Genomic DNA, 55,555 nt, shown 5'->3' with positions numbered 1-55,555 from the left:
GGTGATGGTGCAATGCATGTTGGGCTCACACGTCAGCCGCGCGTGCACGGACTTTCGCCGGGCCAGGAAACCGCCGATATCGTCGGGACCGAAGAACCCGCTCATGGTGATCCGCACGATGCTCCGCGCGACATCGACGTCGATCGAATAGCTAGCACTCATGGGCCGGGGGTAACCGGTTTCAGATTGCGAAATTGTAAAAAAGGAAAAGGTTCCCGGCTCAGCCGGCGCCGGCGAGAGTTTTTTGCCGGCGGCGTTGTACCGAACTGCCGATGCCGAGCGATTCGCGGTACTTGGCGACGGTGCGCCGGGCGATGTCGAAGCCCTTTTCCTGGAGCAGGTCGACCAGAGTGTCGTCGCTCAGGATCGCCTTGGGCGACTCGCCGCCGATCAGCGTGCGTATCGCGGCCTTCACGGCTTCCGCCGACACCGCATCGCCGCCGTCCGCCGCCTGAATCGCGCTGGTGAAGAAATATTTCAGCTCGAACACGCCGCGCGCACAGCTCAGATACTTGTTGCTGGTGACGCGGCTGACGGTCGATTCGTGCATCCCGATCGCCTCGGCGACGCGCGCCAGCGTCAGCGGGCGGAGGTGGGCGACGCCGTGGCGGAAGAATCCGTCCTGCTGCTTCACGATCTCGCTCGCGACCTTGATGATCGTGCGCTGACGCTGGTCGAGCGCCTTCACCAACCAGTTGGCGCTGGCGAGGCAGTCGCCGAGCCACGCCTTTGACGCCTTGTCGCCGCCGTGCGCGCTCGACAGTTCGGCGTAATAGCTGCGGTTGACCAGCACGCGGGGCAGCGTCGCCGAATTGATCTCGATCGCCCAGCCGTCGCCGCGGGCCGCGACGAACAGGTCGGGGACAACACTCGCCACCGCCTCTCCGCCGTAGCGGCAGCCGGGCTTGGGATCATAGGCGCGCAGCTCGCGGATCATGTCGGCCATGTCCTCGTCGTCGACGCGGCAGATGCGCTTCAGCCGCCCCAGTTCGCCGCGGGCGAGCAGGTCGAGATGGTCGATCAGCGCCGCCATGCACGGGTCGTAGCGATCGGCATCCTTCGCCTGGAGCGCGAGGCATTCGGCCAGGTCGCGCGCACCGACGCCGGTCGGGTCGAAGGTCTGGATCTGGGCGAGCACCCCCTCCACCCGCACCAGCGCAACGCCCAGCCGATTGGCGACGTCCAGCAGCGGCGCGGTCAGATATCCGGCCTCGTCGATCTGGTCGATCAGATGCGCGGCGATGAAGATGTCGGCGCTGGCGACGGTTTCGCCCGCCTGCGCGAGCAGATGGTCGGCCAGGCTGATATCGGGATTGGCGAAGCTGTCGAAGTCGGGACCGTCCTCCGGCGCCGCACCGCCCGACGCGCCGCCCATGCCGAGCCCGCCGTCGAGGCCGCCGATGCCGTCGCTGGGGCTATCCTCGGCAAAGGCGGCTGCGGCGTCGATGTCGAGCGCCCCCTCCCCGTCGCCGCTCGCCGCGTCGGGCAGGTCGCTGTCGACCGCCACCGGCTCGGGCGTATCGGTGGCCTCGGTCGGGCCGCCTTCCAGCAGCGGGTTCTTCTCGATCTCTTCGGCGATGAACCCCTCGATCTCGAGGTTCGACAGCGCGAGCAGGCGGATCGCCTGCTGCAACTGCGGGGTCATCACCAGCGATTGCGACTGGCGCAGGTCGAGGCGGGGCGCGAGGCTCATGCTGCGTCCTTCCGAACCCCGTTCGTTTCGAGCGTGGTCCAGAAACGCCTGGAGGGTGCCAAGATCCGTTTCTCGACTACGCTCGAAACGAACGGATGGAGGGGCGGTCGAGACATACGCGCTAGAGCGAGAAGCCCTCGCCCAGGTACAGCCGGCGGACGTTCTCGTCGGCGACCAGTGCTTCGGGGCTGCCGGTGAACAGCACGCGACCGTCGTAGATGATGTAGGCGCGGTCGACGATGTCGAGCGTCTCGCGAACATTGTGGTCAGTGATGAGCACGCCGATCCCGCGCGTCTTCAGCGTCTTCACCAGATCACGAATGTCGCTGATCGAGATCGGATCGATGCCCGCGAACGGCTCGTCGAGCAGCATGATCTTGGGATCGGCGGCCAGCGCGCGGGCGATTTCCGCGCGGCGGCGCTCGCCCCCCGACAGCGCCATCGCCGGTGCATCGCGCAGCCGCGTCAGGCCGAATTCGTCGAGCAGCGTGTCGAGCTTCGCCTGGCGGGCATCCTTCTCGGGCTCACTCAGTTCCAGGACGGCCAGGATGTTCTTCTCGACCGACAGGCCGCGGAAGATCGAGGTTTCCTGCGGCAAATAGCCCAGCCCCAGGATCGCGCGGCGATACATCGGCAGACCGGTGATGTCGTCGCCGTCGAGCATGATGCGGCCCGAATCGGGCTTCACCAGCCCCATCACCGAATAGAAGCACGTCGTCTTGCCCGCGCCGTTGGGGCCGAGCAAGCCGATGACCTCTCCGTGGCCGACCGTCAGCGATACGTCGGAGAGCACGACCCGCTTGTCGTACGCCTTCGCGATCGAGACGACCGACAGTCCGTCGGTGGTGTCCGCCGGCGCACGCGGCGTGGGTGCCTGTACGGGAGCATCGAGGGTGGCGACGTCGGTCATTCGTCAAATCCGTTCGCACGAGATGGTTACCGAAGCCCTACCGCGCCGGCATCTGGCAGGATTCATGCATGATCGGCGCGAGTCCGGGAAGCCCCAAAGGACGTGATGCACGCACCGCGCGACCGGCGGCAGGGCACCGGATGGTCGGCAAGGCTTGTGCCGCGCGCCGCGCCTGTCCACCCTGCGCGCCGTCAAACGGGGGAGAGACACGATGATTCGTTCGGTTGCGGTGATAGGCATCGCCGCCCTGTCGATGGGCGCCGCGCCCGCGCCGCAGGCGGCTCCGGCGGGCGATGCCGCGGCCGCCGCGCTCGGCAATTGCATGGTGCTGAAGACGACGGGCGAGGACCGGCTGGTCGTCGCGCGGTGGATGGTGACGGCGATGGCGTCGGGGCCGCAGCTGGCGGATGCGGTGTCGGTCAATGCCGGCAAGAAGCCGACCTATGACAAGGACATGGCGACGCTGTTCACCCGGCTGCTGGTGCGCGACTGCGCCGACCAGTCGCGCCCGGTGTTCAAGACGGGCGGCGACCGCGGGTTCAAGATCGCGGGCGAGGCGCTGGGCAAGGTCGCGATGGAGGAACTGCTGCGCGATCCGAAGGCGCTGGGCGCGCTGACCGATTACGCGAAATATCTGAAGCAGGACGACTTCAAGCCGGTCCTGCCCTGACCCGCGATTACTGCCGGCGTTCGGGGACCGAGAAGCGCCCGGTCACCCGTCCGCCGGAGCGGGTGACGGTGCCGTCGGGCGCCTTCACGGTGCCGCCCGCCGCGGACCCGTCGATGGTCGCGCGCCCGGTGTCGAGGTTGATGGTCAGCCGCCCGCCGTTCACGGTGTTGCTGCCCTGCACCAGGCTGACCCCGCCCAGCATCGTGATGATGCGGCGGTTGAGGTCGTACACGGCATATTGCGACCGCGCGCGCTGGTCGGGGCGGGTCACGGTGACGCCGCCCGATGCGTCCATGCGCGACACCTGCGGCGATCCGTCGACCACCTGGCCGGTGTAGTTGACCGTCATCCGCGCCGCGGTCAGCGTCATTTCCGCCTGTCGGACATTGACGTTGCCCGACAGGATCGCGCGATTCGCCTTGTCCTGCAGTTCGATATAGCCAGCGCTGAAATCGATCGGGGCGGCGGAATTGTGGCGCGTCTGCGCGACCGCCGGGCTGGCCGCCGAAGCCGCGACGACCACTAGCAAGGGAACGATGCGGCGGATCATGGCGCCCTCTTCGCGCGACCGGGCACGATCCGCAAGCGGGCATTTCCGCGCAAGGCCACGGTGCGCTGTTCGAGGTCGGCGGTCAGCCGGTCGCCGCTGAACGTGCCCATCGGCGTCGATCCCGCGACCGCGCCACCGCTGGCAAGCTTGCGCGTCTTCAGGTCGACGGTCGCGTCGCGGGTGCCGAGCACGTAATTGTTGGGGCCGGTGAAGCGGATCGGCCCGTCGATCGCGACACGCTCGCTGGTCATGTCGTAGCGCCCGCTGTCGGCCTTCAGCTGTGCGGGGCCGTCGGCCATTTCGAGCTCGGCGGCGAGCGCATTCATCCGCACGATCGGCTCGGCGGAGCTTTTCTGCACTGCGCTGCCCGCGGTCAGCTGAAACGCGCGGCCCTTGTCGTCGGCGCCCTGGTAGCGTGCCGTCTCGATCTTCATGCGCTCGCCCGCGACATCGACCTTGTTCTTGTCGAGCACGAACGACACGTCGCCGCCCGCGAACAGCGGCGCCATCACGAGGAACGCCGCCAGCACGCCGATCGCCATCGGCAACCCGACTTGCAGGATCGCGACCAGCCGGTCGTGGCTGCTGCCCGGCGCGGCCCAGATCTGGCGTTCGGTACGGATGGCGCGGGCGACGTCGCTCATCAGGCGTGCGCGAAGATGTCGGTTTCGGGCCAACCCTCGATATCGAGCGCGGCGCGGTGCGGCAGGAAGTCGAAGCACGCCTGCGCGAGATCGGTGCGCCCCTCACGCTCGAGCCGGCGATCGAGCTCGACCTTCATGCGGTGGAGATAGCGGACGTCGGAGGCGGCATATTCCTTCTGCGCGTCGGTCAGCTCGGGCGCGCCCCAGTCGGACGACTGCTGCGCCTTCGACAGTTCCTGTCCGAGCAGTTCGCGCACCAGCTCCTTCAGCCCGTGGCGATCGGTGTAGGTCCGCACCAGCCGCGACGCGATCTTCGTGCAATAGCAGGGCGAGGCATCGACCTCGAGGTAGAACTGGATCGCGGCGAGATCGAAGCGACCGAAATGATAGAGCTTCAGCCGATCACGGTCGGCGAGCAGCGCGCGCAGATTGGGCGCCGCATAGTCGCTGTCGGGGCCGAAGCGCACCAGATGCTCGTCGGGTCCGCCGTCCGACAGCTGGACGACGCACAGCCGGTCGCGCGGGGTCAGCAGGCCCATCGTCTCGGTATCGACGGCGATCGACGCGCCGGGCGCGAACAGGCCGGCGGGGATGTCTTCTTCGTGGAGATGAACGGTCATGCGCGGCACATAGGCGGTAGGTGCTGAACGCTCAACAACGCAGGCGACTGCCGCAGCAAATAAGCGGCGGACACAATTTGCCGCGCCGGCCGGCACGCATCAGCGTGTCCGACGACGTGGCTTTGCCACGTCGCCGCTCCCTGACCTCAGGCCGACCCCGCCCGCCTCTCCCGCCGGCGGCGCGCGAAGATGTTGAGCATCTCGACCCCCGCCGAAAACGCCATCGCGGTATAGATATAGCCCTTGGGCACATGCACCCCGAAGCCGTCGGCGATCAGCACCGCGCCGATCATCAGCAGGAATCCCAGCGCCAGCATCACCACGGTCGGGTTCCTGTTGATGAAATTCGCCAGCGGATCGGCGGCCAGCAGCATCGCCAGCACCGCGACGACGACGGCGACGTACATGATCTCGACATGCTCGGTCATGCCGACCGCGGTCAGGATCGAATCGATCGAGAACACCATGTCGAGCAGCAGGATCTGGACGATCGCCGACCCGAAATTCAGCGTCGCCTTGCCCACCACGCCGTCGACCGTCTCGTCGCTCGCGTCGTGATCGACATTGTGGTGGATCTCGCGCGTCGCCTTCCACACCAGGAACAGCCCGCCTGCGATCAGGATCAGGTCGCGCCAGGAAAAGGCGGTTTCGAACGACGGCTCGCCGTGCGGCCCGGGGGCGCCCGACCAGCCGAGGTCGAACACCGGCGCCACCAGCCCGGCGATCCACGCGACCATCGTCAGCAGCGCGAGGCGCATCACCAGCGCCAGCGCGATGCCGACGCGCCGCGCCTTCTGCCGCTGGCCCTCGGGCAGCTTGTTCGACAGGATCGAGATGAAGATCAGATTGTCGATCCCCAGCACCACCTCCATCACGATCAGAGTGATGAGCGCCGCCCAGGCGGCGGGGTCGGCAAGCAGTGCGGTGATGTTCTCCATGCGCCAAGATGTGCCGAAAGCGCCACAGATGCGCAAGGATCGCCGGCCCGGCTGCCACATTGCTGTCGAAATCGTTCGCGGCACAGCGATTCTTCGGCTAACGTGCGACTCCATAGTACGCAGACGTGCGTGCGAAGACCTGCGTCCGTCGTCCGGCGCGTCGGTCTGATACGATATCGGGCGACCCGGGAAGACGAACAGGGTTATGAGTTTTGACAAGGGACGCCGCGGCGATCGCGGTGGGCGCGGGCGCGACAAGCGCGACGGTTTCGGTGGCGACGACGGCGGCTTCGGCGGCGGTAGCAGCTATGGCAGCGGCGGCTTCGGCGGTGGTGATCGTGGCGGCTTCGGCGGCGGCGGCGGTGGTTATGGTGGCGGCGGCTTCGGCGGCGGCGATCGTGGCGGCTTCGGCGGCGGCGGCGGCGGGTTCCGCGGTGGCGGCGGTGGTGGCGGCTTCGGCGGCGGTGGTGGCGGCGGCTTCGGCGGCGGTCGCGGCATGCCCCCGCAGGTCGTCGGCGAAGGCACCGGTGTGGTCAAGTTCTTCAACGGCCAGAAGGGCTTCGGCTTCGTGGTCCGCGATGACGGCGGCGAGGACGTGTTCGTGCACATCAGCGCGGTCGAGCAGGCCGGCCTGACCGGTCTGGCCGAGGGTCAGCCGCTCGGCTTCACCCTCGTCGATCGTGGCGGCCGCATCTCGGCGACCGACCTGAAGATCGAAGGCGAGCCGATGCCGGTCCAGGACCGTGCGCCGCGCGAGGACCGCGGCGATCGCGGCGCCCCGGGCGGCGGTTTCGGCGGCGGGCCCCAGCGCCAGCTGACCGGTGAAAAGGCGACGGGCACCGTCAAGTTCTTCAACGCGATGAAGGGCTTCGGCTTCATCCAGCGCGACGACGGACAGCCGGATGCGTTCGTTCACATCTCGGCGGTCGAGCGTGCCGGCATGCCGACGCTGAACGAGGGCGACCGCCTGGAGTTCGAGCTCGAGGTCGATCGTCGCGGCAAGCATGCCGCGGTCAACCTGACCCCGATGCAGTAATCCGCGCCGCCCGGGCAATCGGGCGGAGGCGAAAGACGGGCGGTGCCGGCAACGGCGCCGCCCGTTTTCGTTGGGGCGAAGGGGGCAATGCCGCGGACGGGCTGTTGCCCCGAGTTGCACCCGCTTTCCGTCATGTCGGCCTTGTGTCGAGGCCCGCGGGGAAGGCGCACGATCGAACTGTTGGATGGGGTCTGCCGGCGCGATGGACCCCGGCAGAAGGCCGGGCTGCCGGCGTCTCGCGGATGTTGGCGGGGCTGGAATGCCGCGAGCGGGACGGTCGTGTCTCGACATATGCCCGCCCCCGCTCGAGGCTGCGCGCCGGCAACCTCCACGCTGGAACCAACTGTCCGCGTGGCAGGATCGCCCGCCATTTCGCGGCGCTGCGGTTTGGCATACACTCGGCTTATGTTCCGCCTTGTCCTGTTCGCCCTCGCCGCCGCTGCCGCCTCGCCGCAGGCGGCGCCGGCTCCCGCCGATGCGCCCGTCCAACGCTACACGCTGCAGGTCGTGGCGCGGCATCCGCATGACCGCCAAGCCTTCACGCAAGGGCTGCTGATCCACGACGGCCGCTTCTACGAAAGTACGGGCAAGGAGGGGCGATCCGAAATCCGGAGGGTGACGCTGGACGGCAAGGTCGAAGCGCGCAAGGCGATCGCTGCCACGCAGTTCGGTGAGGGGCTGGCGCTGTGGCACTCCACGCTCGTCAGCCTGACCTGGAAGGACGGTATCGCCTATCGCTGGGACCGCGCGACCCTGAAAGGCCGGGGCACGCGGCGCTATCCGGGCGAGGGCTGGGGGCTGGCGACCGCGCCCGACGCGCTGATCCTGTCGGACGGCAGCCCGGCGCTGCGCTTCCTCGATCCCAAGACGCTGGCGGAGAAGCGTCGCGTGACTGTGACCGTCCGGGGCCGCCCGCTCGACCAGTTGAACGAGCTGGAAACGGTGGACGGCGAGGTTTTCGCCAACGTCTGGCAGACTAATTTCATCGTCGCGATCAACCCCGTCGATGGTCACGTCACCAAGATCATCGACGCCTCCCCGCTCGCCGCCGAGGTGCGCGCGACCGACCCCGATGCGGTGCTGAACGGCATCGCCTGGGATGCCGCGGCGAAGAAGCTGTACGTCACGGGCAAGTTGTGGCCGACACTGTTCGAGGTGAAGCTGGTGCCTGCCGTCTAATGCGTCAGGATCAGGGTCGCGCCGACGAGCACGCCGCCGACCGCCGCCGCCCGCCCCACCGTCACCCGTTCCTTCAGGACGAGGGTCGCGATCAGTAGCGCGGTGACCATGCCGGTTTCGCGGAGCGCGGCGAGCATCGCGGTCGGTCCGATCGCGAACGCGCTGAGCGCCAGACCGTAGGTGCAGATTGACAGCATCCCGGCGACCACGCCGGGCCTCCACTGCGTCCGCGCCGCGGCGAAGATCCGCCCGCGCGAGATCAGTCCGAACATCGCGACCACCACCACGCCCATCGTGACGAACACCCAGACGATATAGCTCGCCGCCGTCGGCGCCGCGCGCACCCCGTGCGCGTCGACCACGGTGTAGGCGGCGATCATCGCCCCGGTCAGCAGCGCCCAGCCCAGCCCTGCGCGTCCGATGTGCCGCCCCGCCACCAGCAGGAACATCGCAGCGCCGATCAGCGCAATCCCGGCTATTTCTCCCGCGGTCGCGGGCTCCCCGAGCAGGCCGATCACGACGATGGCGGTCAGCAGCGGCGCCACCCCGCGCAGCACCGGGTAGGCGGCGGAAAAGTCGCTGGTGTCGAATGCCCGGACGAGCGCGAAGAGATAGACGGCATGGATCGCCGCGCTCGCGAACAGCCAGCCCCATGCGCCGTGCGGCAGAGGCACAAAGGCGATCGCGGGGAGCATCAGGATCGCACTCGACCCATCGATGACGGCGCGCCCCGCCATGCGATCGCGCCCGCCCTTCAGGATGGCGTTGACGACGGCATGGATCGACCCGGATGCGATCATCATGATCGACGCCACGGTCAGCGGCGAGATCACGTAATCAGCCGCTCCAGCGCCGCGATCGTGTCGGCTTCGCTTGCCGGCTTGTCGGTGCGGATGCGGGCGATGCGGGGGAAGCGCATGGCGACGCCCGATTTATGGCGTTTGGAGGCGTGAATCGAATCGAATGCGACCTCCAGCACCAGCGTCTTCTCGACCTCCCGCACCGGTCCGAAGCGGGCGAGCGTGTGGTTGCGGACGAAGCGGTCGAGGCCCTTCAATTCCTCATCGGTGAAGCCCGAATAGGCCTTGCCGACCGGGAGCAGCTGACCGTCCTCGGTCCAGCAACCGAAGGTGTAGTCGGAGTAGAATGACGAGCGTTTGCCGCTGCCGCGCTGGGCGTACATCATCACGCAGTCGGCGGTCAGCGGATCGCGCTTCCATTTGTACCACAGGCCGACGCGGCGTCCGGTGACATAGGCCGAATCGCGGCGCTTCAGCATCACGCCCTCGATCGCGGCATCGCGGCTGCCGGCGCGGATGTCGCCCAGATGCGCGAAGTCGCTGGCGTCGATCAGCGAGGAAATATCGAAGCCGTCGGCGGGCAGCCGCGGCACGAACGCCTCCAGCCGGGCGCGGCGCTCGGTCCACGGCAGCGCGCGCACATCCTCCGCGCCGTCGAACAATATGTCGTAGAGGCGGACGAAGGCGGGATAGTCGGCAAGCATCTTCGCCGACACCGACTTGCGCCCCAGCCGCTGCTGCAGCGCGTTGAAGCTGGCGGTCGCGTCGTCGCGCCCCGCCCCTTGCGCCTCGCCGCGCACGAGCAATTCGCCGTCGAGGACACCGGGCACGCGAAAGGCGGCGGCGACCTCGGGGAAGCTGTGGGTGATGTCGTCGCCGGCGCGACTGTACAGGCGCGTCTCGCCCGCGACATGGACCAGCTGGACGCGGATGCCGTCCCACTTCCACTCGGCAGCATAGTCGGCGAGGTCGACCGCGCCGTCCTCCAGCGGATGGGCGAGCATGAAGGGGCGGAAGGTCGGCAGGTTCGCCGCGGTCGGCTGCTCCCCCCGCCCCTCGGCCCAGTCGAACAGCGTCGCATAAGGCGGCGCGATGCCGTGCCAGATTTCCTCCACCGCATCGACGTCGAGCGCGAACGCCTGCGCCAGCGCGGTCTTGGCAAGGCGAGCGGAGACGCCGACGCGCAAGCCGCCGGTGGCAAGCTTCAGCAGCGCATAGCGTTCGTCGGCGGCGAGACTGTCGAGCAACGCGGCGAGCACGGCTGGCGTCTCGGCCTTGGTCAGCGACGCCAGCCGGTCGACCACCGCCGACAGCCGCAACTCGTCGAGCGCGATCGCCGCGGCGCGCTCCCCTTCCGGCTCGGGCCAGATCAGCGCGATCGTCTCCGCCGAATCGCCGACGAAGTCGCGGCTCATCCGATAGAGCACCGGATCGACCCGCGCCTCGACCATCGCTCGGATCGTGGCGGGCTTCACGGCAGGCAGGTCGAGCCCCCCGGTCAACGCCGCCATCGCCCAGCCGCGATCCGGATCGGGGGTGGCGACCAGGTAATCGGCGATCAGCTTCAGCTTGGCATTGCGCGACCGCGTGTAGATGAGGGCATCGAGCAGATCGGCGAAGGCGCGCATGGGCGCTCAACATGGCGCGGCGGACGTGGTTCCGCCAGCGCCGGATCGATACCCTGCTGCCGTGAACGCATCAGCCCTTGCGGCTGGCCTCGAACAGGAACCACGCGCGCTCCTCGGCCTGGTCGGTCCATTCGTCGACGATGCCGCTGGTGGCGTTGTCCTTCGCAGCGTCGGCGGCGTCCTTTACGGTGCGGAAGGATTCGACGAGCTTGAGATTGTCCTCGCGCAGTTCGGCCAGCATGTCGGCGGGGCCGACGAATTCGGCGTCGTTGTCGGTGAGGGTCTGGCGGCGGGCGATGTCGCCGATCGAGCGCAGCGTCAGATTGCCGGTCTTGCGCACGCGCTCCGCAATCGCATCGGTCACGCCCAGGATCTGCGCGGCCTGATCGTCGAGCAGCAGATGGTAGTCGCGGAAGTGCGGGCCGGAGACGTGCCAGTGGAAATTCTTGGTCTTGAGATACAGCGCGTAGCAATCGGCCAACGCGCTGTTGAGAGCATCGGCGACCGTCTTCGTATCGTTGCGGTTGAGGTCGGTCGGAGTCGCAAGCGGCTTGGGATTGGCCATGATGGGTCTCTCGGCAAAAGGGGTCGGTTCGCAGGTGGAACGACGCTGACGCCGATTGGCTCCCCCGCAAAGGCGCGATCAGGGTGATCGAGCGGCTAGATCAGGCGCAGCGCACCCAGCGCGACGACCGCCCCGGTCGCGGCGAGCAGCACGCCACCCGCGACACTGAGCGCGCGAGTCGGCAGGCGGCGCGTCATCGCCGCGCCCGCCACCACGATCGCTCCGCCGAGCGCGCCTGCGACCGCAAGCGCGGGGCTCGGCCCACGGGCTGCCAGCGCGAAGGCGATGAAGGCGGTGCGATCGCCGAGCGCGAGCGCAGAGGTGCCGAGCGCCGCCGCTACCGGACCGCCGCGTGCGAATCGCAGGCTCCACCCCGGTGCGCGCGCGGGGAACAGCGCGGCGATGCCGACGAACAGCAGCGCGAGGGCGAGCAGGAACGCTTTGGCATTGGGGCTGAGCAGCGGGGCGACGAGCGCGCCGCCCACTCCGGCGATGGTCAGCGCGACGGCGTGACCGAAGACGATCGCCGGCCAGCGCGCGCCGCCCAGCAGGGCTGCGAACGCCGCCGGACGGTCGCCGACGCCGGCGAGCAGCGCCGCGACGAAGGCGGGGACGAGGGCTTCCAGTGGTCGATCAGCCGTTCAGGCGGACGGTGCAGGCGGCGGCAAAGGTCTCGCACGTGCCGGCATCGCTGACGCCGCAGCCGACCGCGTCGCGCAGGATCGCCAGCCAGCCGTGGACCAGCGGGCCGCGCTCGCCGCGTGCCAGCGCGCTGTCGAGCGCGTGGACGACGGTGACCGCGGGGCCGATGCCGTGGCGGCTGGCGATGCGGCGGATCGCTTCGAGCTCATCGGCGATTTCGCCGGGCTTCAGGCGGTCGCAGCGGCGGTCCATCGTGTCGATTCGGGCGCACAGGTCGGCGACGACCATGTTCCCCGCATCCTGCCAAGCCATCGCCATTCCGCGTCCCCCTCGCCCCTGTCATGTCATGGACGGGAGCGTGCGCCCGCGAGGGTTAACACCGCGTCAACGCTTCGCGCAGGGCGCCTTGGAGTTGACAAGTCGGGCCGGATGCAGCATGCGCCCACCCCAGATGGCGGCGGCCCTTGCCGGGGCGTGCCGCCTTGATCGTTTTCAAGCAGAATCGAGAGTTTTGGGCATGGCCAAGCCAACCACCGTCAAGATCAAGCTCGTCAGCACCGCCGACACCGGCTTCTTCTACGTGACGAAGAAGAATCCGCGGACGCAGACCGAGAAGTTCTCGTTCCGCAAGTACGATCCCGTCGTGCGCAAGCATGTCGAGTTCAAGGAAGCCAAGATCAAGTAATCCCCGGGGGCGCGCAAGCGCCCGGATTGCGCGACGCCTCCCCTGACGGGGGCATGCAGGAGCCGCGGGCGTGATGCCGGCGGCTTTTTTGCATTGGGCAGGTCAGAGTGAGCTCGGCAGCGTCATTTTCTCCGCCACGCCGTCAGACGGAACGGCTGCGCCGGACCGCTGCCCGCCGTGGCGAGTCGGCGGCTTGCTAGGCAAGCCGCTCGCCGCCCGCGTCTGGCAGCAGCGCGCGGACTTCGTCGATGAAGCGCATCACCGAAATCGGTTTCGACACATAGGCGTTGGCGCCCGCCGCGCGGATGCGGTCCTCGTCGTCGCGACCGGCATACGCGGTTACCGCCATGATCGGGATCGCGCGCAGCCGGGGATCGCGCTTCATCTGGCCGATCAGCTCGAACCCGCTGACGTGGGGCAGCTGGATGTCCATCACCACCAGGTCGGGCTCGAACGCCTTGGCACACGCGACCGCATCGCGCCCGTCGCGCACCGGCTCGACCGCGAAGTCGTGCGCGCGCAGCAGGTCGCAGAACAGTTTCAGATTGAGTTCGTTGTCCTCGACAACGAGCACCCTTTTTGCCACGCGGTTCACGCCTATCCCAGCCTTTACGCCGAGTGAGTAAGCGATGCCGCGCGACGACACAAATGCCGATGGGGCGCCCGACGATTCGACGCTCGCGCTGCGCGCGCTGGTGTGGACGCTCGCCGAGCCGCAGCGGGCGATGCGGCTGCTCGACACCACCGGACTGGCACCTGCCGACCTGCGATCGTCGGCGTCGGCGCCCGCGACTCTCGTCGCGCTGCTGACGTTCCTGGAAGCGCATGAGCCCGACCTGATTGCCTGTGCCGAGGGCATCGGCACCACCCCTGCGGCCTTGGTCGCCACCCGCGAACGGCTGGAGGCCGCATGAAACCGCTGCTGATCTGCGACTGCGACGAGGTGCTGCTGCACATGGTCCGCCACTTCGGCGTGTGGCTGGACGAGGCGCACGCCATCGATTTCGACGCGAACGGCGGCGATTTCGCGACCGCGATGACGCGGCGGTCGGACGGATCGCGGGTGGAACGCGAGGATATGTGGGCGCTGCTCGACGGCTTCTTCCCGCACGAAATGGCGCGCCAGACGCTGGTGCCCCACGCGCGCGAGGCGCTGGCCGACATCGCGAAGGCCGCCGACATCGTCATCCTCACCAATTTGGGCGACCATTGCCGCGACGCGCGGATCGCGCAGCTGGCCGAGCACGGCATCGCCCACCGCGTCGAATGCAACCAGGGCGGCAAGGGCGCCCCCGTCGCGCGGCTGGTGGCGGAGCACGGCAACCCGGTCACCGTCTTCGTCGACGACCTGGCGGTGCATCACGAATCGGTCGCCCGCCACGCGCCCGAAGTCCACCGCCTGCACATGATTTCCGAACCCGGCCTGGCGCCGAACGTGCCCAAGGCGCCCGCCGCCCACGCCCGCATCGACGATTGGCGCGACGCCGCGATGTGGATCGAAACCCGCTTTGCCGAGGGGCGACCCGCCCCGGCCCTTTCAGGAGTTGCCGCATGACCACCCAGATCGACCGCACGCTCGAACAGCTCGGGCTCACCCTCCCCAACCCCGCCGCGCCGATCGCGTCGTACGTGCCCGCGGTCGAGGCGGGCGGCCTGCTCCACATCTCGGGCCAGTTGCCGTTCAAGGAGGATGGGTCGCTGATGCTCGGGCGGCTGGGTGAGGGCGATTGCGACCTCGCCTATGGTCAGGAGGCGGCGAAGCGGTGCGCGCTGATGCTGGCGGCGCAGATCAAGGCGGCGCTGGGAGGGTTCGAGCGCGTCGAGCGGATCGTGAAGCTGGGCGTCTTCATCAACTCGGCCGCCGACTTCATCGAACAGCCGCAGGTCGCGAACGGCGCGTCGGACCTGATGGTGTCGCTGTTCGGCGACGCCGGCAAGCATGCCCGCAGCGCGGTCGGCGTGCCGGTGCTGCCGCGCGGCGTCGCGGTGGAGATCGATGCGATCGTCGCCGTTCGATAGGACGGGCGATTGTTGCGTCACCGCAACACGACCATTGCCGAAAGTTGCTGCGCGCGTCGATTTATGTTGTGCGGCGCAGCAACTTTGAGGCATGACTGACGCGTCGCCGGACAAGCGGGGCGCATCCAAGCAGCACCACAGCCGGCACGCAGGCGGAAACCATCGACCCATCAAGGGAGGTCATATGATGCGTTTCTCGACTCTCGGCGCGGCTGCGATCCTGATCGCCGCCGCCACCCCCGCCGCCGCGCAGGACAGCGATCCCGCAACGCGGCTACCCGATCCGGCGACGGCCCCCCCCCCGGCGCTGACCGTGACGGGCAGCGCGACCCTCATCAGCGACTACCGGTTCCGCGGCCTGACCCAGACCGACGGCAAGCCCGCGATCCAGGGAACGGTGAACGTCAACCACAGCTCGGGCTTCTACGTCGGCACCTTCGTGTCGACGATCGACGGTGGCCCCGACGGCAGCACCCCGGCGCTAACCGGCTATGGCGAGGCGGAGGTCGACCTGTACGGCGGCTTCACCAAGACGCTGTCGAACGGCGTCGGGATCGACGTCGGGCTGCTCTACTATCTCTACCCGATCGACAAGACGTCGGGGCTGAACACCGACTTCTTCGAACCCTATGCCGCGGTCACCTACACGATCGGGCCGGTCGCGACGAAGCTGGGTGCCGCCTACGCGTGGGGCGGGCAGGACGGACTGGCGGGGTTCGACCCGCGCGGCGGCAACGACGACAATCTCTATGCCTACGGCGAGGCATCGGTCGCGATCCCGACGACCCCGGTCACGCTTAAGGGGCATCTGGGCTATTCGGAGGGGTCGCTGGGCGGCTTCAACGGCACGCTCGACAACAACTACCTCGACTGGTCGGTAACCGCGGAGGCGGTCGGCGGGCCGCTGAAGGTCGGGGTCAGCTACGTCGATACCGACATCAGCGAGCGGCGGACGGCGGCGTTTCCGAAAGGATACGCGCGGTCGCTGGGGCGCGGAGCTACCGTGCTGGCGTATGTGGGATTTGCGTTCTGAGGGTTCGCCTCCTCACGCCCACCCACACCGTTCGCCTCGAGTAGGCGTCGAGCTTGTCGAGACGACGTATCGAGAGGTGGGTGCCTCGTGGAGAGAAACTCTCGATACGGGCTCTCGACTGCGCTCGATCCCTACTCGAGGCGAACGGACTGGGGATTGGCAGCCCACGAAAAAAGGGGCGGAGACTCACCCGAGTCCCCGCCCCTTTTGTCTCTCAGACCGAGAGTTTACTGCCCGCTCGGCGTCGCCACGCGAGCCGCCTGCCCGTCACCCTCGGGCGCGGCGACGATGTCGCGGGTGGTCGAGCCCTTTTCGACCACGACGGTCTTGGGATCGCCCGCTTCCGACCGGATGCCGGCGCCGGCGATGTCGCGGCCGGCGGCGGACAGCGTCGAGGTTTCGGTCGCGCTGCGCGGGGCGGGGCCGCCGAACAGGGCGTCGAGCGCCTGCTGCGCCGCGGTGCCGTCCTGCGGGCGGGCGGCGCCGGGCTGCGGCGGAACTAGCGCATAATCGGGCGGGATGACCAGCGGCGCCTGGCGTGCCACGGCGAATTCGTCCGGGCGCGAGCGGTTCAGGCCGCCGCCGCTGCCACAGGCCGACAGCGCCAGCACGGAGGCGATACCGCCGACGAGGATCACGACCTTACGCATTCTCACTTCTCCTGGGGCACCGCTGCCGCCGGGGTGCGCACGAACAGCGACCGCAGCAACAGGATGACGACACCGATGGTAATCGCGGCGTCGGCGACATTGAAGACCAAAAACGGGCGCCACTCGCCGAAATGCAGGTCGGCATAATCGACGACATAGCCGAAACGGATGCGATCGAGAATATTGCCGATCGCCCCGCCCAGCACGAGGCCGAGGCCGATGAGGTCGCCCCGCACCGTCTCGCGCCGCATCCAGAAGGCGACGCCCACCGCGATCGCCGCGGTCAGCGCGACCAGGCCCCAGCGCATCGCCGGGCTGTCGGCGGGCAGCAGGCCGAGCGAGATGCCGACGTTGGGCACGAAGCGCAGGTCGAAGAACGACACGACTTCGCGCACCGCGCCGAGGTGATCGAGGCCGAACGGGCCGACGACCCACGCCTTTATCAGCTGGTCGATGACGAAGACGGCGGCGGCGACGGCGAAGCCGATCAGGCGATTGCGGGGCATGCTTGGACTCAGGCGACGACGGAGGCGCAGCGGTCGCACAATGCGCCGTCCACCGCAACCTCGGGGAGGTGGCGCCAGCAGCGACCGCATTTAGCGTAATCGGTGCGGGTGACGGTCAGCGCATCGTCTTGCGTCACGCGCGCGACGATGAACACCTCGGCCAGCGCCGCTTCGTCGAGCGGCATGTCCGGGACGGTCACCGCCGCCTCGTTGCTGGAGCGGATCGTCTTCTCGCGGCGATAGGGCTCGATCGCCTCGGTCACCGTCGTGCGCAGCGCGCGGACGTCTGCCCAGTTGGTCGAGATCGCATCGTCACCCGGCAGCGCCGGCAATTCCGGCCATTCGAGGAAATGCACCGATCCGTCCTCGCTCGGGTAGCGCGCCTGCCACACTTCCTCCGCGGTGAAGGCGATGATCGGGGCCGCATAGCGGACGAGGGCGTGGAACAGGATGTCGAGCACGGTGCGATACGCCCGGCGCTTCGGGTCGGTGGCCGCGTCGCAGTAGAGCGAATCCTTGCGGATATCGAAGAAGAATGCCGACAGGTCGTCGTTCGCGAAATCGGTCAGCGCGCGGGTGTAGCGGTTGAATTCATACGCCTCCGCCGCCGCGCGCAGCTCGACGTCGAGCGTGCCTAGCTTGTGGAGAATGTACAGCTCCAGCTCGGGCATGTCGCCGACCGCGACCTTCTCCGCATCGTCGAAGCCGTCGAGGGCGCCGAGCAGATAGCGGAAGGTGTTGCGCAGCTTGCGATAGGTGTCGCCGGTGCCGGCGAGCACTTCCTTGCCGACGCGCACGTCGTCGAAATAGTCGGTCTGCGCGACCCACAGGCGCAGGATATCGGCGCCGCTTTCCCCGATCACCTTCAGCGGGTCGACGACGTTGCCCAGCGACTTCGACATCTTCTTGCCCTTGCCGTCGAGCGCGAAGCCGTGCGTCAGCACCGCGTCATACGGCGCGCGCCCGCGGGTACCGCAGCTTTCCAGCAGCGACGACTGGAACCAGCCGCGATGCTGGTCCGACCCCTCGAGATACAGGTTGGCGCGGACGCCCTCGCCGTAGCGTTTCTCGACGGTGAAGACGTGGGTGGACCCTGAATCGAACCACACGTCGAGGATGTCGTTGATCGGCTCGTAGTCGGCGAGGTCGTAGTCGGCACCGAGCAGCGCGGCGTGGTCCGCCCCGAACCACGCGTCGGCGCCGCCAGCCTGGAAGGCCTCCACAATGCGGGCATTGACCGCGGGGTCCGCAAGATACTCGCCGGTCTGGCGATGGACATAGAGCGCGATCGGCACGCCCCAGGCGCGCTGGCGGCTGATGACCCAGTCCGGGCGCCCCTCCACCATCGAACGGATGCGGTTCTGGGAGCGGACGGGGATCCAGCGGGTACGCTCGATCGCGTCGAGCGCGGTTTCGCGGAGTGTGGCGCCGTTGGAGAACGGCTTCTCGACTTCGCTCGAAGCGAACGGTTGGGGGGAGGCTGCATTTCCAATTCCGTTCGTTTCGAGCGAAGTCGAGAAACGGGTCTGGGCACCATCCATCGGAATGAACCACTGCGGCGTCGCGCGGAAGATGATCTTTGCCTTCGACCGCCACGAATGCGGGTAGGAGTGCGCGAAGTCGTCCGACGCCGCGAGCAGCGCGCCTGCTGCGCGCAGGTCGCTGCAGATCGGTCCGTCGCTTGCGACGAACTTCTTGTTGATGACCGAACCCTGCCCTCCGAGCCACGCCCAGTCGGCACGGTACATCCCCGCACCGTCGACCGCGAAGACCGGGTCGATGCCGTGTTCCTTGCACAGCGCAAAATCGTCCTCGCCGTGGTCGGGCGCCATATGGACGAGGCCGGTACCAGCGTCGGTGGTGACGAACTCGCCAGGCAGGAACGGGCGGGGCTTGGCGAAGAATGTGTTTGGGTAGCGATCAGCCATCGGGTGGCGGGCAAGGACTCCTTCAAGCTGCCTGCCTGAATAGGCCTTGTCATCATCAAGGGTCATCAACCTGATGCCACCATTATTTCCCCAAAGCGCTCGCATTCGCGCTTCAAGCTCGCTCTTCAAAACGTCGGAGTGGCTCTCGGCAATTAAGATTTTGCGCCCATCCAATTGCTTCAAAGCAGCGTCTGCGAACACGTCAGTGCCGACTCCAGCGTTGACCGATACGCCTATGGTGTAAGTCCGGTAAGTGATCTTCGTCCCATAAGCCAAAGCCTGGTTCACCGGGATCGTCCACGGCGTCGTCGTCCAGATCACCGCGTGTGCGCCGATCAGTTCGGGGGCGTTCGGGGCGTCCGTGATCTCGAACGCGACGTCGATCTGCGTCGAGACGATGTCCTCATACTCGACCTCGGCCTCGGCCAGCGCGGTCTTTTCGACCGGGCTCCACATCACCGGCTTGGCGCCGCGGTAGAGCTGGCCGCTTTCGGCGAACTTCAGCAGCTCGCCGACGATCGTCGCCTCGCTGTCGAAATTCATCGTCAGATAGGGGTCGTCCCAGTCGCCCATCACGCCCAGCCGCTCGAACTGCGCGCGCTGCACCGCGACCCACTTCGCCGCATAGGCACGGCATTCGGCGCGGAATTCGGCGGCCGGCACCTCGTCCTTGTTCAGCTTCTTGGAGCGATACGCCTCCTCGATCTTCCATTCGATCGGCAGGCCGTGGCAGTCCCAGCCGGGGACGTAGGGCGCATCCTTGCCCATCAAACTCTGCGAGCGGACGACGATGTCCTTCAGGATCTTGTTCATGGCGTGGCCCATGTGAATGTCGCCATTCGCATAGGGGGGGCCGTCGTGTAGAATGAACCGCTCGCGCCCGGCGCGCTGCTCGCGCAAGGCATCGTACACGCCCAGCCGCGCCCACCGCTCGAGGATCGCCGGCTCCTTGGCGGCGAGGCCGGCCTTCATCGGGAAGTCGGTCTTCGGCAGGAAGACGGTGTCGCGGTAGTCGCGCGCGGTATCAGGCGTGTCGGTCATAGGTGGTGGGGCATTACTTGCGCGTCACGCTACGCACAACCTGTTCCCCGGCGAAGGCCGGGGCCCAGTCGGGGGACGTGCCAACTGGGCCCCGGCCTTCGCCGGGGCACGTTCAGGGCTGGAGCAGCGTCCGCGCCCGCTCACAATCCTCAGCCATCTGCGCCTGCAACGCCTCCAGCGTGTCGAACTTCGCCTCGGGCCGCAGGTATTCGATCAGCTCGACCTCGATCGTCTGGCCGTACAGGTCGCCCGAAAAGTCGAAGAAATACGCCTCCAGCAACTCGATCGGCGGCTCGAAGGTCGGGCGGATGCCGAGGTTCGCCGCCCCGTCCAAAATGCGTCCGTCGGCCAGCCGCCCGCGCACGGCGTAGATGCCATAGGCGGGACGCAGGTACGGCCCCATGTCGAGGTTCGCGGTCGGGTAGCCGATCGTGCGGCCGAGCTGCGCGCCGGGCTGGACTACGCCCTGCACCGCGAAGGGACGGGTGAGCAGCGCGGCGGCATCGCGCGGGCGTCCGGCTTGAAGCGCCTCGCGGATGCGGCTGGAGGATACGGGCGCGCCGTCGAACGCGACCGGGCCGACCGTCTCGACCGAGAAGCCGAGCTCCGCGCCGAGCGTCCGTAGAACGTCGATGTTTCCACTGCGCTTGTGACCGAAGGTGAAGTCCTCGCCGGTCACCACCCCGCCCGCGCCAATCAGGCCAATCAGCCGCTGTTCGACGAACGCGCGCGCATCGAGGCTGGCTAGGGCGGCGTCGAAGCGGAACACCAGCATCGCGTCCGCCCCGGCGTCGGCGAACAGCCGCTCGCGCTGGTCGAGCGTGGTCAGGCGGAATGGCGCGGCATCGGGTTTGAAGAAGCGCACCGGATGCGGATCGAACGTCGCGATCAGCGCCGGGCGCCCCTCGGCACGCGCGCGCGCGATGGTAGCGCCGGCGACCGCCTGGTGCCCGAGATGAAATCCGTCGAAATTGCCGAGCGCGACGATCCCGCCGCGCAAGGGCGCTGGAACCGGCGTGCCGCCGTCCAGCCGCACCATGCGGCCTGCCCTAGCCGAGCGGGCCCGAGACGCGCAATCGTGCGTTGCGCGGGACATGATCGACCTGACCGAACATCACGACCTGCGCACCGGCACGCCCGTATGGACCGACCACGCTACACCCCCGGACAGCGACCCGCTGCCGACGCGCAAGGTTGACGTCGCAATCGTCGGCGCCGGGATCATGGGCGCGATGGTCGCGGATGCGCTGGCGCTGAGCGGGCGCAGCGTCGCGCTGGTTGACCGCCGCCCGCCCGCCGCGGGCAGCACCGCCGCCTCCACCGCGCTGGTGATGTGGGAGATTGACACGCCGCTGACGCATCTGGCGGAAACGATCGGGCTGGATGCGGCGGGCACGCGGTGGCGGCGGGTATACGACGCGGTCCAGCGGCTGCACGCGAAGGTCGGCGAGGTGACCGACGCCCCGCCGTTCGTACCGACCGTGTACCTGGCGGGCGACCTGCTCGACGCTGACGCGCTGGAGGCCGAGGGCGCGGCGCGGCGGCAGTTCGGGTTGCCGAGCGAATGGCTGGCGGCGGAGACGGTCGCCGAGCGATTCGGTATCGCGCCCCGCCCCGCGCTGGTGTCGGACGGCGGCTTCTTGGTCGATCCGGTGGCACTCGCCTGCGGGCTGCTGGCGCGGGCGCGGGCCAATGGCGCGACCGTGAGCTGGCCGGTGGATGCGCTGCGCTTCGATGGAAACACGGTCGTCACTGATGGCGGCTCCCTGACGGCGGATCGGATCGTGCTGGCGGGCGGGTATGAGCGGGCGCGCGCGTTCCTGCCGCCCGCCTTTTCGCTGCTGTCGAGCTACGCCATCGCCACCGCGCCGGGCACCGCGCCCAAGTGGCGCGAGGACGCGATGATCTGGGGGGCGTCCGATCCCTATCTCTACACGCGCACCGATGCCGAGGGGCGGATCATCGCCGGCGGCGAGGACGAGGATTTCGCCACACCCGAAGCCTCACGCGACCGCCGGATCGAGGAGAAGGCCGGCACGATCGCCGCAAAACTCGCCGCGCTGCTGAACGTGCCCGACATCGCGGTCGACCGGCGCTGGGCGGCGACGTTTGGGGCGTCGCCCGACGGCCTTCCCGCGATCGGCAGGGCGCGCAACCACGACGGGCTGTGGCTGGCGAGCGGGTTCGGCGGCAACGGGGTCAGCTTCGCGGCGCTGGGCGCGGAGCTGCTGCTGGCGGAGTTCGACGGCACGCCCGACGCTCTGGCTGCGAGCTTCGATCCCTACCGCTTCGGCTGAATCCCCGCACGCAGCACGCGCAGCGCGTTGCCGTGCATCACCTTCGCCACCTCGTCGGCGGTGAAGCCGCGGTCGAGCAGCGCCTGGGCGATCGACTCCAGCCCGGTCGTATCGAAGCCGGTGGTGACCGCGCCGTCGAAATCCGATCCCAGCGCGACATGATCGATCCCGGCGACGTCACGGACATGGGCGATGGCGGCGGCGATCGCTCGGGGAGAGGTCGAGCAGACCGCGGCGTCCCAATAGCCGATGCCGATTAGACCGCCGGTGCGCGCGATGCCGCGGATTTCCTCATCGGTCAGGTTGCGGTTGACCCGGCACGTCGCCTGGACGCCGCCGTGCGAGGACACGACCGCGCGCCGCGCCAGCCGCAGCATGTCGGCGACCGCGGCGTGGCTGGCGTGCGCCACATCGACGATCATCCCCTGCGCCTCCATCCGCCGCATGACCGCGAGGCCGAACGGCGTCAGCCCGCCCTTTGACACCCCGTGCATCGACCCGGCGAGGTCGTTGTCGAAGAAATGCGTGAACCCCGCCATGCGGAAGCCCGCGGCATGGAGCCGATCGACATTGGCGAGCTTCCCCTCGAGGTTCTGCAACCCCTCCACCGACAGAATCGCCCCGACCGGGCGCGCTGTGCCTGAGCGATCGGCGAGCAGCCGGTCGAGGTCGGCGGCGCTGCGGATGACGCGCAGGCCCCCGTCCGACCGCGCAGCGGCGCGCTCCAGCTTCTCGGCGTGCCAGAGCGAGCGTTCGAGCAGCGACGTCCACGTCCGCGGCGGCTGCAACTGCGCGACGGTCAGCAGCGTGATATTGTCGGTGTCGCCGGTGTTGCGATCGTAATTCTGGCCCTTCGGCGTCTTGGTCACGCTGCTGAAAACCTGGAGCGCGGCGCCGCCCTGCGCCAGCCGCGGCAGATCGACCTGCCCCCGCGTCGCGCGCGTCGTCAGGTCGCGGCTCCACAGCAATGTGTCGGCGTGCAGATCGACGCTGCCCACCGCCATGCCGGCGGAGCGCGGCGTGGTCTTCAGCGCGACCGGCACGACCTTGTTCATGCTCCGCTCGACGATGCCCGGCGCGAGCAGGAAAAAGGCTGCGAGCGCGAGGGCGGCGACGATCGCGCCGAGCCCGATGATCCGCCTCATGCCCCGCGCTCCAGCGTCACGAAGCTGTAGCCGTCGTGATCCTCTCGCGCGGTTTCGCGCCAGCCGGTGAAGGGCGGCACGACCGCATCGCCCTCGGGCGTCGCGTGAACTTCGGTCAACTCGACCCGGCTCGCGATCGGCAGCGCGAGGGCAAAGATTTCCGCGCCGCCGATCACCGCGACCTCGGGCACGTCACCGGCGAGCGCGATCGCCTCTTCGAGCGTGCCCGCGATTTCCGCCCCCTCCCCGCGCCACGCCGGATCGCGGGTCAGCACGATGTGGCGGCGGCCGGGCAAGGGGCTGGGGAAGCTCTCGAACGTCTTGCGACCCATCACCATCGGCTTGCCCATCGTCATCGCCTTGAAGCGCTTCAGGTCGGCGGGCAGGCGCCACGGCAACTGGCCGTCGCGCCCGATCACGCCGTTGGTGGCGCGGGCGAGGTAGAGGACGATGTCGGGCATCGCGCGACTATGCGCAGGCCGCCATCGCTTGCCAAGCCAAGCGCGGGGCGTAGAAACCGGTGTCATGGACCGACTTTCTACCGCCATCCTCCCCGCCCTGCCCGCCGACGTCGCGCGACCGGCCTATGACCGGGCGAAGGTGACCAGCGGCATCGTCCATCTGGGCATCGGCGCATTCCACCGCGCGCATCAAGCCTGGTATGCCGAGCAGGCGCTGGCGGCAGGCGACCTGCGCTGGGGGATTACGGCTGTCTCGCTGCGATCGTCGGGCGTCCGCGACCAGATGGCGCCGCAGAATGGGCTCTACACGCTGGCGACGCGCGATGGCGGTGACGAGCGGCTGGCGGTGATCGGCGCAGTGCACCGCGTGCTGGTGGCGCCCGAAGACCCGCAGGCCGTGGTCGCGGCGATGGCGGATGCAGCTTGCCACATCGTCAGCCTGACGGTGACCGAGAAGGGCTACAAGCTCGATCCCGCGACCGGTGCGCTGATTGCCGACGACCCCGATCTGGCCGCCGACATGGCATCGCTCGAGCGCCCGCGCACCGCGCCGGGCCTGATCGTGGCGGCGCTCGCCCGGCGACGGGCGGAGGGACTGATGCCTTTCACTGCGATCAGCTGCGACAATCTTCCGCACAATGGCGCGCGGCTGGCGGCGGCGGTAACGACACTGGCGCGCGCGCACGACCCGGCGCTGGCCGACTGGATCGAGCGTCACGGCGCCTTCCCGCAGACGATGGTCGACCGCATCGTTCCCGCGACCACCGACGCCGACGTCGCCGCGCTCGCCGTACGGATCGGGGTCGAGGACCGGGCGATGGTGAAGACCGAGCCGTTCAGCCAGTGGGTGATCGAGGATCGCTTCGCCGGCGAGCGTCCCGATTTCGAGGGCGTCGGCGTTCAGGTCACGCCCGCGGTCGCGCCGTGGGAGGATGCCAAGCTGCGGCTGCTGAACGGCGCGCACAGTGCGATCGCGTATCTGGGCGGGCTGGCCGGGGTGGAATTCGTCCACGAAATGGTGGCGCAGACTCCGGTGCGCGCTTTCGTCGAGCGGCTGTGGGATGAGGCGGCGGCGACGCTCACGCCGCCACCGGGGCTGGACGTGGCGGCGTATCGCGGGGACTTGATCGCGCGCTTCGCCAACCCGGCGCTCGGTCACCGTACACGACAGATCGCGATGGACGGGTCGCAAAAGCTGCCCCAGCGGCTGCTCGCGCCGATCGCCGAGCGGCGGGCGCGCGGGTTGGAGGTTGAGGCGCTGGCGCTGGGCGTCGCAGCGTGGATGAAGTGGCAGGGCGGGCGCGACGACGCCGGCGCGGCGTTCGTGGTGGACGACCCGCTGGCCGCGGTGACGGCGGCGCGGCTGGCCGGGTTGACCGATCCGGGCGAGCGGGTTGCAGCGCTGCTGTCGATCGCGGCGGTGTTTCCGGCGGAGCTGGCGGCGGACGCGGTGTTTCGCGCGGTGCTGACGCGGCAGCTGGCGGCGCTAGACGCGCGGGGCGGGCTGGGCGTTCTCTAACCGATCCGTTCGTTTCGAGCTTAGTCGAGAAACATGCCCCGAGCGGTGCGCCCGGTTTCTCGACTACGCTCGAAACGAACGGGGGTGGTCATACCGCCACCGGCGCCGCGATGTGCGGGTGGGGATCGTAGCCCTCGACCACGAAATCCTCGATGGCGTAATCGAAGATCGTCGCCGGACGCCGCGTGATGCAGAGTGTCGGGAAAGCCCGCGGTTCGCGCGCGGTCTGTTCGGCGACGAGGTGTTCGTGGTTGAGATACACGTGCGCGTCGCCGCAGCTCCACACGAGTTCGCCGGGCTCGAGATCGCATTGCTGGGCGAGCATGCGGATCAGCAACGCTGCGGAGAAGGCGTTAAAGGCAAAGCCGAGCCCCAGATCGCACGACCGCTGCCACAGCATTCCCGACAGTTTCCCGCGCGCCACATGATATTGGTACGTCATGTGGCACGGTGGCAGCGCCATGCCGTCCAGTTCCGCGACGTTCCACCCGGTGAAGATATGCCGCCGCGACATCGGGTTGGTGCGCAGCGATTCGAGCAGCGCCGCGATCTGGTCGATGCCCTTCGCTCGCCGCCGATACAGCCCGTCGCCGGCGGGTTCGTACACCGGCCAGTCGACCCATTGCTTCCCGTACACCGGACCGAGTTCGCCCCACCGCGCGGCGAACGCATCGTCGGCCAGGATGCGCGCCTCGAACGTGTCGCGGTCGATCGCCTCGCCCGTCGCGCGGACATAGGCGGCGAGCGGCCAGTCGGTCCAGATATGCACCTTTTGCCGCACCAGTCCGCGGATGTTGGTGTCGCCCGACAGGAACCACAACATCTCGCGCGCCGCGGTCTTCCACGCCACGCGCTTGGTCGTCAGCAGGGGCACGCGCCCGCCGGACAGGTCGAAGCGCAGCGTCGGCCCGAACAGCGACCGCGTGCCAACCCCGGTGCGGTCGCGGCGCTCGTCGCCCGCCTCCCACACGCGCGTCAAGAGGTCGAGGTAGAGGCGTTCTTCGGGGTTGGGGTCGGTCATGCGGTATCTCTACCGCGTCGGCGACCGCGCACAACCGGGCAGCGGCGCATCCGATCCGGCGCCATAATGGATGCGGTTGCGGTGGCGGCTACGCGCGGGCGTCCGCAGTCTGCCGCGAATGGCGGTTGCCCTACCCGCTCCGGTAATCGTCCGCTGCATCGATGGCGTTCCCGCCGCACGCGCCCTGTTCGCGGACATCGCGACCGCCCCGCACGAGATCGCCGGTATCGCCTATCTGGCGCGCGACCGGACGCTGCTCGGGCTGCGCCACATCCGCGGCGGGCGCGACCGGGTGGCGGTGTTGCCGCGGCTGCTGGCGGGCGACGCGCTGTCGCTCGATGCGCGATTCGTGGTGATGGCGCACAACCACCCGAGCGGCGACGTCAGCCCAAGCCCCGGCGACCTGGCATGGACCCGCGCGATCGCGCGCGTGCTCGATGGAATCGAGGTGCGGATGGTCGATGCGCTGATCCTGGCGGGCGACCGCACGACGAGCTTCCGCGCGCTCGGCCTCCTCTGATCGTCAGGCCGCGGGCAGCCGCAGCCGGACGAGCAGCCCGCCCAGATCCTCGCTTTCCTCCAGGCTGACGGTGCCTTCGTAGATTTCGGCAACGTCGCGCACGATGGCGAGGCCGAGGCCGGTGCCGGGCTTGCCCGAATCGAGCCGCACGCCGCGGTCGAAGATGCGGATGCGGTCCGATTCCGGAATGCCGACGCCATCGTCCTCGACCAGGAACTCGACAAAGCCGGCCTGCGCGGCGACCGTCACGAACACGCTGCCGCCGCCGTATTTGGCGGCATTCTCGACCAGATTGCCGAGGATCTCGTCGAGATCCTGCCGCTCGATATGCGCCGACAGATCCTTCGGCCCGTCCACGTCGAGGCGGACGTTGGGATAGAGGCGCGCGACGGCACGCTCGACCGCCTCGACGCTCGGCCACACCTCCGCGCGGCTGTGCGCCGACCCGCGCCGCCCGACCGCGCGAGCGCGGGCAAGGTGGTGGTCGACCTGCCGCCGCATCGTCCGCGCCTCGCGGATCACGGTCTCGCCCAAATCCGCCTGCCCCGCGGCGGCGGCGTTCATGATGACGGTGAGCGGCGTCTTCAGCGCGTGCGCCAGATTACCCGCGTGGCGGCGCGCTTCCTCGGCCTGGCGATCGTTGTGGGCGATCAGGGCGTTCAGCTCCTCGACCATCGGGGCGACTTCGGCGGGCATGTCGCCCTTCACCCGGTTGGTCTTGCCGGCACGCATCCGCTGGATTTCCAGCCGGACCTTGCGCAGCGGGAGCAGGCCGTAAAAGGTCTGGAGCGCGACCATTATGATGAGCCCGGCGCCCAGCAGCAGGAAGCTGCGGATGAGCACGCGGCGCAGCGCCCCGATCTGTTCGTCGAGGCCGGCGCGGCTCTGCGCGATCTGGAATTTCCAGCGCACCGGCGACCCCGGCAGACGCACGTCGCGCTCCATCACGCGCAACCGCTCGCCGCTGCCGAATTCGCGGCTGTCGTACGAATGGGTCTTCATGTCGGGGTGCGGGGCGGTGACGCGCAGCGTGCGGTCCCACAACGAGCGAGACCGGAACGCCTCATACCCCGTGCCGCTGATCTGGTAGTAGAGCCCGGACCCCGGCTCGAGGAACCGCTGGTCCGCCAGTTCGCGGTTGAAGGTGACTTCGCCCTCCGGTCCGATCTCCGCCGATGTCATCATCGTCGTCAGCAGGAAATCGAGCTGGTTGTCGAAATTGGATGCGATCGCAGAGGTCAGCACGCGATCGAGCGCATAGCCGCCGCCCGCCAGCAGCACCATGATCCACGCCGCCGCGATCGCGATCATGCGGCGCGACAGCGACCCCGTCACGCGGACATAGGGGCGCGGCGGCGGCTCGTTGGGATCGGCGGTGACGCTATCCACGGATCATTCCCCGCCGCAGCCCATAATTATTCGGTCGGCCGGCGCTCGTCCGGCTCGTCGAGGCTGTAGCCGAGGCCGCGGATCGTCGTGATGACGTCTTGGCCCAGCTTCTTGCGGATGCGCGTCACGAACACCTCGATCGTGTTCGAATCGCGGTCGAAATCCTGGTCGTAGATATGCTCGATCAGTTCGGTGCGGCTGACGACCTTGCCCTTGTGGTGGAGCAGGTAGCTGAGCAGCTTGTATTCCTGCGCGGTCAGCTTCACCGGCTCACCGGCGCGCGTCACCTTGCCCGACCGGGTGTCGAGGCGGATGTCGCCCGCGGTCAGCTCGGCAGAGGCGTTGCCCGACGCGCGGCGGATCAGCGCGCGCAGGCGGGCGATCAGCTCCTCGGTCTGGAAGGGTTTCGCGACATAATCGTCGGCACCGGCATCCAGCCCGGCGACCTTGTCGGACCAGCTGTCCCGCGCGGTCAGCACCAGGACGGGCGCGCTGCGGCCTTCCTTGCGCCAGCGGTCGAGCACGGTCAGGCCGTCGACCTCGGGCAGGCCGAGATCGAGGATGATCGCGTCATATTGCTCGGTCGAGCCGAGGAAATGCCCCTCCTCGCCGTCGGTGGCGAGATCGACGGCATAGCCCGCCCCCTCCAGCGTGTTGCGAAGCTGCTGACCCAGATTGGGCTCGTCCTCGACGATCAGGACGCGCATCGGCCTACTCCCCTAAATTCGTTGAATCAGCCGCCGGCGCGACCGAGCACCATGCCCGAACGACCATCGACCAGCACCCAGATGACGTTCCCATCGCGCAGGAATTTAAGCGTGTAAACCGCACTGGCCGAATCGAACACGAAGCCGATGTATTCGGCGCCCTTCATCGTCGGGATGATACGACGTTCGATCTCGCTCAGCGGCAGCGTGCGTCCCTGCTTGCGGGCGCTCAATGCCGCGTCCTGATCGCCGCGACGATGCTGCACAGGCTCGATCGCGCCGACCGGAAGGGGCGACACGGAAATCAGGCTGGCGGCGAGTACGCTGGGCAGGAACATTGTCATCACGGTCGTCGCATAGGCGGCGGGTATTGAACAGCCTGTGAATAGCCCGCCGCGCGGCAGTCGGCGAGGCGAGCCCGCCGCCGGACTCGCGCAAGGCCGGCCGGCGGGACGACAGTTCCGACCGACGACACGGGATTTACTCCCGTGTCGAGCCCGCGACTGTCGCCGCCACGCCGTGGCAAAGCCACGTCGTCGGTCCTCGCTATGGCGAGGCCGGTCGGGCGCGCGCTTTGGCCTCGATTTAGCTGCGCTAAATCTCTAGGGCGCGCGGCCATGGCTGCACCTATTCTCGCTTACGAAGGCCTCGGGCTGAATCAGGGCTCGGGCTGGCTGTTCCGCGATCTCGACCTGTTTATCGGCCCGCGCGACCGGCTGGCGCTGATCGGGCGCAATGGTGCGGGCAAGACGACGCTGCTGAAGCTGATTGCCGGCAGCATCGATGCCGACCTCGGCCGGCGCACGATCGTGCCGGGGACGAAGGTCGTGCTGCTGGAGCAGGATCCGCAGGTCGCAGGCTTCGCCACGCTGCGCGATTTCGCGCTGTCGGGCGATGGCGCGCCGGCCCCGCACGAGGTCGACGCGATCGCCGACCAGCTCGGTATCGACCTCGACCGCGAGGCCGCGACCGCCAGCGGGGGCGAGCGTCGCCGCGTCGCCATCGCGCGGGCGCTGGCGATGGACCCCGACGTGCTGTTGCTCGACGAGCCGACCAACCACCTCGACATCGCGGCGATCGAGTGGCTAGAGGACTGGCTGTCGCGGTTCCGCGGTGCCTTCGTCGTCATCAGCCACGACCGCACCTTCCTCACGCGGCTGACGCGGCAGACGCTGTGGCTCGACCGCGGCAAGATTCGCCGTGCCGACGTCGGCTTCGGCGGGTTCGAGGCGTGGACCGAGACGGTCTATGCCGAGGAGGAGCGCAACGCCGCGCGGCTCGACGCAAAGCTGAAGATCGAGGAGCATTGGCTCCAGCGCGGGGTGACCGGCAGGCGGCGGCGCAACCAGGGGCGGCTCGCCAAGCTGAAGGACATGCGCGCCGCGCGCGCCGCGATGATCGGCCCACAAGGCGCCGCCGCGCTCCAGGTCGGGGTCGACGACGCCAAGACCAAGGTCGTGATCGACGCCAAGGGCGTGACGAAGGGGTTTGCCGACCGCACGATCATCCGCAACCTCGACCTGCGCATCACCCGGGGCGACCGCATCGGCATCGTCGGCGCGAACGGTGCGGGCAAAACCACGCTGCTGCGGCTGCTGACCGGCGAGCTCGCGCCCGATACCGGCACGATCCGGCTCGCCAAGACATTGGACGGCATCGTCATCGATCAGCAACGAAAATTGATGGCTCCCGAAAAGACCGTGCGCGACGTACTGACAGAGGGCGGCGAGTGGATCGACGTGCTGGGCGCGAAGAAGCACATCGTCGGCTATCTGAAGGAATTCCTGTTCGAACCCGGCCTGGTCGACGCAAAGGTCGGTACGCTGTCAGGCGGCGAGCGGTCACGGTTGCTGCTGGCGCGCGAGTTCGCACGACCATCGAACCTGCTGGTGCTCGACGAGCCGACCAACGACCTCGACCTCGAAACGCTCGATCTGTTGCAGGAAGTGATCGCCGATTACGCCGGCACCATCCTGATCGTCAGCCATGACCGCGACTTCCTGGACCGAACGGTGACGGTTACCCTCGGCCTCGACGGGTCGGGCAGCGTCGATGTGGTCGCGGGCGGCTATGCTGACTGGGAAGCGAAGCGACGGCCCAAGGGCGGCGTGAAGGCGGCGAAGCCGATCGCGGCCCCGCCCCCGCCGCCCACACCGAAAGCCAAGCTGACCTACAAGGACCAGCGCGACTATGAGCTGTTGCCGAAACGGATCGAGGAACTCGACACCGCGATCGCGCGGGACGAGGCGGCGCTGGCCGACGGCGACCTCTACGTCCGCGATCCGAAGCGATTCGATGCGCTGATGGCGTCGACGGCCAAGGCGCGGGAAGAGAAGGATGCCGCCGAGATTCGCTGGCTGGAACTGGCGGAGATGGTCGAGGGGATAGCGTGAGGCGAGCCTAACGCGGCAAGGCCTTCCCTTCGCGCCCGGCCAGCTCGACGACATATTGCCACGCCACCCGGCCCGACCGGCTGCCGCGCCGCGTCGCCCAGCCGACCGCGTCGTGCGGATCGAACGGCAAGCGATAGGCGTCCGCATAGCGCGCGACGATCGCCAGGTAGGTGTCCTGATCGACGACGTGGAAACCGAGGCTCAGGCCGAACCGGTCGGCGAGCGCCAACGCATCGTCGACCGCGTCGCGCGGGTTGATGGCGCTTTCCTGCTCCGCAATGTCGCGCGGCACGAGATGGCGCCGGTTCGACGTCACCAGCAGCCGAACATTCGCAGGCCGCGCTTCCGCCCCGCCTTCCAGCAACGACCGCAGCGCACGCGCCTCCGCCGGCGTGGAAAAGCCGAGATCGTCGACGAACACCGCGAACGGTCGCGACACGCCCGACAGAACGCCGAACAGCGCGGGCAGGCCGTCGAGCCCGGTCGCCGCGACCTCGACCAGCGCGACGCCGGCGGCATGCGCGGCACTCGCCACCAGTGCCGACTTGCCGGTGCCGCGCGCACCCCACAGCAGCACGTCGTGCGCGGCATGGCCCGCCGCCAGCCGCTCCAGATTGGCGAGCAGCGCGGCCTTCTGCGCGTCGATCCCGGTCAGCATCGATAGCGGCAGTGGCGCATGCGCCCGCGTCGCGGTCAGGACGCGGCCGTCCCACAGATATGCCGGATGCGCGCGCGGATCGGCCGCGGGCGGCGGGGGCGGCGCGAGGCGCTCGAGCGCGGCGGCGATGCGGGCGAGGGTGGCGTCGGTGGACATGCACCAAGCATAGCGCCTCGTGCGCGCACGCAAGCCCCGTTTCTGCGTCCTCAGCCCCGCCGCGCGTAGGCCTGCGCCAGATGCGCGCGGACCGATGCGTTGTCGGGCGCCAGGACCGCAGCCTTCTGCAACAGCTGCACCGCGCCGCCGGCGTCCCCCGCGGCAAGCAACGCGGTGCCATAGGCATCGGCGGTCATCGCATTGGCCGGGGCCAAGCGGTAGGCGGCGGCGGCGAAGCTCTGCGCGGTCGCGACATTGCCCGCTCCGCCATAGGCCACCGCCAGATCGGCCAGCAGCGCCGCGTCGCGGTTGCCGGTGCGGGCGCGCACCTGCTCCAGCGTATCGACCGCGGCAGCGAAGTCGCCCGACGCGACCTGGCCGCGCGCGATCAGGCGCAGGACGGCGAGGTTGCGGGGGTTCTGCGTGTGGAACAGCGCGATCGCATCGGCGGCGCCGGCGCGGTCGCCCGCGGCCTCGCGCGCTTCGGCCAGCCGCAGCAACGTCGGCTCGTCGAACATCATCGTCGCCGCGCGTGCGTAGGCGACGGCAGCATCGGCCGGGCGGCGGAGCAACATCAGCGTGTCGCCGAGCAGGATCGCGCCACCGGGCGCGCCACGATTGGCGTCGGCGACAGCCTGCGCGCGCTGGAGCGCACCGGCGGTGTCACCATTGGCGATGAGCGCCCGGATCAGCGGGATCGCGGTCGACGGCTCGCCGGTCGGATCGCCCTGCGCGGTAGCGGCAAGCGCGGGCACGCTGCCGTCGGGGCCGAACACATCCGCGGCGCCGAGGCCGGGATGCGCGGCGCGGTCGAGCAGCTGCGCTGCGTTCGCGCGGTCGCCGATCCGCTCGAATGCGCGCGCAGACAGCGTCAGCGTATAGGCGTCGGCATCGCCGCGCAGCGCGATCGGGCGCAGCACGTCGAGCGCGTCACGCGCAGCGTCGCTTCGGAGCAACGCCACGGCGAGCAGCTGGCGGGCGCGGACATTGAGCGGCTGGAGCCCGATGAGATTCCGGAGCTTCACCACCGCCTGTTCCGAATCGCCCGCTTCGAGATCGAGCGTGGCGCCGAGCAGCAACGGTCCCGGCTGCCCGTCGAGCGCGCCGCCGGTGCGGTCGAGCAGGTCGCGGGCGAGATCGACCTTGCCCGCGCGCGCGGCGAGCACCGCCAGCAGGTACATCGCCTGCGGGTCGCCGGGCCGAACCGCCAGCGCGCGACGGGTGGCGGCGAGCATGTCGGTCGCGCGGCCGGCATCGCCCAGCGTCGCGGCATAGTCGATCAGCACGGCATAGCTCGCGGGATCGTATTTCAGCGCCGTTTCGAACCACGGCAGCGACGCGACCAGCCCGAACTGGTCGCGCACCAGCCGCGCCCGGAGCAGCAGCGCGGCGACATTGCCGCGGTCGAGCGCGACCGCGCTGTCTGCGGCGGCGATCGCACCGGCGACGTCGCCGACGCCCTGCCGGAACCGCCCGACGTCGGCCCACAGCGCGGCGTCCCTCGGCGCGCGCGCGATGGCGAGCGCCAGCACGTCGTTCGCCGCACCCGGATTGCCCATCGCCGCCAGCGCGAACGCCTGGATGCGCAGGCCGTACACCCAGTCCGCCGCATCGGCGGTCTTCGCGATGGCGAGTGCGCGCGTCGCGTCGCCCTGCAACAGGCGGGCGTGGGCGAGCAGGTGCCGGGTGCGCGTGGGCGCCACGCCGTTCTCGGTGGCGCGCGCAACCTCGGCCTCAGCGGTGATGCCGTCGCCTTCGCCGAGCGCGGCGCGGGCCAGCGCGACATGCGCGGCACCGGACGCCGGCGTCTCGGCGACCGCCTGACGCGCAAGCTGGCGTGCGGTCGTGAACCGCCCGTGGTCGCTCGCCGCGGCGCTTTGGGCTGCGAGGTCGGCGGCGTGCGCGGGCGCGCCCACCGCTATCGCCGAGGCCAGGGCGAGCAGCAGCAGCCTAAGGTTGCAGGTCATAGCTTTTCATCAAGTCGTAGAGCGTCGGGCGGCTGATCCCGAGCAGGCGCGCGGTGCCCGAGATATTGCCGTCGGCGCGGGCGAGCGCGTGGCGGATCGCCTTTCGGTCGGCGGTTTCGCGTGCCGCACGCAGGTTGATCGCGGCGGCATCCTCATCGGTTTCGCCGAGGTCGAGGTCAGCGGCGGTGACGCGGGCGCCGTCCGCCATGATCGCAGCGCGCTTCACGCGGTTCTCCAGCTCGCGGACGTTGCCGGGCCACGGGTGCATATCGATCGCCGCAAGCGCGTCGGGGGCGAACCCCTTCACCCCCGATTTCATCCGCGCGACGTGCGTATTCAGGAAATGGCGCGCGAGCAGGCCGGCATCGCCGGGGCGTTCGGCGAGCGACGGGATGCGGACAACGATCTCGGCCAGGCGATAGTAGAGGTCTTCGCGGAAACTCTGCGCGGCGACCATCGCGTCGATGTCGCGGTGCGTGGCGCAGACGATGCGCGTGTCGACCGCGATCGCCTTGCGCCCGCCGACCCGCTCGATCACGCGCTCCTGCAAAAAGCGCAGCAGCTTGACCTGGAGCGGCAGCGGCACGTCGCCGATCTCGTCGAGGAACAGGGTACCGCCCTGCGCCTGGTCGATCTTGCCCTCGGTCGTCTTCACCGCGCCGGTGAAGGCGCCCTTCTCATGCCCGAACAGCTCGCTTTCGAGCAAAGTTTCCGGAATCGCGGCGCAGTTGATTGCGACGAAGGCCCCACGCCGCCCACTGGTCTCGTGCAGCCCGCGCGCCAGCAGTTCCTTGCCGGTGCCTGACGCGCCCAGCAGCATCACCGACACGTCAGCGGAGGCGACGCGCTCGATCGTGCGGGTGACCTTCAGCATTTCGGGCGCGGCGGTGATCATGCCGCCGAGCGCGCTCACCGCTCCGCCCTCGGCCAGACGACGGTTCTCCGTCTCCAGCGCATGCACGTGGAAGGCGCGCGCGACGATCAGGCCGAGCGTATCGATATCGATCGGCTTGGCATAGAAATCGAACGCCCCCTCGCCGATCGCACGCAGCGCACTCGATCGTTCGCCGTGGCCCGAGGCGACGATGACTTTCGTATCGGGCTTGATCGTCAAGATGTCGGCGAGCGTCGCGAAGCCCTCGGTCACGCCGTCGGGATCGGGCGGCAGGCCGAGGTCGAGCGTCACCACCGCCGGCTCCTCGGCGCGCAGCAGCGTCAGCGCCTCGGCGCGGTCGGCGGCGACGAGCACGCGGTAGCCGTCATAGGCCCAACGCAATTGCCGCTGGAGCGCGACGTCGTCCTCGACGATCAGCAGCACTTTCTCGGTCATGCCGCAGCCTCGAATGCCGGTGCGGCGGGCAGGGTCACGCGGAACATCGATCCTTCATTCTCCCGACTTTCGACGTCGATGCGCCCGCCCATGCTTTCAGCGAGCTGCCGCGCCTCGAATGCGCCGATGCCGAAGCCTGCGGGCTTCGACGACACGAACGGGCGGAACAGCTGGTCGCGCACGAAGGCGGGCGTCATGCCGCAGCCCCGGTCGCGCACCGCGATCACGGCCTGCCCGTCGTTGCCCGACACCTCGATCGTCACCGGTGCACCCGCGGCGCTCGCCTCGATGGCGTTGGTCAGCAGATGCCCGACGAGCTGCTCCAGCCGCACCGGATCGGCCTGCGCGATGATGCCCGCATCGCCGGCGACGGAGACGGGATGCGTCGCGCGGCGCATGCCCGCCAGCCGCTCGGCAAAGGCGACGAGGGGTACGGGCACGCTCGCTTCGGCGCGCGCCCGATCGCCGGCGGACAGTCGTGCGAGCAGCGCGTTCATCTTGGCCGCCGAATCCTGGAGGGTCGCGATCATGTCGGCGCGGAAGTCGGGGTTGTCGGCGTGGCGTTCGGCATTGCGCGCGACCAGGCTGATGCCGCTCACCAGATTCTTGATGTCGTGGACGATGAACGCGAAGCGGCGGTTGAACTCGTCGAACCTTTGCCCCTCGGCGAGCGCCTCCTGCGCGTGCGCTTCGGCAAGGTAGCTGGCGACCTGGCGCCCCGCGACCTTCAGCAGGTCGAAATCCTCCCAGTCGAGCGCGCGGTCGAGCGGCGGGCGCGCGAGCAGGATCGCGCCGACCAGATCGCGGTCGTGGATCAGCGGTACCAGCGCCCAGCCGGCGGCATCCGCCAGCATCCACGCCGGTACCGCATCGCGCTCGGTCGCATCGCCGTGGCCGGCGCGCAGCGGGTCGAGCTCGACGATGCGCTCGCTCGCGGCGAGGTGCTCGACCAAGGCGGCAGGTGCGCCGGTCGCGGGCGGATCGGGCCAGTTCCAGGCCGCGCCGACGCCAAGCGCGGGGCCGTCGCGGACCAGCAGCAGCCCGGCGGGCGAGGTGGTGAGGTCGGCGACCGCCTTCACCACCCGCGTCGCCAGCGGCGCGTCGGCGGCGGACTTCGCGAGCGTCGCGGTGAACCGCAGCCATTCGGCGCGGTAATCATAGCGGTGGCGATAGAGGTGCTTGGCGATCTTCACCTTGGCCCAGGCGCGCAGCCACGGCGACGAGGCAAGGGTGAGCGCCGCCGCTGCCGATCCGAACACGAACGCGGTCTGATACAGTCGCGCATTGGCGCCGCCGATCGCCGACAGCCCGCTGGTGACGAGCGCGAGCAGCGTCAGATAGCCGCCGATCGCGACCAGCGACAGCGACTGGTAGGCGACGGTGCGCGACACCGCGACCGGGCGGCGATCGCGGCGCTGCATCGCCGCGGCGATCATCCCCCCGGCCAGCGCGGTCGCGGCCCCGCGCACCACCTGCAACGCGGGCAGCCATTCGCCCGTCAGATAGGCGGTCGTGGCAAGCCCCAGGTCCGCGCCCCAGATGCAGCCCAGCGCCGCGCACAGCAGCGCGACGTCGCCGCGCCGGCGCGCGCCGTGCAGATTGTGGACCAGCATCAGCGCGGCGACATCGACCATCACGCGCAGCAGCATCGCCGCGGTCGCGACTTCGGCCCCGTCCGCCTGCCCGGCCAATGCCGCGGCGACGAGTTGCAGGATCGTGCCCGACACGACGACGACCGCGACGACGCCGTAGATCGGGGCGATGCCCGCGGGCGCGGTCGCTCCGCCACGTCGCAGCAGCGCCGCCATCAATGCGAACATCGCCAGGTTGCGGATACCGTCGATCAGCCGCGTCGCCGGATCGGACGGACCGATCCCCGCAATCGCCAACGCCCACACTGCGGTCACCGCCAGCATCGTCGCCAGCGGCCAGCGCGGCAGGCCGTCGTCGTCGGCGCGGCGCACCGCCCACAGCGCAAGCGCCGCGAACAGCAGCGCCGGTAGCGCGTGGCTCCACAGGACGAAGGCGTCGGTCACGCGCCGCCCCTCAGCGCGCGCCGTCGGGCCAGAGCACGACCCGGAGCGTCTGGAGCAGGATCAGCAGGTCGAGGAAGGGCGAATAATTCTTCGCGTAATACAGGTCGAATTCCAGCTTCTGCCGCGAATCCTCGATCGACGCGCCATAGGGGTAATTGATCTGCGCCCAGCCGGTGATGCCGGGCTTCACCATGTGGCGCTCGGCATAATAGGGCAGCTTGGTTTCGAGGTCGTCGACGAACTGGGGGCGTTCGGGGCGCGGGCCGACGAAGCTCATCTCGCCCTTCAGTACGCTCCAGCACTGCGGCAGCTCGTCGATGCGGGTCTTGCGGATGAAGCGGCCGACGCGGGTGATGCGCGGATCGTCCTTTTCCGCCCACACCGCCTTGCCCGCGGCTTCGGCATCGGTGCGCATCGAGCGCAGCTTGATGCAGTCGAAACCGAGGCCGTAGAGCCCGACCCGGCGCTGTCGGTAGAAGGCCGGCCCCTTACTTTCATATTTCACCGCCAGCGCGGTCAGCAGGATGACGGGCAGCATCAGCGTCAGCAGGATCAGGCTGGCGGCGATGTCGAACAGCCGCTTGAACACGCTGGAAAACATCCGCCCCGACGAAAAGCCGTCGGAGAAGATCAGCCACGACGGATTGACGCTGTCGAGGTCGACGCGGCCCGTCTCGCGCTCGAAGAAGGTCGAGGTGTCGTTGACGTGGACGCCGGTGGTCTTGATCCGCACCAGATCTTTGAGCGGCAGCGCGTTGCGCCGTTCCTCCAGCGCCAGCACGACCTCGCTCGCGTTCAGCAGCACGACATGGTCGGCGAGGTTGTAGATCGCATCGCGGGCGATCGCCTCCGGGATCACGCGGTTCGCCTCGCTCATGCTGACATAGCCGACGACGACGAAGCCCGAGCCGGGTTTCGCCGCCAGTTCCTTCAGCCGCGCCGCCCTCGGGCCGGCGCCGAGCACGACGATGCGGCGCTTGAACGCCTGGCTGCCCAATGTCTTGCCGAGCAGGATGCGCAGGAACAGGAGCGCGGCGACGGCGATGCCCATCGCGTACAGCAGGTTGGATCGCCACAGGCTGAGCGCCGGCACCAGGAAGAAGACGGCACTCAGGATGATGACGCCGATCGCGACGCCGACGAGCAGGCGGACCGCGGCGTAGCGGATTTCCTGCAACGCCTCCGCCCCGTACACGCCGACCGCGACCATCGCGATCTCGATCGTCGCGGCGAAGCTGACGAGCTGCGGGATGCGCGTGTGGACCGGCTCGACCAGCATGCCGATCTGGCCCGCGCGGATCGTCCAGCCGAACTCGGCGGCCAGCATCAGCACGACGATGTCGAACAGCCCGAGCAGCAGCACGGCGTTCGGCACATAATGTTTGAACAACCGAATCATCGTGCGCGCCGCCTGGCCGAGAGGGGTGTAAAGTCTGCCGACACGCATCCCATCTCGCGCAAATTGGCGAAGAAATGCTGAACGCCGCGCGGCACCGGCGTCGATCGGGAGCGTTGTACACCCGAAGCGTTCCGCTACACCCGCCCCATCATCGGAGAAGACACCCCCATGCCCGACGCGCCGGCCATCGTTCCCGTCATCCTGTCCGGCGGTTCGGGCACCCGCCTGTGGCCAATGTCGCGGCCCGAACGGCCCAAGCAGCTGCTGGCGCTGACCGCGGACGAGACGATGTTGCAGCTGACGGCCAGGCGCACCCCCGGCGGATCGGATTTCGCCGCGCCGATCGTCGTGGCGAACGCCGCCCACGCCGATGACGTCGAGGACCAGATGCGCGGCGTCGGCACCGCGCCCGCCGCGCTGATCCTCGAGCCAATGGGGCGCAACACCGCGCCGGCGATCGCGCTGGCGGCGATCGCGGCGGGGGGCGGTGCGGCGCCGCTGCTGGTGATGCCGTCGGATCATGTCATCGCCGATGTCGCCGCCTTCCACGCCGCGATCGCCGCGGCGCTGCCTCTGGTACAGGACGGCTGGCTCGTCACTTTCGGGATCAGCCCAAACGCGCCGGAAACCGGCTATGGCTGGATCAAGGTCGGCGAGGTGCTGGCGGCCGGCGTCCACCGCGTCGACCGCTTCATCGAGAAGCCGCCGCTGGAACGCGCGCAGGCGATGCTGGACGCGGGCGGCCATGCGTGGAACGGCGGCATCTTCCTGTTCCGCGCCGACCGCTATCTGGAAGTGCTGGGCCGCGAGGAACCGGCGATGGTCGCCGCGGCGCAAAGCGCGATGGACGCCGCGCGGCGCGAGGGGACGCGCATCTGGCCGGACGCCGACGCCTTCGCCGCCAGCCCGTCCGAATCGATCGACTATGCGGTGATGGAAAAGGCGTCGCGGGTCGCGGTCGTGCCGGTCAGCATGGGGTGGAGCGATCTCGGCAGCTGGGACGCGCTCGATGCGATCAGCGCGTCGGACGATGCCGGCAACACCCATGCCGGCGAAGTCATCTCGGTCGACGCGACCAATTGCTTCGTGCGCTCGGACGGCCTGCGCGTCGCGCTGGTCGGGGTGAGCGACCTCATCGTGGTGGCGTCGGGCAGCGACGTCCTCATCCTGCCCAAGGGCCGCAGCCAGGACGTGAAGAAGATCATCGCGGCGATGAAGGCGCGGGACTGATCCCGCGCCTTCGGGTGCTCACGACAGTCCCTCATGCTCCAGCGCGGTACGGACCCCGGCCCGCGCCTTCATGCGCTCGGCGAAGGCCGGCAGCGGGTCGGGGATCGTCACACCGTTCTTCTGCGCCCACATCAGCATCACGAACAAATAGGCGTCGGCGACGCTAAACCGGTCGCCGAACAGATAATCGCCGTCGAAATGGTCGGCGATCAGCTGTAGCCGCTTTGTCACTTGCTCGCCCGCCTTCGCCTTGTCGGCATCGCTCGCGCCCGGCGTGAAAAACGGCTTGAAACTCTTGTGCACCTCGGTCGAGATATAGGCGAGCGTCTCGAGCAGGCGGGTGTGGCCCATCGCGCCGCCGGGAGCGAGATCAGGCTTCTCGGCAGCGATCCACGACAGGATCGCGATATTCTCGGTGACCGTCTCGCCGCTGTCGAGCACCAGCGCCGGCACATAGCCCTTGGGATTGATCGCCGCGAAATCGGCGCCGGTTTCGGTCCTCTTGGTCTTCAGGTCGACCTTCTCATGCTCGAAGGCAAAGCCGCCCTCGTGCAGGGCGATATGGTCTGCCAGGCTGCACGCGCCGGGGGAATAATAGAGTTTCATGGGCTCGCTCCAATGCGGTTCGGGAATGGAACGCGCGGAGCGGCGAAGCGATCAATCGCTCGCGGCGGCTTCCAGCGCCGCGGCGGTGCGCTTCACCTGGCGGGCGAGCACGCCGACCGCGGCAGCCGAGGTACTGACCCGCCCGATCGCTTCCGCCGACGAGGAAATTTCGGCGCGGGTGGTGTCGGTCAGCCGCGCGACCTCGGCGGCGATGCCCTTCTGCTCCTCGATCGCCGCGACGATGTCGCCGATCAGCCGGCGTTCGTTCTCGACCGCGCTGTTGACGCCCTCGAACGCGGTGCGCGTCGCGGTTACGCCGCGTTCGATCGTGCCGGTGCGATCCTCGATATCCCGGGTCGCGGCCAGCGTGGACTGGGCGAGCGCCCCCATTTCGTGCGCGACGACGTCGAAGCCGCGGCCCACCGCCCCCGCCCGCGCCGCTTCGATCCGCGCGTTCAGCGCCAGCATCCGCCCGCGCCCGGCGATCGCGCCGATCGTCGCCGACATCGAATCGATGCCCTGCCCGGCCTGGGCCAGCGCCTCGACCATCGCCAGGCTGTCGCCGGTGTTGCGGGCGACATCGCGGAGCAGCGCGGCCTGCGCGGCGACGGCGTGTTCGATCTGCGCAGCGGCGGTAGCGAGCGCGGTCGCCAGCAGTGCGGTTTCGCCCGCGGTGTCCTCCAGCTGGCGCACGACCTCGGTCGCCGCCGCGGCGTCGGTGCGGACGGCGTCGGCGATCGATTCGAGACTGCCCGCCACGGCACGCAGGTTCGCCGCCGCGGTCGCGATCTTCGGGGTCGGGGACGCGTTCATGCCGCCTTGCGGGCAGCCTCGATCATCGCGCCCGCCAGCAGCTGGTACGCCGCGCCCCAGGCCGCGGCGAGCTCCTCGGTCCAGCGGGGGCCGAGCCCGACCTTCAGCGTGTCGAGCAGCGCCATGCCGACCGCATCATAATGCGCCTCGCGCGCGCCGTAGCGGACATGGCGCACCGCCAGTTCGCGCGCGATCGGCAGGAGTTGGTCGATACGGTCGAGCCCGTCGACGATCACGGTCAGGGTCAGCATCAGCTTGCGACCCTGTTCGGTCAGGTCGTCGGCGAACATCCGGCGGACGCCCGGCGCAATCTGGAACAGCCGTTCGTAAAAGGCCGCCGCCGTCTCCTCCGACAGGGGCACGACGTGGACGAAGCTGTCCTGGACCAATTCGATTTGATGAGGTGTCATCGTCAACGCCCTGAAATACTGTAGCTCTCACTTGGGCGCAAAGGGTTAAGGTCGTGTTTAACCGGTAGCTGGCGCAGCACTTTCGGCGCGCAAAAAAGGCCGGCAGATCGCTCCGCCGGCCTCTTGTTTTGCGTAGGTATGGCAGCGGCAAAGCCGCTGCCTGGACGTCGGAAGGAGCCTGTCGGCTCCGCCGGCCGTTCCGATTTTCTGTCCGGGCGAGCCTTCGCTCGCCCGGTCGAAAATCAGAAGTCCATGCCGCCCATGCCGCCCATGCCGCCGTGGCCGCCCATCGGCATTGCCGGCTTGTCCTCGGGCAGCTCGCTCACGGCCGCTTCGGTCGTGATGAGCAGGCCCGCGACCGACGCTGCGTTCTGGAGCGCGGTGCGGACGACCTTGGTCGGGTCGATCACGCCGGCCTGCACCAGGTTTTCGTAGGTGTCGGTGGCAGCGTTGAAGCCCATCGACGAATCGTTGCCGTCGAGCAGGCGACCCGAGACGACCGCACCGTCCTGGCCGGCGTTGGCCGCGATCTGGCGGACCAATGCGGTCAGCGACTTGCGGACGATGTCGACGCCGCGCGTCTGGTCGTCGTTGTCGCCCTTCAGGCCGTCCAGCGCCTTCGTCGCGTACAGCAGCGCGGTGCCGCCGCCCGGAACGATGCCTTCCTCGACCGCGGCGCGGGTCGCGTGGAGAGCGTCATCGACGCGGTCCTTGCGCTCCTTCACCTCGACCTCGGACGCGCCGCCGACCTTGATGACGGCAACGCCGCCGGCAAGCTTGGCCAGACGCTCCTGCAGCTTCTCGCGGTCGTAGTCCGAAGACGTGACCTCGATCTGCTGGCGGATCGCATCGGTGCGGCCCTTGATCGCATCGGCTTCACCGGCACCATCGACGATGACAGTGTTATCCTTGTCGATCGTCACGCGCTTGGCGGTGCCGAGCATGCCGAGCGTCACGGTCTCGAGCTTGATGCCGAGATCCTCGGAGATCACCTCGCCCTTGGTCAGGACGGCAATGTCCTCGAGCATCGCCTTGCGACGATCGCCGAAGCCCGGTGCCTTGACCGCTGCGACCTTCAGGCCGCCGCGCAGCTTGTTGACGACGAGGGTGGCGAGCGCCTCGCCCTCGATGTCCTCGGCGATGATGAGCAGCGGACGGCCCGACTGGACGACGGCTTCCAGAATCGGGAGCATCGCCTGCAGGTTGCTGAGCTTCTTCTCGTGGATCAGGATGTACGGGTCGTTCAACTCGACCGCCATCTTCTCCGGGTTGGTGATGAAGTAGGGCGACAGATAGCCGCGGTCGAACTGCATGCCCTCGACGACGTCCAGCTCGAATTCGAGGCCCTTGGCCTCCTCGACGGTGATGACGCCTTCCTTGCCGACCTTCTCCATCGCTTCCGCAATCTTCTCGCCGACTTCCTTGTCGCCATTCGCGGAAATGATGCCGACCTGGGCGATCTCGCTCGAGCCCGACACGGGCTTGGAGCGCGCCTTCACGTCCTCGACCACCTTGACGACGGCAAGATCGATGCCGCGCTTCAGGTCCATCGGGTTCATGCCGGCGGCCACCGACTTCATGCCCTCACGCACGATCGCCTGCGCCAGAACGGTCGCGGTGGTCGTGCCGTCGCCGGCGATGTCGTTGGTCTTCGAGGCCACTTCGCGCACCATCTGCGCGCCCATGTTCTCGAACTTGTCCTTGAGCTCGATTTCCTTGGCGACGGTGACGCCGTCCTTGGTGATGCGGGGCGCACCGAAGCTCTTGTCGATGACGACGTTGCGGCCCTTCGGGCCCAGGGTCACCTTCACCGCGTCGGCGAGGATGTCGACGCCGCGCAGGATGCGCTCACGCGCGTCACGGCTGAATTTCACGTCCTTGGCTGCCATCTGGCTGACCTTTCAAATGCGAATGTTGACAAAGTTGAGAGCCGATTGGGGGGTCGGCTCAGCCGATGATCCCCAGAATGTCGCTCTCCTTCATGATGAGGAGATCCTCGCCGTTCACCTTGACCTCGGTGCCCGACCACTTGCCGAACAGGATGCGGTCACCGGCCTTCACGTCGAGCGGCGAGACTTCGCCCTTGTCGTTCTTGGCACCGGCGCCGGCGGCGACGACTTCGCCTTCCTGCGGCTTTTCCTTGGCGGTGTCGGGGATGATGATCCCGCCCGAGGTCTTTTCCTCGGCCTCGACGCGGCGGACGAGCACGCGGTCGTGCAGCGGACGAAAGTTCATGGAGCTTGGTCCCTTTTTTCGTGACAGAAAGACAGGTTGGCACTCCCCTGTGGCGAGTGCCAGTGCGGCGCATATGTGAAGCGTCCGGTGAGTCGTCAAGGCCCCGAGCGGCGCCGATCCGTGCGGGAGCGACCGACCGCCGGGCACCGGCGACGGATCCCGCGGCCAACCGCTTCCGAAACGGACCGAGCGCGCGCGACCGCACCGCGCACGCACGCGCCGGACGCGCGCTGCTTAACGGCGCGTACATGGACCCGAAGCGGCGGCGATCGCACCCCGACCGGCAAGATTTGGTTCACGCTTTCGGGGCGCTTCTGATGTCTCCGCGACACCCCCGTCGCGTCCAAGGTGAAGGAGACCGCACATGCCGACCTGGTTTCGTCCCGTCATGACCGCCGCCGCATTCGCGTCGGGCATCGTCGCTCCCGCGGCCTATGCCCAGTCCGTTCCCAACCCCGCCGCCGGCATCGCCGGGATCGGCATCGGCACGGTGTCGCTGCGCCCCGACACCGGCAGCTCCACCGTGGCGGTCAACGTCGGCGAGACCCAGCGCCAGCGCGGCGAGCTGGCGACCGTGTCGGCGCTCGGCCCGTTCGCGCTGACCGACGTCGCGATTTCCGAATCGAGCACCGGGCGGCGGACGCAGGTGGCCGACGTGATCGGCATCGGCGTGGGATCGCTGAACGTCACCAACCCCAACGACGGCAACAGCGCGATCACGTTGAGCGTTGCGCAGGCCAATCCGCCGCAGGGCAGCGACGCCAGCATCGGCGTCGCATCGGGCGGCAGCCCGCTGTCGGTCGGCCTGCCGGGCTGGACCGGCCTGCCCGGCCTCAGCCGCCTGCCCTTCACGCTGCCGAAGATCGGCGGCAGGTGACCGGATAGGGCGCCGCGCGACCCTCGCCCCCCCCGTCCCCCGCGCGGCGCCCAAGAGGCAACGGCCTGTATTGCCCCCGTAATACAGGCCGTTGCCTCCCCCCGCGCCATGCTCTAGCACCGGCGGCATCGACACATTTCCTGCGGGGTATGACGTGAAGCTGGTTCGGGGCGCCTGGAAGCTGCTGGTCGGGATCAAGGATTTCCTGGTCCTCGCCTTCATGCTGTTGTTCTTCGGCGTGTTGTTCGCGGCGCTCAACGCCCGCCCCAATGCCCGCGCGATCAAGGACGGCGCGCTGCTGGTCGCGCTCGACGGGCGGCTGGTGGAACAGCCGCAGGAAGTCGATCCGTTTGCCGGCATCGGCGGCGGCGAGGTGCTGCGCGAAATCCGCGCCCGCGACGTCGTCCGCGCGCTCGACACCGCCCGCACCGATACCCGCGTCAAGGCCGTGGTCCTCGACCTCGATCGCTTCGCCGGCGGCTATCCCTCGACCGTGGCCGAAGTCGCCGACGCGGTCGGCCGCGTCCGCGCATCGGGCAAGCCGGTGCTCGCCTATGCCACGGGTTACATGGACGCGAGCTACCTGCTCGCCGCCAACGCGTCCGAAGTCTGGGTCAATCCGATGGGCGGCACGCTGTTCATGGGGCCGGGCGGGTCGCAGCTCTATTACAAGGGGCTGATCGACAAGCTGGGCGTCAACGTCCACGTGTACCGCGTCGGCCAGTTCAAGTCGGCGGTCGAGCCCTATACGCTGACCGGCCAGTCCGAACCGGCACGCGCCGCCAACGTCGCGCTCTACGGCGCGATCTTCGAACGCTGGAAGGAAAATGTCGCGAAGGCGCGGCCCAAGGCGCGCATCGCCGACGTCATCGCGCGGCCGGGTGCCGTGACGGTGGCGGCGGGCGGCGACCTTGCCAAGATGAACCTCGCCTACGGGCTGGTCGACAAGCTGGGCGATCGCGTGGCGTTCGGCAAGCGCGTCGCCGAGATCGCCGGGCATGACGCGACGAAGCCCGCGGGCAGCTTCAACGCGATCCGCCTCGCCGACTGGATCGGCGCCAACCCCGTTCCCACCACCGGCGACGCGATCGGCGTCATCACCGTCGCGGGCGAAATCGTCGACGGCAAGGCCGGCCCCGGCACCGCCGGCGGCGCGAGCGTGTCGAAGCTGCTGCTCGACGGGCTGGCCAAGAAATCGCTGAAGGCGCTGGTCGTGCGGGTCGATTCGCCCGGTGGATCGGCGCTGGCGTCGGAGGAAATCCGCCAGGCGGTGCTGCAGGCGAAGGCCAAGGGGCTGCCGGTCGTCGTGTCGATGGGCGGGCTCGCCGCGTCGGGCGGCTATTGGGTTGCGACCGCGGGCGACACGATCTTTGCCGAGCCGAACACGATCACCGGGTCGATCGGCATCTTCGGCATCCTGCCGAGCTTCGAGAATGCGCTCGCCAAGATCGGCGTGACCGCGGACGGCGTCGCGACGACCCCGCTCAGCGGCCAGCCCGACGTGTTCAAGGGCTTCTCCCCAGAGCTCGACGCGGTGATCCAGTCGGGGATCGAACAGGGCTATCGCCGCTTCATCACCCTCGTCGCCGGCGCGCGCAAGATGACGCCCGAGCGCGTCAATGAAATCGGCCAGGGTCGCGTGTGGGACGGCGGCACCGCGCGCCAGATCGGGCTGGTCGACCGGTTCGGCGGCCTGCCCGACGCCATCGCCGAGGCTGCGCGCCGCGCGAAGCTCGACCCGGCCAAGGTCCATGCCGTGTACCTCGACAAGGAACCGTCGTGGACCGCGAAGCTCGCCGAAAGCTGGGCCGCGCCCGAGGAGGAGGACGACCGCGTCGACCAGGCCGGGCTGGACCCGATCAGCCGCATCGCCGCCGATCGCCGCGCGGTGTTCGCGCAGGCCATCGCCGATGCGCGGCGCCTCGCGACCGGCTCCGCGGTCCAGGTGCGCTGTCTCGAATGCGCCGCGCTCGCGCCGCCGTCGGCGAAGATGAGCGACCTGAGCCTCGCCGACCTGCTCTACGCAAAGCTGTTCGGATGATCGCGATCCGCGCCGCGCGGGCAGAGGACGCCGCCGCCATCGCCGCGATCTACGCACCCTATGTGCTGGGCGGCACGGTCAGTTTCGAAACCGAGGCGCCGGACGCACGGGCGATGCGCGGGCGGATCGCGGCGTCGGACGGCTTCTACCCGTGGCTGGTCGCGACCAACGGCGATGCGGACGGCGAAGGCGGCGGCGTTCTGGCCTATGCCTATGCCACCCGCTTTCGGGACCGCCCAGCGTACCGCTACGTGGTCGAGACGTCGGTGTACGTCGCCGGCCCGATGATCGGCCAGGGCGCGGGGCGACTGGTGTACGAGGCGCTGGTCGACACGCTCCGCGCGCAGGGCTTCACTCAGGCGATCGGCGTGCTGTCACTGCCCAACGACCATTCGATCCGGCTGCACGAACACGTCGGCTTCCGCCGCGCGGGCGTGTTCCGCGAGGTCGGCTTCAAACAGGGCCGCTGGATCGATGTCGGCTACTGGCAATGCCTGCTGAACGACAGCCGCGTGCCGCCGGTCGAGCCGAAGCCGTTCAGCGCGGTGGGCGTGGTGCGGGGGTAGCGCGGCGGCGGAAGAGGGCTTTGCTCGCGCTTTCCGATCGACGATACTCGCACGGCAGCCCGAATTTCGCACGCTTGTCGTAGTTACGATCGCCATGACGACTGAAGGCCTTCATCACCCGCCACATTCGCCACAAGGCGAACCCCAGTGCGAGGGCGGCAAAGATCGTGATTGGGATCACGACGGGCAGCCACAGCCATCGCACCGTGGCAAGGTCGCCAACGCCGAGGAGCAGAAGGAAGAAGGGAATGAACAAGGATAACGGTCGCCTGTTCGCTCCGATATCCCGGTCGACCATCCAGCGAATGCCGAGATAGGTCCGCCGCCAGTTCACCGCATCCCCCGATACGCCGGCAGCCTGAGCTGCCACGCGATCGCCGCGGCGCGCAGTGCGAAGCCGGCCATCGCCGCGACCGGGGCGGCGACGAACGACGCTACGCCCAGCGCGTCGAGGCCGATGTAGAGGCCCGACGCCAGCGCCGCCGCCGTCACATAGAGTTCGGGGCGCATCAGGATCGACGGCTCCCCCGCCAGTACGTCGCGGATGATGCCGCCGACGCACGCCGTCACCACTCCCATCAGCGCGGCGGGGACCGGGGGGATGCCGTAATCGAGCGACTTGGCGGCGCCGAACACCGCATAGACCGCAAGACCGACCGCATCGAGCCAGTCGAGCGCCTTGCCCGCCCACCAGTGCTGCGGCGTGACCCAGATCAGCGCCGCGGCGGCGAGGCACACCGCCGCCACCCACGGATCGTGCGTCCAGAAAACCGGCGCGCCGATCAGCAGGTCGCGCACCGACCCGCCGCCGACGCCGGTGATGAGCGCGAAGAACGCCGCGGTGACCAACGTCTGCGCGCGCTGCGTCGCGGCCAAAGCGCCCGACGTCGCGAACACCGCGATCCCGAACAGGTCGAGGTACGGCAGCACGGGGCCGATCTGGGATATGGGCAGCGGGGTCACGCCCGACCGGTTAGCCGCCGCCGCGCGCAATGACCATATCTCGGCTCGCCGCAAAACCGCTGGCGCGGGCGTCCGCACTGCGGCAATCATCCGGCCCGTGACCCGCTATCCGCCCGCGATGATCGGCATCGCCACCGCCCTCGCCACGCTTGCCGGCTTCGTCGATGCGATCGCGTGGATCGAGCTAGGCGGGTTCTTCGCATCGTTCATGAGCGGGAACAGCACGCGTATGGGCATCGGCATCGCGAACGGCGACTGGGGCGCGCTGCGGATCGCGGCGGCGCTCGTGATGATGTTCCTGTCTGGCGTGATCGCGGCGAGCGTCGTTGCCGCGCGCTGGGAACCGCGGCGCAAGGTCGCGGTGATGCTGGTGGTGACGCTTGCCATCGCGGTCGCAGCGGGCTGCGCATGGCAGGGGCTGTCGATGGCGGCGCTGCTGCTGCTCGCCTTCGCGATGGGCGCGGAGAACGGCGTGTTCAACCGCGACGGCGAAGTGTCGATCGGCGTCACCTACATGACCGGCACGCTGGTCCGCGCCGCGCAGCATTTCGCGAACGGCCTGATGGGCAGCGGTCCGCGCGGGGGATGGGTGCCGTACCTGCTGCTGTGGGCGGGCTTCGTGTGCGGCGCGGTGCTGGGCACGGTGGCGAGCCGCCAGTCGCTCGCGTCGGCGGTCACAGTGGCGGCAGTGGCAGCGGCGGCGCTAACCGTCGCGGTGGCGCTGGCGACGGCACGTGAAGGGCGCGTGCGGCGGGTCTGAAAGCTCAGTGCGCTGCCGGATCGACGTGGTGCAACACCTGCGCCGCGACGCCCAGCGTCAGCGCCCGGCTGGCGAGCGAGCCGCGGAGGAAGTCGGCGGGCTGCTTCAGGAACCGGCGGGGCGTCGTGCCCAGGAAGCTGCCGGCGTCGCGCAGGTAGTGCGAGCTGTCGTAATAGGCGGGCTCGATGGTGCGTGGCCCGTTGCCGCCGACCAGCCCCGGCTCTCGCAGGAACGAGCGGAAGAAGCGCGCGCGGCGCAGCAGCAGCTTGGGCGGCATCCCGAAATAGCTGTGCGCGATGCGTCGCAGCGCCGCGGTCGTCACGCCCAGCCGCGCCGCGATCGTGACGATATCGACCTCCGCGTCGTTCGCGATCGCGGCGCCCAGCCCGGCGATGACGGGTTCGTACGGATGCGGCGTGTCGAGCAGCGGCGCGAAATGCCGGTCGAGGATCGCCGGGATGTCGGCATCGTCCTTCGCCGCGGCCAAGTCGGCGCGCACTCGCTCCCCCCAGTGCGGCCCGAACAATCCGCCGAGCGGCGCGACGCGGTTGTGAAAATCGACAGCCGATCGGCGCGACAGCCGCGCCCAGCCGACCGGGCTGATCCCCGCCCCGATCATGATCCCGCCCTGCGTGGTCGCCACCAGCGGCCGCGTCATCGCGCCGTACAGCGCGACCGCGGGCACGTCGTCATAGCGATGGTTGCGAATCCGCACCGACACCGGCCCGGCGTCGATCAGGATGTTGACCATCATCATCATCGGCAGGAACGGATCGACCCGCGGCGCGGCATCGATCGCGCCGTAGGCATTGTAGGCGGTGATCGACCCCGCCAGTGCCGGCGCCGGCGCGAAATAGCGCACGCGCGTGCCCGCCGGCATGTCGGGCGCGTCATAGGGCGACGTGCCGGCGACGAAGCTGTGGCGGTCCATTCAGGCGGTCGGGCCGGTGGGGGTTGCCGCTGCGGTCAGATGTGGATCGCCTTGCCGCGCACGCCCATCGCGGCCTCCTTGATCGCTTCCGAATGGGTCGGATGCGCGTGGCAGGTATAGGCGATGTCCTCCGACGTCGCGCCGAATTCCATCGCCTGCGCGACCTGCGCGATCATCGTGCCGGCGGGCACAGCGATGATCCACGCGCCGAGCACGCGGTCGGTCTTCGCGTCCGAGATGATCTTCACGAAGCCGTCCGGCTCGTGGTTCGTCTTGGCGCGGCTGTTGGCCATCATCGGGAACTTGCCGACCTTCACCTCGCCGCCGGTTTCCGCGAGCTTGGCCTTGGCCGCTTCCTCGGTCAGACCCACGCCGGCGATCTCGGGCCAGGTATAGACGACGCTCGGGATGATATCGTGGTTCACGATGCCGGTTTGCCCTGCGATATTCTCGGCGACCGCGATGCCCTCGTCCTCGGCCTTGTGGGCGAGCATCGGGCCGGGTGCGACGTCGCCGATCGCCCAGATGCCCGGCACGGACGTGCGGAAATCATGATCGATCTCCACCTGCCCGCGCTGGTTGACGGTCAGGCCCGCCTTGTCGAGTGCGAGGCCGTCGGTGTTCGGCTTGCGCCCGATCGACACGAGCACGCAGTCGGCGTCGAGCGTGGTCGCGTCACCGCCCTGCGCCGGCTCGAGCGTCAGCGTCGCCTTGCCGCCGTCCACCGCGACGCCGGTAACCTTGGTCGACAGCTTGAACTCGATGCCCTGCTTTTTGAAGATCTTGTTGGCTTCCTTGCGGATTTCACCGTCGAAGCCGGGCAGGATCTGGTCGAGGAATTCGACGCACGTGACCTTGGCTCCCAGCCGCCGCCAGACGCTGCCGAGCTCCAGCCCGATCACGCCGCCGCCGATCACGACCATATGCTCGGGCACCTTTGGCAGCTCGAGCGCGCCGGTGCTGTCCACCACGACATGCGCGTCGTTGTCGATGGCAACACCGGGCAGCGGAGTGACCGACGATCCGGTGGCGATGACGATATTCTTCGCGCGCACGGTGCGGTCACCGACCTGCACCGTGTCGCCGGACGTGAACGCCGCATAGCCCTTCAGCCACTCGACCTTGTTCTTCTTGAACAGGAATTCGATGCCCCCGGTCAGCTGCTTCACCGCATCGCGGCGCTGGCCGTGCATGGTGTCGAGGTCGAGCTCCGGCGTCACCTTGATGCCGAGCTTCGCCATCGTCCCATTGGCGGCGTGGTCGTACAGCTCGGACGCATGCAGCATCGCCTTCGACGGGATGCACCCGACGTTCAGGCACGTGCCGCCCAGCGTCTCGCGCCCCTCGGCACACGCGGTCTTCAGCCCCAGCTGCGCCGCGCGGATCGCCGCGACATAGCCGCCGGGGCCCGCACCGATCACGAGGACGTCGAAGTCGTATTCAGCCATTTCATTTTCTCCACGTCATGCCAGCGAAGGCTGGCATCTCAAGCGGCCTGAGACCCCAGCGTGCGCTGGGGTGACGATCAAATTACAGGTCGATCAAAATCCGCGTCGGATCCTCGATCGCGTTCTTGAGCGCGACGAGGAACGTTACCGCCTCGCGCCCGTCGATCAGGCGGTGGTCGTAGCTGAGCGCGAGGTACATCATCGGACGCACCACGATCTGGCCATCGCGGACGACGGGGCGGTCCTCGATGCGGTGGAGGCCCAGCACCGCGGCCTGCGGCATGTTGATGATCGGCGTCGACAGCAGCGAGCCGAAGACGCCGCCGTTCGAGATGGTGAAGGTGCCGCCCTTCATCTCGTCCATCTTCAGCGTGCCGTCCTTGGCGCGCTTGCCGAAATCGCCGATCGTCTTCTCGACGCCCGCGACCGACAGCTGGTCGGCATCGCGGATTACGGGGACGACGAGGCCACCCGGCGCCGACACCGCGACCGAGATGTCGGCATAGTCGTGATAGACGATCTCGTCGCCTTCGATCGCCGCATTGACGCTCGGCACGTCCTTCAGCGCCATGCAGGCGGCTTTCACGAAGAAGCCCATGAAGCCGAGGCGCACGCCGTGCTTCTTCTCGAACAGGTCCTTGTACTTCGTCCGCGCCTCGATGACTGCGGTCATGTCGACGTCGTTGAAGGTGGTGAGGATCGCGGCGGTGTCCTGCGCATCCTTCAGGCGCTTGGCGATCGTCTGGCGGAGGCGGGTCATGCGGACGCGTTCTTCGCGACGAACCGCAGGTTCGGCGGCGGGCGCAGCGTCCGCACGGCCGGCGGGGGCAGCGCCCCCGTCCGACGGCGGCTTTGCCGTCGGCGCGGCCTTGGCCGACAGCACGTCGTCCTTGGTCAGGCGACCGTCCTTGCCAGTGCCCTTGATCGTCGCGGGATCGACGCCGGTTTCAAGCACCGCCCGGCGGACCGAGGGGCTGAGCGCGGCGGGGGCATCGCCCGATGCCGGTGCCTGCTGGCCCGCGGTGTCGGCGGGTGCGGGTGCGGGCGTCGCAGCCGGAGCGGGCGTGGCCGCTGCCCCGTCGCCGGCCTCGATCGACCCTATCGTCGCGCCGACCGACACGGTGTCGCCGACGTTCACGCCGTGCGCACCCATCACGCCCGCGACGGGGCTCGGCACCTCGATCGAGACCTTGTCGGTCTCGAGGCTCGCGATCGGCTCGTCGGCCTTCACCGGGTCGCCGGGCTGCTTCAGCCACTCGCCGAGCGTCGCTTCGGTGATCGATTCGCCCAGGACGGGGACTTTGACTTCGGTGCTCATATTCTACCCTCATGTTCCCCGGCGAAGGCCGGGGCCCAGTTGCGAAACGTACATTGGCGAACGCCGCGCATCTTCAGTCGATCCAGCCCGACTGGACCCCGGCCTTCGCCGGTGAACAGGAAGGGCAATGCTTCACGCCCCCGCCTTGCCGGCGGTCTTCGGATCTTCGGTCTTCTGCGCGCGGCGGATTTCCTCGCGGACGTTGTGGCCGAGCGCCTCGGCGACTAGCGCGCCCTGTTCGAGCTGGTGGCGCTTCATCAGGCCGGTAGCGGGCGAGGCCGAAGCGGCACGCCCGGCATAGCGCGCGCGCCCGATCCCGCAGGTCGACGCGGCCAGCGCCTCCTCGATCAGCGGCTCGACGAAGAACCAGTAGCCGTTGTTCTTCGGCTCCTCCTGCGCCCACACCACATCCTCCAGCGCGGGCATGCGGTTCAGCCGCGCGGTCAGCGCCTCTCCGGGGAAAGGATAGAGCTGTTCGACGCGCACGATCTGCGTCGCGGTGTCGCCCGCGGCATCGCGCGCCTCCATCAGGTCATAGGCGACCTTGCCGGTGCACAGCACCAGCCGCTTCGTCTCCGTATCCGCCGGGGCCTTCGGATCGGACAGGATCCGCATGAAGTGGCTGTCGCCTTGGAAGTCCGCGGCCTTCGACACCGCCAGCTTGTGCCGCAGCAGCGACTTGGGCGTCATGATGACGAGCGGCTTGCGGAAGGTGCGGTGCATCTGCCGGCGCAGCAGGTGGAAGTAATTGGCCGGGGTGGTGCAGTTGGCGACCTGGATATTGTCCTGCGCGCACGCCTGCAGGAAGCGTTCGGGGCGCGCAGACGAATGCTCCGGACCCTGCCCCTCGTACCCGTGGGGCAGCAGCATCACGAGGCCGTTGGCGCGGAGCCACTTCGATTCTCCGCTCGTGATGAACTGGTCGATCATGATCTGCGCGCCGTTGACGAAGTCGCCGAACTGCGCCTCCCACAGCACCAGCGTCTTCGGATCGGCGAGCGCGTAGCCGTATTCGAAGCCGAGCACGCCATATTCGGACAGCGGGCTGTCGAGCACTTCGAACCGACCATGCTCGATTTCGCACAGCGGGATGTACTTATGCTCGTCGGTCTGGTCGACCCAGACGGCGTGACGCTGGCTGAACGTGCCGCGGCCCGAATCCTGGCCCGACAGCCGGACGCCGTAGCCCTCGGACAGCAGCGCGCCGAACGCGAGCGCCTCGCCGGTTGCCCAGTCGAAATTCTCGCCCGACTTGAACATGTTCGCCTTCGCATCGAGCACGCGGGCGAGCGTCTTGTGGATCTTCACGCTGTCGGGAACTGTGGTCAGCGTGCGGCCCAGGCTGTCGAACAGCTTGCGGTCGACGCCCGTCTCGACGTTGCGGCGCGCGGTTTCGGCGTCGGCGGGGGCGTGCAGGCCCGACCAGCGCCCGGCGAACCAGTCGGCCTTGTTGGGCTTGTAAGAGGCGCCGGCCTCGAACTCGCCTTCCATCAGCGTGTCGAACTGCTTCCACTGCTCGTCGACCCAGGCCTGGTCGACCACGCCTTCGCCCACCAGCCGCTTTGCATAAAGCTCGGCAACGCCCGGGTGCCCCTTGATCGCGGCATACATCAGCGGCTGGGTGAACGACGGCTCGTCGCCCTCGTTGTGGCCGAAGCGGCGATAGCACCACATGTCGATCACGACGTCGCGGTGGAAGGTCTGGCGGAACTCGATCGCCATCTTGCAGGCGAAGGTCACCGCCTCGGGATCGTCGCCGTTCACATGAAACACCGGCGCCTGAACGCCCTTCGCGACGTCGGACGGATAGGGCGACGATCGCGCGAACTGCGGGCTGGTCGTGAAACCGATCTGGTTGTTCACGACGAAATGGATGCAGCCGCCGGTATTGTAGCCGCGGATGCCGGAGAAGCCGAAGCATTCCCACACGATGCCCTGCCCCGCGAACGCGGCGTCGCCGTGGATCAGCACGGGCAAGGCCGCCTTGTGCTCCTTCAGATCGCCGGCGATCGTCTGGATCGCGCGCGCCTTGCCCAGCACGACGGGGTCTTCGGCCTCGAGGTGGCTGGGGTTGGCGACCAGCGACATGTGGACACTGATCCCGTCGAATTCGCGATCGGTGCTGGTGCCGAGGTGATATTTGACGTCGCCCGATCCGCCGACGTCCTCCGGGTTGGCCGAGCCGCCCGAGAATTCGTTGAACACCGCGCGGTACGGCTTGCCCATCACGTTGGTCAGCATGTTCAGCCGTCCGCGGTGGGCCATGCCGAACACGATCTCGTTGACGCCCATCTGGCCGCCGTATTTGATGACGCTTTCGAGCGCGGGGATCATGCTCTCACCGCCGTCGAGGCCGAACCGCTTGGTGCCGACATACTTGCGGCCCAGGAACTTCTCGTAACCCTCGGCGGCGATCACCTTCGACAGGATCGCCTTCTTGCCGTCGGGCGTGAACTGGATGGCCTTGTCCTTGCCTTCCATCCGGTCCTGCAGGAACCGCCGCTCCTCGACGTCGGCGATGTGCATATATTCCAGGCCGACGTTGCCGCAGTAATTGGCGCGCAGGATGTCGATCAGTTCGCGGATCGTCGCGGTTTCGAGGCCCATCGCCCCGCCGAGATA

56 protein-coding genes (2 of these 56 cut by a window edge) are annotated in these 55,555 nt (G+C 68.8%); 17 read left to right on the top strand and 39 right to left on the bottom strand.

Annotated elements, in window-relative coordinates; translation table 11 throughout:
* From M9980_RS00815 to lptB, 3 genes are all read right to left on the bottom strand, one after another.
* A protein-coding gene (locus tag M9980_RS00815) for a hypothetical protein (RefSeq protein WP_250752384.1) crosses the window boundary here: on the bottom strand, window positions 1-162 show its 5' end (the start). 231 nt of this gene lie to the left of the window's left edge; only the first 162 of its 393 coding nucleotides appear in the window; the start codon lies at window positions 160-162; the stop codon falls past the left edge of the window.
* Between the two features lie 58 nt (window positions 163-220).
* Window positions 221-1,693, bottom strand: coding sequence for an RNA polymerase factor sigma-54 (gene rpoN / locus M9980_RS00810; RefSeq protein WP_250752383.1), 1,473 nt, complete (start codon window positions 1,691-1,693; stop codon window positions 221-223).
* A gap of 121 nt (window positions 1,694-1,814) precedes the next feature.
* Window positions 1,815-2,603, bottom strand: a complete 789-nt coding sequence (lptB, locus tag M9980_RS00805) for an LPS export ABC transporter ATP-binding protein (RefSeq protein WP_250752382.1) — start codon at window positions 2,601-2,603, stop codon at window positions 1,815-1,817.
* 211 nt (window positions 2,604-2,814) lie between these two features.
* On the opposite strand from lptB, the gene M9980_RS00800 reads away from it, so the two are divergent.
* Window positions 2,815-3,273, top strand: coding sequence for a hypothetical protein (locus M9980_RS00800; protein WP_250752381.1), 459 nt, complete (start codon window positions 2,815-2,817; stop codon window positions 3,271-3,273).
* Between the two features lie 7 nt (window positions 3,274-3,280).
* On the opposite strand, the gene M9980_RS00795 is transcribed toward M9980_RS00800, so the two are convergent.
* From M9980_RS00795 to M9980_RS00780, 4 genes are all read right to left on the bottom strand, one after another.
* Window positions 3,281-3,823 carry an LptA/OstA family protein gene (locus M9980_RS00795; protein WP_250752380.1) on the bottom strand — a complete coding sequence of 181 codons (543 nt, stop codon included), beginning with the start codon at window positions 3,821-3,823 and terminating at the stop codon, window positions 3,281-3,283.
* Window positions 3,820-4,467, bottom strand: coding sequence for an LPS export ABC transporter periplasmic protein LptC (gene lptC / locus M9980_RS00790; protein WP_250752379.1), 648 nt, complete (start codon window positions 4,465-4,467; stop codon window positions 3,820-3,822). The genes M9980_RS00795 and lptC overlap by 4 nt, the downstream gene beginning before the upstream one ends.
* Window positions 4,467-5,087, bottom strand: a complete 621-nt coding sequence (locus M9980_RS00785; protein ID WP_250752378.1) for a ribonuclease D — start codon at window positions 5,085-5,087, stop codon at window positions 4,467-4,469. Before M9980_RS00785 ends, lptC begins: the two co-directional genes overlap by 1 nt.
* Before the next feature lie 146 nt (window positions 5,088-5,233).
* Window positions 5,234-6,025 carry a TerC family protein gene (locus M9980_RS00780; RefSeq protein WP_250752377.1) on the bottom strand — a complete coding sequence of 264 codons (792 nt, stop codon included), beginning with the start codon at window positions 6,023-6,025 and terminating at the stop codon, window positions 5,234-5,236.
* Between the two features lie 205 nt (window positions 6,026-6,230).
* Here M9980_RS00780 and M9980_RS14255 point away from each other — a divergent pair, with 205 nt between their 5' ends.
* On the top strand, window positions 6,231-7,061 hold the full coding sequence (locus M9980_RS14255) for a cold-shock protein (protein ID WP_277998305.1): 831 nt from the start codon (window positions 6,231-6,233) through the stop codon (window positions 7,059-7,061).
* A gap of 405 nt (window positions 7,062-7,466) precedes the next feature.
* Window positions 7,467-8,240 carry a glutaminyl-peptide cyclotransferase gene (locus M9980_RS00765; RefSeq protein ID WP_250752375.1) on the top strand — a complete coding sequence of 258 codons (774 nt, stop codon included), beginning with the start codon at window positions 7,467-7,469 and terminating at the stop codon, window positions 8,238-8,240.
* Here the strand turns inward: M9980_RS00765 and M9980_RS00760 are convergent.
* The 5 genes from M9980_RS00760 to M9980_RS00740 all read right to left on the bottom strand — a co-directional run bounded on the left by M9980_RS00760 (window position 8,237) and on the right by M9980_RS00740 (window position 12,193).
* The gene (locus M9980_RS00760) at window positions 8,237-9,043 is read right to left on the bottom strand and encodes an EamA family transporter (protein WP_250752373.1); all 807 of its coding nucleotides are present in this window, start codon (window positions 9,041-9,043) and stop codon (window positions 8,237-8,239) included. The genes M9980_RS00765 and M9980_RS00760 overlap by 4 nt on opposite strands.
* A 26-nt stretch (window positions 9,044-9,069) precedes the next feature.
* Window positions 9,070-10,668 (bottom strand): cisplatin damage response ATP-dependent DNA ligase, encoded by a 1,599-nt coding sequence (locus M9980_RS00755; RefSeq protein WP_250752370.1) that lies wholly within the window; start codon window positions 10,666-10,668, stop codon window positions 9,070-9,072.
* A gap of 70 nt (window positions 10,669-10,738) precedes the next feature.
* The gene (locus M9980_RS00750) at window positions 10,739-11,233 is read right to left on the bottom strand and encodes a Dps family protein (protein WP_250752367.1); all 495 of its coding nucleotides are present in this window, start codon (window positions 11,231-11,233) and stop codon (window positions 10,739-10,741) included.
* A gap of 95 nt (window positions 11,234-11,328) precedes the next feature.
* Window positions 11,329-11,718, bottom strand: coding sequence for a TMEM165/GDT1 family protein (locus tag M9980_RS00745; protein ID WP_250752364.1), 390 nt, complete (start codon window positions 11,716-11,718; stop codon window positions 11,329-11,331).
* 148 nt (window positions 11,719-11,866) lie between these two features.
* Window positions 11,867-12,193 (bottom strand): hypothetical protein, encoded by a 327-nt coding sequence (locus M9980_RS00740; protein WP_250752362.1) that lies wholly within the window; start codon window positions 12,191-12,193, stop codon window positions 11,867-11,869.
* 199 nt (window positions 12,194-12,392) lie between these two features.
* Between M9980_RS00740 and rpmG the strand changes: the two genes are divergently transcribed.
* On the top strand, window positions 12,393-12,560 hold the full coding sequence (gene rpmG, locus M9980_RS00735; protein ID WP_025560997.1) for a 50S ribosomal protein L33: 168 nt from the start codon (window positions 12,393-12,395) through the stop codon (window positions 12,558-12,560).
* 196 nt (window positions 12,561-12,756) lie between these two features.
* Here rpmG and M9980_RS00730 read toward each other — a convergent pair whose 3' ends face one another.
* Window positions 12,757-13,146 carry a response regulator gene (locus M9980_RS00730; protein ID WP_250755008.1) on the bottom strand — a complete coding sequence of 130 codons (390 nt, stop codon included), beginning with the start codon at window positions 13,144-13,146 and terminating at the stop codon, window positions 12,757-12,759.
* Window positions 13,147-13,189: 43 nt separating this feature from the next.
* Between M9980_RS00730 and M9980_RS00725 the strand changes: the two genes are divergently transcribed.
* From M9980_RS00725 to M9980_RS00710, 4 genes are all read left to right on the top strand, one after another.
* Window positions 13,190-13,474: a DUF3572 family protein gene (locus M9980_RS00725; RefSeq protein WP_250752360.1), complete on the top strand. Its 285-nt coding sequence runs from the start codon at window positions 13,190-13,192 to the stop codon at window positions 13,472-13,474.
* Complete coding sequence (locus tag M9980_RS00720; RefSeq protein ID WP_250752358.1) at window positions 13,471-14,115, top strand: HAD family hydrolase; 645 nt, start codon at window positions 13,471-13,473, stop codon at window positions 14,113-14,115. Before M9980_RS00725 ends, M9980_RS00720 begins: the two co-directional genes overlap by 4 nt.
* Window positions 14,112-14,579, top strand: a complete 468-nt coding sequence (locus M9980_RS00715) for a RidA family protein (protein ID WP_250752356.1) — start codon at window positions 14,112-14,114, stop codon at window positions 14,577-14,579. The genes M9980_RS00720 and M9980_RS00715 overlap by 4 nt, the downstream gene beginning before the upstream one ends.
* 184 nt (window positions 14,580-14,763) lie before the next feature.
* Window positions 14,764-15,612 (top strand): TorF family putative porin, encoded by an 849-nt coding sequence (locus M9980_RS00710; RefSeq protein ID WP_250752354.1) that lies wholly within the window; start codon window positions 14,764-14,766, stop codon window positions 15,610-15,612.
* Between the two features lie 227 nt (window positions 15,613-15,839).
* Here M9980_RS00710 and M9980_RS00705 read toward each other — a convergent pair whose 3' ends face one another.
* From M9980_RS00705 to M9980_RS00690, 4 genes are all read right to left on the bottom strand, one after another.
* Window positions 15,840-16,262, bottom strand: coding sequence for a DUF3035 domain-containing protein (locus M9980_RS00705; RefSeq protein ID WP_250752353.1), 423 nt, complete (start codon window positions 16,260-16,262; stop codon window positions 15,840-15,842).
* Window positions 16,263-16,264: 2 nt separating this feature from the next.
* A complete protein-coding gene (lspA, locus tag M9980_RS00700) occupies window positions 16,265-16,768 on the bottom strand; it encodes a signal peptidase II (protein WP_250752352.1) in 504 nt (167 codons plus the stop codon).
* Between the two features lie 8 nt (window positions 16,769-16,776).
* Window positions 16,777-19,737, bottom strand: coding sequence for an isoleucine--tRNA ligase (gene ileS / locus M9980_RS00695; RefSeq protein ID WP_250752351.1), 2,961 nt, complete (start codon window positions 19,735-19,737; stop codon window positions 16,777-16,779).
* 112 nt (window positions 19,738-19,849) lie between these two features.
* Complete coding sequence (locus tag M9980_RS00690; protein WP_250752349.1) at window positions 19,850-20,776, bottom strand: bifunctional riboflavin kinase/FAD synthetase; 927 nt, start codon at window positions 20,774-20,776, stop codon at window positions 19,850-19,852.
* Between the two features lie 55 nt (window positions 20,777-20,831).
* On the opposite strand from M9980_RS00690, the gene M9980_RS00685 reads away from it, so the two are divergent.
* A complete protein-coding gene (locus M9980_RS00685) occupies window positions 20,832-22,034 on the top strand; it encodes an NAD(P)/FAD-dependent oxidoreductase (protein WP_250752348.1) in 1,203 nt (400 codons plus the stop codon).
* Here the strand turns inward: M9980_RS00685 and M9980_RS00680 are convergent.
* Complete coding sequence (locus M9980_RS00680) at window positions 22,019-23,179, bottom strand: dipeptidase (protein ID WP_250752346.1); 1,161 nt, start codon at window positions 23,177-23,179, stop codon at window positions 22,019-22,021. The two genes, M9980_RS00685 and M9980_RS00680, sit on opposite strands and share 16 nt — an antisense overlap.
* Window positions 23,176-23,640, bottom strand: a complete 465-nt coding sequence (locus M9980_RS00675; RefSeq protein WP_250752343.1) for a dihydrofolate reductase — start codon at window positions 23,638-23,640, stop codon at window positions 23,176-23,178. Before M9980_RS00675 ends, M9980_RS00680 begins: the two co-directional genes overlap by 4 nt.
* Window positions 23,641-23,704: 64 nt before the next feature.
* Between M9980_RS00675 and M9980_RS00670 the strand changes: the two genes are divergently transcribed.
* Window positions 23,705-25,159 carry a mannitol dehydrogenase family protein gene (locus M9980_RS00670; protein ID WP_250752341.1) on the top strand — a complete coding sequence of 485 codons (1,455 nt, stop codon included), beginning with the start codon at window positions 23,705-23,707 and terminating at the stop codon, window positions 25,157-25,159.
* Window positions 25,160-25,247: 88 nt separating this feature from the next.
* Here M9980_RS00670 and thyA read toward each other — a convergent pair whose 3' ends face one another.
* A complete protein-coding gene (gene thyA, locus M9980_RS00665; RefSeq protein ID WP_250752339.1) occupies window positions 25,248-26,180 on the bottom strand; it encodes a thymidylate synthase in 933 nt (310 codons plus the stop codon).
* A 118-nt stretch (window positions 26,181-26,298) separates the two neighbouring features.
* Here thyA and M9980_RS00660 point away from each other — a divergent pair, with 118 nt between their 5' ends.
* Window positions 26,299-26,700: a JAB domain-containing protein gene (locus M9980_RS00660; protein ID WP_250752338.1), complete on the top strand. Its 402-nt coding sequence runs from the start codon at window positions 26,299-26,301 to the stop codon at window positions 26,698-26,700.
* 3 nt (window positions 26,701-26,703) lie between these two features.
* On the opposite strand, the gene M9980_RS00655 is transcribed toward M9980_RS00660, so the two are convergent.
* The 3 genes from M9980_RS00655 to M9980_RS00645 form a co-directional block, all read right to left on the bottom strand.
* Window positions 26,704-28,011, bottom strand: a complete 1,308-nt coding sequence (locus tag M9980_RS00655; RefSeq protein WP_250755007.1) for a sensor histidine kinase — start codon at window positions 28,009-28,011, stop codon at window positions 26,704-26,706.
* A 104-nt stretch (window positions 28,012-28,115) separates the two neighbouring features.
* Window positions 28,116-28,796, bottom strand: coding sequence for a response regulator transcription factor (locus M9980_RS00650; RefSeq protein ID WP_250752337.1), 681 nt, complete (start codon window positions 28,794-28,796; stop codon window positions 28,116-28,118).
* Between the two features lie 26 nt (window positions 28,797-28,822).
* A complete protein-coding gene (locus tag M9980_RS00645; RefSeq protein WP_340689106.1) occupies window positions 28,823-29,134 on the bottom strand; it encodes a hypothetical protein in 312 nt (103 codons plus the stop codon).
* A gap of 279 nt (window positions 29,135-29,413) precedes the next feature.
* Between M9980_RS00645 and M9980_RS00640 the strand changes: the two genes are divergently transcribed.
* Entirely contained in the window at window positions 29,414-31,189 is a 1,776-nt protein-coding gene (locus tag M9980_RS00640; RefSeq protein ID WP_250752335.1) for an ABC-F family ATP-binding cassette domain-containing protein, read from the top strand.
* Window positions 31,190-31,196: 7 nt separating this feature from the next.
* On the opposite strand, the gene M9980_RS00635 is transcribed toward M9980_RS00640, so the two are convergent.
* Genes M9980_RS00635 through M9980_RS00615 form a run of 5 tightly spaced genes read right to left on the bottom strand, consistent with a single transcriptional unit; the run spans window position 31,197 to window position 38,735 of the window.
* On the bottom strand, window positions 31,197-32,003 hold the full coding sequence (locus tag M9980_RS00635; protein ID WP_250752334.1) for a DUF815 domain-containing protein: 807 nt from the start codon (window positions 32,001-32,003) through the stop codon (window positions 31,197-31,199).
* A gap of 50 nt (window positions 32,004-32,053) precedes the next feature.
* Complete coding sequence (locus M9980_RS00630) at window positions 32,054-33,970, bottom strand: tetratricopeptide repeat protein (protein ID WP_250752332.1); 1,917 nt, start codon at window positions 33,968-33,970, stop codon at window positions 32,054-32,056.
* Window positions 33,954-35,300, bottom strand: a complete 1,347-nt coding sequence (prsR, locus tag M9980_RS00625; protein WP_250752330.1) for a PEP-CTERM-box response regulator transcription factor — start codon at window positions 35,298-35,300, stop codon at window positions 33,954-33,956. Before prsR ends, M9980_RS00630 begins: the two co-directional genes overlap by 17 nt.
* Window positions 35,297-37,336 carry an XrtA/PEP-CTERM system histidine kinase PrsK gene (gene prsK, locus M9980_RS00620; RefSeq protein ID WP_250752328.1) on the bottom strand — a complete coding sequence of 680 codons (2,040 nt, stop codon included), beginning with the start codon at window positions 37,334-37,336 and terminating at the stop codon, window positions 35,297-35,299. Before prsK ends, prsR begins: the two co-directional genes overlap by 4 nt.
* A gap of 10 nt (window positions 37,337-37,346) precedes the next feature.
* Complete coding sequence (locus M9980_RS00615; protein ID WP_250752327.1) at window positions 37,347-38,735, bottom strand: TIGR03013 family XrtA/PEP-CTERM system glycosyltransferase; 1,389 nt, start codon at window positions 38,733-38,735, stop codon at window positions 37,347-37,349.
* A 234-nt stretch (window positions 38,736-38,969) separates the two neighbouring features.
* On the opposite strand from M9980_RS00615, the gene M9980_RS00610 reads away from it, so the two are divergent.
* Entirely contained in the window at window positions 38,970-39,965 is a 996-nt protein-coding gene (locus M9980_RS00610; RefSeq protein ID WP_250755006.1) for a mannose-1-phosphate guanylyltransferase, read from the top strand.
* An 18-nt stretch (window positions 39,966-39,983) separates the two neighbouring features.
* Here the strand turns inward: M9980_RS00610 and M9980_RS00605 are convergent, their stop codons facing one another.
* From M9980_RS00605 to groES, 5 genes are all read right to left on the bottom strand, one after another.
* Entirely contained in the window at window positions 39,984-40,571 is a 588-nt protein-coding gene (locus M9980_RS00605) for a glutathione binding-like protein (protein WP_250752326.1), read from the bottom strand.
* A gap of 51 nt (window positions 40,572-40,622) precedes the next feature.
* On the bottom strand, window positions 40,623-41,384 hold the full coding sequence (locus M9980_RS00600) for a methyl-accepting chemotaxis protein (RefSeq protein ID WP_250752325.1): 762 nt from the start codon (window positions 41,382-41,384) through the stop codon (window positions 40,623-40,625).
* Window positions 41,381-41,794 carry a globin family protein gene (locus tag M9980_RS00595; protein WP_250752324.1) on the bottom strand — a complete coding sequence of 138 codons (414 nt, stop codon included), beginning with the start codon at window positions 41,792-41,794 and terminating at the stop codon, window positions 41,381-41,383. The genes M9980_RS00600 and M9980_RS00595 overlap by 4 nt, the downstream gene beginning before the upstream one ends.
* Window positions 41,795-42,036: 242 nt before the next feature.
* Complete coding sequence (gene groL / locus M9980_RS00590) at window positions 42,037-43,683, bottom strand: chaperonin GroEL (protein ID WP_250752323.1); 1,647 nt, start codon at window positions 43,681-43,683, stop codon at window positions 42,037-42,039.
* 58 nt (window positions 43,684-43,741) lie between these two features.
* Window positions 43,742-44,029, bottom strand: coding sequence for a co-chaperone GroES (gene groES, locus M9980_RS00585; RefSeq protein ID WP_250752322.1), 288 nt, complete (start codon window positions 44,027-44,029; stop codon window positions 43,742-43,744).
* A gap of 364 nt (window positions 44,030-44,393) precedes the next feature.
* Between groES and M9980_RS00580 the strand changes: the two genes are divergently transcribed.
* The 3 genes from M9980_RS00580 to M9980_RS00570 all read left to right on the top strand — a co-directional run bounded on the left by M9980_RS00580 (window position 44,394) and on the right by M9980_RS00570 (window position 47,513).
* A complete protein-coding gene (locus tag M9980_RS00580) occupies window positions 44,394-44,906 on the top strand; it encodes a hypothetical protein (protein ID WP_250752321.1) in 513 nt (170 codons plus the stop codon).
* Window positions 44,907-45,060: 154 nt separating this feature from the next.
* Window positions 45,061-46,947, top strand: a complete 1,887-nt coding sequence (gene sppA / locus M9980_RS00575) for a signal peptide peptidase SppA (RefSeq protein ID WP_250752320.1) — start codon at window positions 45,061-45,063, stop codon at window positions 46,945-46,947.
* Window positions 46,944-47,513 (top strand): GNAT family N-acetyltransferase, encoded by a 570-nt coding sequence (locus tag M9980_RS00570; RefSeq protein WP_250752318.1) that lies wholly within the window; start codon window positions 46,944-46,946, stop codon window positions 47,511-47,513. The genes sppA and M9980_RS00570 overlap by 4 nt, the downstream gene beginning before the upstream one ends.
* Here M9980_RS00570 and M9980_RS00565 read toward each other — a convergent pair.
* Both M9980_RS00565 and M9980_RS00560 read right to left on the bottom strand, forming a co-directional pair.
* Window positions 47,485-47,847 (bottom strand): hypothetical protein, encoded by a 363-nt coding sequence (locus tag M9980_RS00565; protein WP_250752317.1) that lies wholly within the window; start codon window positions 47,845-47,847, stop codon window positions 47,485-47,487. The two genes, M9980_RS00570 and M9980_RS00565, sit on opposite strands and share 29 nt — an antisense overlap.
* Entirely contained in the window at window positions 47,844-48,476 is a 633-nt protein-coding gene (locus M9980_RS00560) for a trimeric intracellular cation channel family protein (RefSeq protein WP_250752316.1), read from the bottom strand. The genes M9980_RS00565 and M9980_RS00560 overlap by 4 nt, the downstream gene beginning before the upstream one ends.
* 97 nt (window positions 48,477-48,573) lie before the next feature.
* Here M9980_RS00560 and M9980_RS00555 point away from each other — a divergent pair, with 97 nt between their 5' ends.
* Complete coding sequence (locus M9980_RS00555) at window positions 48,574-49,236, top strand: YoaK family protein (RefSeq protein ID WP_250752315.1); 663 nt, start codon at window positions 48,574-48,576, stop codon at window positions 49,234-49,236.
* Between the two features lie 4 nt (window positions 49,237-49,240).
* Here M9980_RS00555 and M9980_RS00550 read toward each other — a convergent pair whose 3' ends face one another.
* The 4 genes from M9980_RS00550 to M9980_RS00535 all read right to left on the bottom strand — a co-directional run.
* Window positions 49,241-50,167: a hypothetical protein gene (locus tag M9980_RS00550; RefSeq protein WP_250752314.1), complete on the bottom strand. Its 927-nt coding sequence runs from the start codon at window positions 50,165-50,167 to the stop codon at window positions 49,241-49,243.
* Between the two features lie 35 nt (window positions 50,168-50,202).
* Complete coding sequence (lpdA, locus tag M9980_RS00545) at window positions 50,203-51,615, bottom strand: dihydrolipoyl dehydrogenase (protein WP_250752313.1); 1,413 nt, start codon at window positions 51,613-51,615, stop codon at window positions 50,203-50,205.
* Between the two features lie 82 nt (window positions 51,616-51,697).
* A complete protein-coding gene (odhB, locus tag M9980_RS00540) occupies window positions 51,698-52,933 on the bottom strand; it encodes a 2-oxoglutarate dehydrogenase complex dihydrolipoyllysine-residue succinyltransferase (RefSeq protein ID WP_250752312.1) in 1,236 nt (411 codons plus the stop codon).
* A 132-nt stretch (window positions 52,934-53,065) separates the two neighbouring features.
* Window positions 53,066-55,555 carry the 3' portion of a 2-oxoglutarate dehydrogenase E1 component gene (locus tag M9980_RS00535; protein ID WP_250752311.1) on the bottom strand. It continues 477 nt past the right edge of the window, so 2,490 of the gene's 2,967 nt are visible here — the last part of the coding sequence; its start codon lies beyond the right edge, outside the window; its stop codon occupies window positions 53,066-53,068.

This window comes from Sphingomonas donggukensis, from assembly GCF_023674425.1.
Taxonomy (GTDB): Bacteria; Pseudomonadota; Alphaproteobacteria; order Sphingomonadales; family Sphingomonadaceae; genus Sphingomonas; species Sphingomonas donggukensis.
The sequence above is the reverse complement of the archived record's forward strand: the minus strand, read 5'-3'. Positions and strand labels throughout refer to the sequence as shown.

Coding starts and splice junctions, on each gene's coding strand:
- rpoN (WP_250752383.1), bottom strand. CDS start 1,693: ATGAGCCTCGCGCCCCGCCTCGACCTGCGCCAGTCGCAATCGCTGGTG.
- lptB (WP_250752382.1), bottom strand. CDS start 2,603: ATGACCGACGTCGCCACCCTCGATGCTCCCGTACAGGCACCCACGCCG.
- M9980_RS00800 (WP_250752381.1), top strand. CDS start 2,815: ATGATTCGTTCGGTTGCGGTGATAGGCATCGCCGCCCTGTCGATGGGC.
- M9980_RS00795 (WP_250752380.1), bottom strand. CDS start 3,823: ATGATCCGCCGCATCGTTCCCTTGCTAGTGGTCGTCGCGGCTTCGGCG.
- lptC (WP_250752379.1), bottom strand. CDS start 4,467: ATGAGCGACGTCGCCCGCGCCATCCGTACCGAACGCCAGATCTGGGCC.
- M9980_RS00785 (WP_250752378.1), bottom strand. CDS start 5,087: ATGACCGTTCATCTCCACGAAGAAGACATCCCCGCCGGCCTGTTCGCG.
- M9980_RS00780 (WP_250752377.1), bottom strand. CDS start 6,025: ATGGAGAACATCACCGCACTGCTTGCCGACCCCGCCGCCTGGGCGGCG.
- M9980_RS14255 (WP_277998305.1), top strand. CDS start 6,231: ATGAGTTTTGACAAGGGACGCCGCGGCGATCGCGGTGGGCGCGGGCGC.
- M9980_RS00765 (WP_250752375.1), top strand. CDS start 7,467: ATGTTCCGCCTTGTCCTGTTCGCCCTCGCCGCCGCTGCCGCCTCGCCG.
- M9980_RS00760 (WP_250752373.1), bottom strand. CDS start 9,043: ATGATGATCGCATCCGGGTCGATCCATGCCGTCGTCAACGCCATCCTG.
- M9980_RS00755 (WP_250752370.1), bottom strand. CDS start 10,668: ATGCGCGCCTTCGCCGATCTGCTCGATGCCCTCATCTACACGCGGTCG.
- M9980_RS00750 (WP_250752367.1), bottom strand. CDS start 11,233: ATGGCCAATCCCAAGCCGCTTGCGACTCCGACCGACCTCAACCGCAAC.
- M9980_RS00740 (WP_250752362.1), bottom strand. CDS start 12,193: ATGGCGATGGCTTGGCAGGATGCGGGGAACATGGTCGTCGCCGACCTG.
- rpmG (WP_025560997.1), top strand. CDS start 12,393: ATGGCCAAGCCAACCACCGTCAAGATCAAGCTCGTCAGCACCGCCGAC.
- M9980_RS00725 (WP_250752360.1), top strand. CDS start 13,190: ATGCCGCGCGACGACACAAATGCCGATGGGGCGCCCGACGATTCGACG.
- M9980_RS00720 (WP_250752358.1), top strand. CDS start 13,471: ATGAAACCGCTGCTGATCTGCGACTGCGACGAGGTGCTGCTGCACATG.
- M9980_RS00715 (WP_250752356.1), top strand. CDS start 14,112: ATGACCACCCAGATCGACCGCACGCTCGAACAGCTCGGGCTCACCCTC.
- M9980_RS00710 (WP_250752354.1), top strand. CDS start 14,764: ATGATGCGTTTCTCGACTCTCGGCGCGGCTGCGATCCTGATCGCCGCC.
- M9980_RS00705 (WP_250752353.1), bottom strand. CDS start 16,262: ATGCGTAAGGTCGTGATCCTCGTCGGCGGTATCGCCTCCGTGCTGGCG.
- lspA (WP_250752352.1), bottom strand. CDS start 16,768: ATGCCCCGCAATCGCCTGATCGGCTTCGCCGTCGCCGCCGCCGTCTTC.
- ileS (WP_250752351.1), bottom strand. CDS start 19,737: ATGACCGACACGCCTGATACCGCGCGCGACTACCGCGACACCGTCTTC.
- M9980_RS00690 (WP_250752349.1), bottom strand. CDS start 20,776: ATGGTGCGGCTGGACGGCGGCACGCCGGTTCCAGCGCCCTTGCGCGGC.
- M9980_RS00685 (WP_250752348.1), top strand. CDS start 20,832: ATGATCGACCTGACCGAACATCACGACCTGCGCACCGGCACGCCCGTA.
- M9980_RS00680 (WP_250752346.1), bottom strand. CDS start 23,179: ATGAGGCGGATCATCGGGCTCGGCGCGATCGTCGCCGCCCTCGCGCTC.
- M9980_RS00675 (WP_250752343.1), bottom strand. CDS start 23,640: ATGCCCGACATCGTCCTCTACCTCGCCCGCGCCACCAACGGCGTGATC.
- M9980_RS00670 (WP_250752341.1), top strand. CDS start 23,705: ATGGACCGACTTTCTACCGCCATCCTCCCCGCCCTGCCCGCCGACGTC.
- thyA (WP_250752339.1), bottom strand. CDS start 26,180: ATGACCGACCCCAACCCCGAAGAACGCCTCTACCTCGACCTCTTGACG.
- M9980_RS00660 (WP_250752338.1), top strand. CDS start 26,299: ATGGCGGTTGCCCTACCCGCTCCGGTAATCGTCCGCTGCATCGATGGC.
- M9980_RS00655 (WP_250755007.1), bottom strand. CDS start 28,011: ATGATCGCGATCGCGGCGGCGTGGATCATGGTGCTGCTGGCGGGCGGC.
- M9980_RS00650 (WP_250752337.1), bottom strand. CDS start 28,796: ATGCGCGTCCTGATCGTCGAGGACGAGCCCAATCTGGGTCAGCAGCTT.
- M9980_RS00645 (WP_340689106.1), bottom strand. CDS start 29,134: ATGTTCCTGCCCAGCGTACTCGCCGCCAGCCTGATTTCCGTGTCGCCC.
- M9980_RS00640 (WP_250752335.1), top strand. CDS start 29,414: ATGGCTGCACCTATTCTCGCTTACGAAGGCCTCGGGCTGAATCAGGGC.
- M9980_RS00635 (WP_250752334.1), bottom strand. CDS start 32,003: ATGTCCACCGACGCCACCCTCGCCCGCATCGCCGCCGCGCTCGAGCGC.
- M9980_RS00630 (WP_250752332.1), bottom strand. CDS start 33,970: ATGACCTGCAACCTTAGGCTGCTGCTGCTCGCCCTGGCCTCGGCGATA.
- prsR (WP_250752330.1), bottom strand. CDS start 35,300: ATGACCGAGAAAGTGCTGCTGATCGTCGAGGACGACGTCGCGCTCCAG.
- M9980_RS00615 (WP_250752327.1), bottom strand. CDS start 38,735: ATGATTCGGTTGTTCAAACATTATGTGCCGAACGCCGTGCTGCTGCTC.
- M9980_RS00610 (WP_250755006.1), top strand. CDS start 38,970: ATGTCGCGGCCCGAACGGCCCAAGCAGCTGCTGGCGCTGACCGCGGAC.
- M9980_RS00605 (WP_250752326.1), bottom strand. CDS start 40,571: ATGAAACTCTATTATTCCCCCGGCGCGTGCAGCCTGGCAGACCATATC.
- M9980_RS00600 (WP_250752325.1), bottom strand. CDS start 41,384: ATGAACGCGTCCCCGACCCCGAAGATCGCGACCGCGGCGGCGAACCTG.
- M9980_RS00595 (WP_250752324.1), bottom strand. CDS start 41,794: ATGACACCTCATCAAATCGAATTGGTCCAGGACAGCTTCGTCCACGTC.
- groL (WP_250752323.1), bottom strand. CDS start 43,683: ATGGCAGCCAAGGACGTGAAATTCAGCCGTGACGCGCGTGAGCGCATC.
- groES (WP_250752322.1), bottom strand. CDS start 44,029: ATGAACTTTCGTCCGCTGCACGACCGCGTGCTCGTCCGCCGCGTCGAG.
- M9980_RS00580 (WP_250752321.1), top strand. CDS start 44,394: ATGCCGACCTGGTTTCGTCCCGTCATGACCGCCGCCGCATTCGCGTCG.
- M9980_RS00570 (WP_250752318.1), top strand. CDS start 46,944: ATGATCGCGATCCGCGCCGCGCGGGCAGAGGACGCCGCCGCCATCGCC.
- M9980_RS00550 (WP_250752314.1), bottom strand. CDS start 50,167: ATGGACCGCCACAGCTTCGTCGCCGGCACGTCGCCCTATGACGCGCCC.
- lpdA (WP_250752313.1), bottom strand. CDS start 51,615: ATGGCTGAATACGACTTCGACGTCCTCGTGATCGGTGCGGGCCCCGGC.
- odhB (WP_250752312.1), bottom strand. CDS start 52,933: ATGAGCACCGAAGTCAAAGTCCCCGTCCTGGGCGAATCGATCACCGAA.